This is a genomic window from Ahrensia kielensis DSM 5890 (genome assembly GCF_000374465.1).
Classification (GTDB): Bacteria; Pseudomonadota; Alphaproteobacteria; order Rhizobiales; family Rhizobiaceae; genus Ahrensia; species Ahrensia kielensis.
The window spans coordinates 863219-920448 of the sequence record NZ_KB894528.1 but is presented as its reverse complement, the minus strand read 5'-3'; the positions used below and the strand labels follow the sequence as shown (position 1 = coordinate 920448).

General features: G+C 48.3%; 57 protein-coding genes and 1 riboswitch (2 of these 58 running past the window's edge). Of the genes, 28 read left to right on the top strand and 29 right to left on the bottom strand.

Annotated elements, in window-relative coordinates:
• Both C504_RS0104660 and C504_RS0104655 read left to right on the top strand, forming a co-directional pair.
• Window positions 1-400 carry the final stretch of an ABC transporter substrate-binding protein gene (locus C504_RS0104660; protein ID WP_018688143.1) on the top strand. The gene continues 1322 nt to the left of window position 1, outside the view, so only the last 400 of its 1722 coding nucleotides appear in the window; the start codon falls outside the window, past its left edge; it ends in the stop codon at window positions 398-400.
• Window positions 401-539: 139 nt separating this feature from the next.
• On the top strand, window positions 540-1301 hold the full coding sequence (locus C504_RS0104655; protein ID WP_018688142.1) for an SDR family NAD(P)-dependent oxidoreductase: 762 nt from the start codon (window positions 540-542) through the stop codon (window positions 1299-1301).
• Window positions 1302-1318: 17 nt separating this feature from the next.
• Here the strand turns inward: C504_RS0104655 and C504_RS0104650 are convergent, their stop codons facing one another.
• Entirely contained in the window at window positions 1319-2179 is an 861-nt protein-coding gene (locus tag C504_RS0104650; protein WP_018688141.1) for a MurR/RpiR family transcriptional regulator, read from the bottom strand.
• Window positions 2180-2314: 135 nt separating this feature from the next.
• Between C504_RS0104650 and C504_RS0104645 the strand changes: the two genes are divergently transcribed.
• The 17 genes from C504_RS0104645 (at window position 2315) to C504_RS0104565 (ending at window position 17677) form a co-directional block, all read left to right on the top strand.
• On the top strand, window positions 2315-3091 hold the full coding sequence (locus C504_RS0104645; RefSeq protein ID WP_018688140.1) for an N-formylglutamate amidohydrolase: 777 nt from the start codon (window positions 2315-2317) through the stop codon (window positions 3089-3091).
• A complete protein-coding gene (locus C504_RS0104640; protein ID WP_018688139.1) occupies window positions 3088-3654 on the top strand; it encodes a TRAP transporter small permease subunit in 567 nt (188 codons plus the stop codon). The genes C504_RS0104645 and C504_RS0104640 overlap by 4 nt, the downstream gene beginning before the upstream one ends.
• Window positions 3654-4976: a TRAP transporter large permease gene (locus C504_RS0104635; RefSeq protein ID WP_018688138.1), complete on the top strand. Its 1323-nt coding sequence runs from the start codon at window positions 3654-3656 to the stop codon at window positions 4974-4976. Before C504_RS0104640 ends, C504_RS0104635 begins: the two co-directional genes overlap by 1 nt.
• 62 nt (window positions 4977-5038) lie before the next feature.
• Window positions 5039-6073, top strand: a complete 1035-nt coding sequence (locus C504_RS0104630; protein WP_018688137.1) for a TRAP transporter substrate-binding protein — start codon at window positions 5039-5041, stop codon at window positions 6071-6073.
• 87 nt (window positions 6074-6160) lie between these two features.
• Window positions 6161-7528 carry a glutamine synthetase family protein gene (locus tag C504_RS0104625; protein WP_018688136.1) on the top strand — a complete coding sequence of 456 codons (1368 nt, stop codon included), beginning with the start codon at window positions 6161-6163 and terminating at the stop codon, window positions 7526-7528.
• A 3-nt stretch (window positions 7529-7531) separates the two neighbouring features.
• A complete protein-coding gene (locus C504_RS0104620; protein ID WP_018688135.1) occupies window positions 7532-8911 on the top strand; it encodes an aldehyde dehydrogenase family protein in 1380 nt (459 codons plus the stop codon).
• A gap of 1 nt (window position 8912) precedes the next feature.
• The gene (locus C504_RS0104615; RefSeq protein ID WP_018688134.1) at window positions 8913-10058 is read left to right on the top strand and encodes an iron-containing alcohol dehydrogenase; all 1146 of its coding nucleotides are present in this window, start codon (window positions 8913-8915) and stop codon (window positions 10056-10058) included.
• 32 nt (window positions 10059-10090) lie between these two features.
• A riboswitch (TPP riboswitch) is annotated at window positions 10091-10191 on the top strand.
• A gap of 50 nt (window positions 10192-10241) precedes the next feature.
• Entirely contained in the window at window positions 10242-11057 is an 816-nt protein-coding gene (gene thiD, locus C504_RS0104610) for a bifunctional hydroxymethylpyrimidine kinase/phosphomethylpyrimidine kinase (RefSeq protein ID WP_018688133.1), read from the top strand.
• Complete coding sequence (locus C504_RS0104605; RefSeq protein WP_018688132.1) at window positions 11054-12049, top strand: FAD-dependent oxidoreductase; 996 nt, start codon at window positions 11054-11056, stop codon at window positions 12047-12049. Before thiD ends, C504_RS0104605 begins: the two co-directional genes overlap by 4 nt.
• Window positions 12033-12230 carry a sulfur carrier protein ThiS gene (thiS, locus tag C504_RS0104600; protein WP_018688131.1) on the top strand — a complete coding sequence of 66 codons (198 nt, stop codon included), beginning with the start codon at window positions 12033-12035 and terminating at the stop codon, window positions 12228-12230. The genes C504_RS0104605 and thiS overlap by 17 nt, the downstream gene beginning before the upstream one ends.
• Before the next feature lie 2 nt (window positions 12231-12232).
• Complete coding sequence (locus C504_RS0104595; RefSeq protein ID WP_018688130.1) at window positions 12233-13006, top strand: thiazole synthase; 774 nt, start codon at window positions 12233-12235, stop codon at window positions 13004-13006.
• Window positions 13003-13599 carry a thiamine phosphate synthase gene (locus tag C504_RS0104590; RefSeq protein WP_018688129.1) on the top strand — a complete coding sequence of 199 codons (597 nt, stop codon included), beginning with the start codon at window positions 13003-13005 and terminating at the stop codon, window positions 13597-13599. Before C504_RS0104595 ends, C504_RS0104590 begins: the two co-directional genes overlap by 4 nt.
• A complete protein-coding gene (locus C504_RS0104585; protein WP_018688128.1) occupies window positions 13596-14588 on the top strand; it encodes a HesA/MoeB/ThiF family protein in 993 nt (330 codons plus the stop codon). Before C504_RS0104590 ends, C504_RS0104585 begins: the two co-directional genes overlap by 4 nt.
• A gap of 2 nt (window positions 14589-14590) precedes the next feature.
• Entirely contained in the window at window positions 14591-15529 is a 939-nt protein-coding gene (locus tag C504_RS0104580; protein ID WP_026317216.1) for an ABC transporter substrate-binding protein, read from the top strand.
• The gene (gene tenA / locus C504_RS0104575; RefSeq protein WP_018688126.1) at window positions 15526-16212 is read left to right on the top strand and encodes a thiaminase II; all 687 of its coding nucleotides are present in this window, start codon (window positions 15526-15528) and stop codon (window positions 16210-16212) included. Before C504_RS0104580 ends, tenA begins: the two co-directional genes overlap by 4 nt.
• Window positions 16209-16934 (top strand): ABC transporter ATP-binding protein, encoded by a 726-nt coding sequence (locus tag C504_RS0104570; protein ID WP_018688125.1) that lies wholly within the window; start codon window positions 16209-16211, stop codon window positions 16932-16934. Before tenA ends, C504_RS0104570 begins: the two co-directional genes overlap by 4 nt.
• Window positions 16931-17677 carry an ABC transporter permease gene (locus C504_RS0104565; protein WP_018688124.1) on the top strand — a complete coding sequence of 249 codons (747 nt, stop codon included), beginning with the start codon at window positions 16931-16933 and terminating at the stop codon, window positions 17675-17677. The genes C504_RS0104570 and C504_RS0104565 overlap by 4 nt, the downstream gene beginning before the upstream one ends.
• 5 nt (window positions 17678-17682) lie before the next feature.
• Here C504_RS0104565 and C504_RS0104560 read toward each other — a convergent pair whose 3' ends face one another.
• The 5 genes from C504_RS0104560 to C504_RS0104540 all read right to left on the bottom strand — a co-directional run bounded on the left by C504_RS0104560 (window position 17683) and on the right by C504_RS0104540 (window position 23165).
• Window positions 17683-17910 carry an alkylphosphonate utilization protein gene (locus C504_RS0104560; protein WP_018688123.1) on the bottom strand — a complete coding sequence of 76 codons (228 nt, stop codon included), beginning with the start codon at window positions 17908-17910 and terminating at the stop codon, window positions 17683-17685.
• Between the two features lie 94 nt (window positions 17911-18004).
• Window positions 18005-19360 (bottom strand): 2-oxoadipate dioxygenase/decarboxylase HglS, encoded by a 1356-nt coding sequence (hglS, locus tag C504_RS0104555; protein ID WP_026317215.1) that lies wholly within the window; start codon window positions 19358-19360, stop codon window positions 18005-18007.
• Window positions 19361-19415: 55 nt separating this feature from the next.
• Complete coding sequence (gene amaB, locus C504_RS0104550) at window positions 19416-20915, bottom strand: L-piperidine-6-carboxylate dehydrogenase (protein ID WP_018688121.1); 1500 nt, start codon at window positions 20913-20915, stop codon at window positions 19416-19418.
• A gap of 23 nt (window positions 20916-20938) precedes the next feature.
• Window positions 20939-22120, bottom strand: coding sequence for a pyridoxal phosphate-dependent aminotransferase (locus C504_RS0104545; RefSeq protein ID WP_245555093.1), 1182 nt, complete (start codon window positions 22118-22120; stop codon window positions 20939-20941).
• Complete coding sequence (locus C504_RS0104540) at window positions 22110-23165, bottom strand: saccharopine dehydrogenase family protein (RefSeq protein WP_018688119.1); 1056 nt, start codon at window positions 23163-23165, stop codon at window positions 22110-22112. The genes C504_RS0104545 and C504_RS0104540 overlap by 11 nt, the downstream gene beginning before the upstream one ends.
• Window positions 23166-23268: 103 nt before the next feature.
• Here C504_RS0104540 and C504_RS0104535 point away from each other — a divergent pair, with 103 nt between their 5' ends.
• Complete coding sequence (locus C504_RS0104535) at window positions 23269-24171, top strand: LysR substrate-binding domain-containing protein (RefSeq protein ID WP_018688118.1); 903 nt, start codon at window positions 23269-23271, stop codon at window positions 24169-24171.
• A 34-nt stretch (window positions 24172-24205) separates the two neighbouring features.
• Here C504_RS0104535 and C504_RS0104530 read toward each other — a convergent pair whose 3' ends face one another.
• The 4 genes from C504_RS0104530 to C504_RS0104510 form a co-directional block, all read right to left on the bottom strand.
• Window positions 24206-24541 carry a DUF779 domain-containing protein gene (locus C504_RS0104530; protein ID WP_018688117.1) on the bottom strand — a complete coding sequence of 112 codons (336 nt, stop codon included), beginning with the start codon at window positions 24539-24541 and terminating at the stop codon, window positions 24206-24208.
• A gap of 60 nt (window positions 24542-24601) precedes the next feature.
• A complete protein-coding gene (exaC, locus tag C504_RS0104525) occupies window positions 24602-26092 on the bottom strand; it encodes an acetaldehyde dehydrogenase ExaC (RefSeq protein WP_018688116.1) in 1491 nt (496 codons plus the stop codon).
• 137 nt (window positions 26093-26229) lie between these two features.
• Window positions 26230-27210: a helix-turn-helix domain-containing protein gene (locus tag C504_RS0104520; protein ID WP_018688115.1), complete on the bottom strand. Its 981-nt coding sequence runs from the start codon at window positions 27208-27210 to the stop codon at window positions 26230-26232.
• Between the two features lie 261 nt (window positions 27211-27471).
• On the bottom strand, window positions 27472-28131 hold the full coding sequence (locus tag C504_RS0104510) for a hypothetical protein (protein WP_018688113.1): 660 nt from the start codon (window positions 28129-28131) through the stop codon (window positions 27472-27474).
• 163 nt (window positions 28132-28294) lie between these two features.
• Between C504_RS0104510 and C504_RS0104500 the strand changes: the two genes are divergently transcribed.
• Complete coding sequence (locus C504_RS0104500) at window positions 28295-28585, top strand: GIY-YIG nuclease family protein (RefSeq protein ID WP_018688111.1); 291 nt, start codon at window positions 28295-28297, stop codon at window positions 28583-28585.
• A 215-nt stretch (window positions 28586-28800) separates the two neighbouring features.
• Here C504_RS0104500 and C504_RS0104495 read toward each other — a convergent pair whose 3' ends face one another.
• Window positions 28801-29589 carry a DUF3800 domain-containing protein gene (locus C504_RS0104495; protein WP_018688110.1) on the bottom strand — a complete coding sequence of 263 codons (789 nt, stop codon included), beginning with the start codon at window positions 29587-29589 and terminating at the stop codon, window positions 28801-28803.
• A 98-nt stretch (window positions 29590-29687) separates the two neighbouring features.
• Complete coding sequence (locus C504_RS0104490) at window positions 29688-33464, bottom strand: vitamin B12-dependent ribonucleotide reductase (protein WP_018688109.1); 3777 nt, start codon at window positions 33462-33464, stop codon at window positions 29688-29690.
• A 764-nt stretch (window positions 33465-34228) separates the two neighbouring features.
• Between C504_RS0104490 and C504_RS0104485 the strand changes: the two genes are divergently transcribed.
• Together C504_RS0104485 and C504_RS0104480 are read left to right on the top strand one after the other, a co-directional pair.
• Window positions 34229-35440 carry an FAD-dependent oxidoreductase gene (locus tag C504_RS0104485; protein ID WP_018688108.1) on the top strand — a complete coding sequence of 404 codons (1212 nt, stop codon included), beginning with the start codon at window positions 34229-34231 and terminating at the stop codon, window positions 35438-35440.
• 126 nt (window positions 35441-35566) lie between these two features.
• Window positions 35567-35821: a hypothetical protein gene (locus tag C504_RS0104480; protein WP_018688107.1), complete on the top strand. Its 255-nt coding sequence runs from the start codon at window positions 35567-35569 to the stop codon at window positions 35819-35821.
• A gap of 114 nt (window positions 35822-35935) precedes the next feature.
• Here the strand turns inward: C504_RS0104480 and yghU are convergent, their stop codons facing one another.
• Together yghU and C504_RS0104470 are read right to left on the bottom strand one after the other, a co-directional pair.
• Entirely contained in the window at window positions 35936-36817 is an 882-nt protein-coding gene (gene yghU / locus C504_RS0104475; RefSeq protein WP_018688106.1) for a glutathione-dependent disulfide-bond oxidoreductase, read from the bottom strand.
• 70 nt (window positions 36818-36887) lie between these two features.
• Window positions 36888-37301: a MerR family transcriptional regulator gene (locus C504_RS0104470; protein WP_018688105.1), complete on the bottom strand. Its 414-nt coding sequence runs from the start codon at window positions 37299-37301 to the stop codon at window positions 36888-36890.
• Window positions 37302-37376: 75 nt separating this feature from the next.
• Between C504_RS0104470 and C504_RS0104465 the strand changes: the two genes are divergently transcribed.
• Entirely contained in the window at window positions 37377-38000 is a 624-nt protein-coding gene (locus tag C504_RS0104465) for a cation efflux transmembrane domain-containing protein (protein ID WP_018688104.1), read from the top strand.
• 74 nt (window positions 38001-38074) lie between these two features.
• On the opposite strand, the gene gpt is transcribed toward C504_RS0104465, so the two are convergent.
• From gpt to C504_RS0104420, 9 genes are all read right to left on the bottom strand, one after another.
• Window positions 38075-38572, bottom strand: a complete 498-nt coding sequence (gene gpt, locus C504_RS0104460) for a xanthine phosphoribosyltransferase (RefSeq protein ID WP_018688103.1) — start codon at window positions 38570-38572, stop codon at window positions 38075-38077.
• A 98-nt stretch (window positions 38573-38670) separates the two neighbouring features.
• On the bottom strand, window positions 38671-39204 hold the full coding sequence (locus C504_RS0104455; protein ID WP_018688102.1) for a phosphoadenosine phosphosulfate reductase domain-containing protein: 534 nt from the start codon (window positions 39202-39204) through the stop codon (window positions 38671-38673).
• 103 nt (window positions 39205-39307) lie between these two features.
• Window positions 39308-40066, bottom strand: a complete 759-nt coding sequence (locus tag C504_RS0104450; RefSeq protein ID WP_018688101.1) for a competence/damage-inducible protein A — start codon at window positions 40064-40066, stop codon at window positions 39308-39310.
• 169 nt (window positions 40067-40235) lie between these two features.
• Window positions 40236-41237 (bottom strand): ABC transporter ATP-binding protein, encoded by a 1002-nt coding sequence (locus tag C504_RS0104445; RefSeq protein WP_018688100.1) that lies wholly within the window; start codon window positions 41235-41237, stop codon window positions 40236-40238.
• A gap of 15 nt (window positions 41238-41252) precedes the next feature.
• Complete coding sequence (locus C504_RS0104440) at window positions 41253-42320, bottom strand: Gfo/Idh/MocA family protein (RefSeq protein ID WP_018688099.1); 1068 nt, start codon at window positions 42318-42320, stop codon at window positions 41253-41255.
• The gene (locus C504_RS0104435; protein ID WP_018688098.1) at window positions 42317-43174 is read right to left on the bottom strand and encodes a carbohydrate ABC transporter permease; all 858 of its coding nucleotides are present in this window, start codon (window positions 43172-43174) and stop codon (window positions 42317-42319) included. The genes C504_RS0104440 and C504_RS0104435 overlap by 4 nt, the downstream gene beginning before the upstream one ends.
• An 11-nt stretch (window positions 43175-43185) precedes the next feature.
• A complete protein-coding gene (locus tag C504_RS0104430) occupies window positions 43186-44112 on the bottom strand; it encodes a carbohydrate ABC transporter permease (protein ID WP_041951579.1) in 927 nt (308 codons plus the stop codon).
• A gap of 72 nt (window positions 44113-44184) precedes the next feature.
• Window positions 44185-45444, bottom strand: a complete 1260-nt coding sequence (locus C504_RS0104425) for an ABC transporter substrate-binding protein (protein WP_018688096.1) — start codon at window positions 45442-45444, stop codon at window positions 44185-44187.
• Between the two features lie 42 nt (window positions 45445-45486).
• Window positions 45487-46386, bottom strand: a complete 900-nt coding sequence (locus tag C504_RS0104420) for an N-acetylmuramic acid 6-phosphate etherase (protein WP_018688095.1) — start codon at window positions 46384-46386, stop codon at window positions 45487-45489.
• A gap of 165 nt (window positions 46387-46551) precedes the next feature.
• Between C504_RS0104420 and C504_RS0104415 the strand changes: the two genes are divergently transcribed.
• The 4 genes from C504_RS0104415 to nagA are packed head-to-tail and all read left to right on the top strand — an operon-like array spanning window position 46552 to window position 50407.
• Entirely contained in the window at window positions 46552-47454 is a 903-nt protein-coding gene (locus C504_RS0104415; protein WP_169385080.1) for a glucosamine kinase nucleotide-binding domain-containing protein, read from the top strand.
• A gap of 1 nt (window position 47455) precedes the next feature.
• Entirely contained in the window at window positions 47456-48211 is a 756-nt protein-coding gene (locus C504_RS0104410; RefSeq protein ID WP_018688093.1) for a GntR family transcriptional regulator, read from the top strand.
• A 19-nt stretch (window positions 48212-48230) separates the two neighbouring features.
• The gene (locus C504_RS0104405; protein ID WP_018688092.1) at window positions 48231-49262 is read left to right on the top strand and encodes an SIS domain-containing protein; all 1032 of its coding nucleotides are present in this window, start codon (window positions 48231-48233) and stop codon (window positions 49260-49262) included.
• Window positions 49259-50407: an N-acetylglucosamine-6-phosphate deacetylase gene (nagA, locus tag C504_RS0104400; protein ID WP_018688091.1), complete on the top strand. Its 1149-nt coding sequence runs from the start codon at window positions 49259-49261 to the stop codon at window positions 50405-50407. The genes C504_RS0104405 and nagA overlap by 4 nt, the downstream gene beginning before the upstream one ends.
• A 2-nt stretch (window positions 50408-50409) precedes the next feature.
• Here the strand turns inward: nagA and C504_RS0104395 are convergent, their stop codons facing one another.
• The 6 genes from C504_RS0104395 to gcvP all read right to left on the bottom strand — a co-directional run.
• Complete coding sequence (locus C504_RS0104395) at window positions 50410-51036, bottom strand: 5-formyltetrahydrofolate cyclo-ligase (protein ID WP_018688090.1); 627 nt, start codon at window positions 51034-51036, stop codon at window positions 50410-50412.
• 79 nt (window positions 51037-51115) lie between these two features.
• Window positions 51116-52210, bottom strand: a complete 1095-nt coding sequence (alr, locus tag C504_RS0104390; RefSeq protein ID WP_018688089.1) for an alanine racemase — start codon at window positions 52208-52210, stop codon at window positions 51116-51118.
• A complete protein-coding gene (locus C504_RS0104385; protein WP_018688088.1) occupies window positions 52210-53469 on the bottom strand; it encodes a D-amino acid dehydrogenase in 1260 nt (419 codons plus the stop codon). The genes alr and C504_RS0104385 overlap by 1 nt, the downstream gene beginning before the upstream one ends.
• Window positions 53470-53558: 89 nt before the next feature.
• Window positions 53559-54092, bottom strand: coding sequence for a GreA/GreB family elongation factor (locus C504_RS17215; RefSeq protein ID WP_018688087.1), 534 nt, complete (start codon window positions 54090-54092; stop codon window positions 53559-53561).
• Window positions 54093-54245: 153 nt separating this feature from the next.
• Window positions 54246-54659: a nucleoside diphosphate kinase regulator gene (rnk, locus tag C504_RS0104375; protein ID WP_018688086.1), complete on the bottom strand. Its 414-nt coding sequence runs from the start codon at window positions 54657-54659 to the stop codon at window positions 54246-54248.
• Window positions 54660-55086: 427 nt separating this feature from the next.
• A protein-coding gene (gene gcvP, locus C504_RS0104370) for an aminomethyl-transferring glycine dehydrogenase (RefSeq protein WP_018688085.1) crosses the window boundary here: on the bottom strand, window positions 55087-57230 show its 3' portion. It continues 694 nt past the right edge of the window; the window shows 2144 of its 2838 coding nt (coding positions 695-2838); its start codon lies off the right edge, out of view; its stop codon occupies window positions 55087-55089.

Here is a 57230-nt window from a genome sequence, read left to right as displayed (position 1 = left end):
ATCAACAATCCAGTCAGATCACTTCAGTGAACGAGCTGACAAGCTTGGCGGTTTGGTTGAATTCTACCGTTCACCAGCGCGTGTTCAGTGGTCTCCAACTGGTACTAACGTTCCAGATTACCCGAAACTCGCACAGCTTTGGTGGCAGAACATTGGTGATGCAATGTCAGGCGCGAAAACTGCGCAGGGTGCATTGGATAGCCTTTGTGAAGCACAGGAAAAAGTACTTTCTCGTTTGGAACGCGCAGGCGTTCAGGGCGATCTTGGTCCTAAGCTGAACGAAGAAAAAGGTGCTGACTTCTGGCTTGCTGAGCCTGGCTCACCAAAACCAAAAATTGAAAATGAAAAGCCGCAAGGCGAAACAGTTTCATATGATGAGTTGATCAAAAGCTGGCAGTAAGCTGAACGCTTTTAATTGATATGCACGCAGCCATTGCCGCGCGCTAAAAGAGGGGCCAAAACATGTTTTGGCTCCTTATTTAATTGGTTTTATGATTGTGTAGGAGGAACGAAAAGTTCCTCAAATTAGGAGCTGCGACATGACAAAATTCGGTTTCGATAAGGATTTATTGGCTGGTAAGACAGTTGTTTTAACTGGCGCTGGGCGCGGCATAGGCTTGGCAGTTGCGCAGGCTATTGTTGAGTGCGGGGCAAAGTTGATTGCTCATAGCGGACGCGCGGGGACAGCTTCATCATTGGATGGTATCGCTGATGCGATATTTGAGGGTGACTTATCCGAAGGTCAAACATGCGTTGATTTCGTTGATTTTGTAAAATCAAAGACATCAGGTGTGGATGTGCTGATTAATAATGCGGGCACAATGCTAGGGCGTTTTGCTGCGGACGCATTGACGATGGAGCAATATGATAAGCTTGTGGCGCTTAATCAGACTTCTGTTGTGCGGATCACAAGCGGATTGATACCGTTATTGAAAACGTCTCATAGTGCGTCAATTATCAACACAGTTTCGATTTCTGCTACCACTGGCGGTAGCGCAGGGTCGTCCATCTACAGTTCAACGAAAGCCTTTGTTGCGACTTATACAAAGGCGCTTGCAACTGAACTTGCGCCAGATGGTATTCGGGTTAATGCCGTTTCACCTGGCACAATTGCGACGGACTTTCATGAGCGTTATTCGACGAAAGAAAAGTTGGAAAAGACGAGAAATGCTATTCCGCTTCGCAGATTAGGGACTGCGGATGATTGCGCGCCTGCCTATGTCTTCTTTGCCAGTGAGCGCTTGTCTGGATATGTGACGGGCCAAGTTTTTGAAATCAATGGCGGGCAGCTTATTTGCTGATTAAAACGTTGATTAAGCTACGAAAATTTTCTAAAAAAGCGCGTGCGGTCAAACATGTTTTCTAAATCCTGCATGCGTTCTTTTGTCGTGTCCCAGTGATGCTCTTGTACTTCGGCGATCACAATTTCAGCTAAAAGCATGCAGGTTACATTGGAGTCCCATGCAGACGGAACGGCTATTCTGCTGCTAAAGCTGTGGCTGGCGTAATTGCTGATGGGGGACTTCCATTGGTCGGTAAAGAGTATTATTTCAGCGCCTTTTTCACGCACCATTTCAGCTAATTTTAATGTGCTGTTTTCATAGCGGCGAATGTCGAAAATAACGACAATATCACCTTCAGTCACGTCAATCAGATAATGCGGCCATGCATTCGAACTTGAGCTAATGTGCGTTACATTATTGCGGATAACTTGCATGTGCAGAAAGAAATAATCTGCAAGTGTGCGCGTAATTCGCCCACCCACAACAAAAATTCGTCGGTCTACATCGCTCAGTTTTTGACAGGCTTGGTCAAAAAGTTCGGTGTCAATGTCGGCCAATGAATGTTTGATATTGTCGATAACGGCATCGGTGAAACGGTTTATTATGTGCTCGTTCGGCGCGTTGTTTGCCCAGCCTTCACGCTTGGCAATCGGGCCGGATATTTTCTCATTCAGCTCTTTATGCAGATGCGCTTGAAAGTCGGGAAAGCCCGTAAAACCAATCTTTTGCACCAATCGTGCGACTGTTGGCGTTGAAACCTCAGCGGCGCTTGCCAGTGTTGTAATCGTGCCTAATCCTGACGCTGGATAATTTTGCATAATGGTTTGGGCGAGCTGCCGTTCGGCGCGGGTGAGTTGATCTGTCTTATCCTGCAAACGTTCGGCAATTGATTTCATCGGACAGTTTCACCCCTTCGTTGAAAACAAGATTTAAAGTATCAAAGCAAAAAAGAAAATAGAATAAATCTTGACAAGCCCAACTCAATTGAAGAGGATTTTACAGAACGGGGTTTTTGACAGAGGATTTTTTACTTGTCGCAGACGCAGCAAACACCGCAGATTGAAATTTTAAGAAGTGGTCATCAGTCACCATTCCTATTTGTATGCGAGCACGCGTCGAATTTTATTCCTGATGATTATGACAATCTCGGACTGCCGGAAGATTTGCGCCAAAGCCATATTGCTTGGGATCCCGGTGCTGCAATGGTCACGCGGTTTTTAAGCGAAAAGCTCAATGCTCCTGCCGTTCTTGGTGTGGCCTCTCGTTTGCTTTATGATTGTAACCGGCCGCCTGAAGCCATTGATGCTGTGCCATCGCGCAGTGAAGTTTTTGATGTTCCGGGCAATCTAAATTTGACTGCAGAGGACATTAAAGCGCGTGTCGATCAATTTTATCTTCCCTTCGAGGCGGCGCTAAAATCTGAACTTGATAAGCATGGCGCTGATATTGCGCTTGTTACAATTCATAGCTTTACACCTGTTTATAAAGGGCAGGCTAGGGCGGTGGAAATTGGTATTTTGCACGATGCGGATTCACGTTTTGCAGATACAATTTTAATGCATGCGTCTAAACATACTTCAATGAAAGTTGAGCGAAACCAACCCTACGGCGCGCAGGACGGTGTTATGCATACGCTTGTTGAGCATGGTTTGGGGCGTGGCTTGCTTAATGTGATGATTGAAATTCGAAATGATTTGATCGCGACAGATGCAGATTGTGAAGCTGCTGCCGATATGCTCGCTGGATTGTTTAGCGATGCCCTTGGAAGCGTCACACAAATAAATCAGGCTAAGCAGGTGACCTCATGAGTTTTGCCCGTACCTATATCCGCAGTGTTGATGCCATGAATTATCGCATCGGGCGCGTGATGATGTACGGCATTTTTGTCATGGGCGGAATTTTGCTTTGGTCTTCGATTTCCAAAACCTTCTTTAATCCATCGCTTTGGACATTGGAGATGGCGCAATTTGCGATGGTCACTTACTACATTTTGGGTGGACCATATTCGATCCAGATCGGTGCTAATGTACGCATGGATCTCTTCTATGGCGAGTGGAGTGATCATCGAAAAGCACAGATTGATGCGATTACGGTGTTGATGTTGATCTTCTATCTTGGTGTTCTGCTTTATGGCGCGCTTGGCTCAATGGCCTATTCGCTTGGGCATTATAAAAATGTGCCGTTCCAGTTTTATTGGGGCTTGCTCACAGGTGCAGAAGAAATAGGGCGCCTAGAGCATAGCGCGACGGCATGGCGTCCTGTAATTTGGCCGATCAAACTCATCATGTGTTTCGGATTCTTCCTTATGCTGCTTCAAGCCATATCCGAACTTTTGAAAGACCTCATTCGAATTAAAGGCGGCACCGTTTAATGTCACAAGAGATGATCGCCATCTTCATGTTTTCCTCCATGATGCTGATGCTGTTTACAGGCCAGCGTGTGTTTGGCGCAATCGGTGCCATTGGTGCGATTGCAGCGATTGCACTGTGGGGCGTTGGCGGCTCAGATATTCCATTCTCATCGGCAATGAAAGTGATGAAATGGTATCCGCTCTTGACGCTGCCTATGTTCATTTTCATGGGCTATGTGCTGTCGGAATCAAAGATTGCCGACGATTTGTACAAAATGTTTCATGTCTGGATGGGACCGGTACGCGGCGGACTGGCTATCGGCACAATTGGCTTGATGGTTTTGATTTCAGCGATGAACGGCCTTTCTGTTGCTGGTATGGCAATTGGCGCGACCGTTGCGCTGCCTGAACTTATCAAGCGTGGCTACGATAAGCGCATGGTGACAGGTGTTATTCAGGCTGGATCATCGCTCGGTATTCTTGTGCCGCCATCGGTGGTTCTGGTGCTGTATGCAATGATTGCGCGTCAGCCGGTTGGTCAGCTTTGGCTTGCTGGCATTTTGCCTGGCTTGATGATGGCCGCAATGTTCATGATCTACATCTATATTCGTTGCCGTATTCAGCCAGAGCTTGGGCCTGCGCTTCCGGAAGCGGACCGCGATATTTCACGCAGTGAAAAATTCAAACTGCTGCGCGCAGGACTGCTTCCTTTGTTCATATTTGCAGCGATGATGGTGCCGTTCGTTAATGGGTGGACATCGCTGGTGGAAAGCTCTGCCGTTGGTGCTGCAACAGCGTTTCTTGCGGCTGTTGTAAAGAAGCGTATGACGCGTGCCGTGTTTGAAGTGTCCGTGCGCCAAACGCTTGCGATCTCTTGCATGTTCATGTGGATTATTCTGGCAGCACTTGGCTTTGGTGCGGTGTTTGACGGTTTAGGCGCAGTAAACGCAATCGATGGATTGTTCACAGAACAGCTTGGGCTTAACCCATGGATGATCTTGATTTTGATGCAGCTTTCATTCCTGATTATGGGCACGTTTTTGGACGACACAGCCATGTTGGTTATCGTTGCACCGCTTTATGTGCCGTTGGTGGATGCGCTTGGTTTTGATTTGATCTGGTATGGCGTGCTTTATACGATCACGACACAGATCGCTTATATGACGCCGCCATTCGGCTATAATCTGTTCTTGATGCGGGCCATGGCCCCGCCGGACATTACGCTTAAAGATATCTACGCATCGATCACGCCATTTGTGCTGGTGATGTTGTTCGCTCTGATCTTGGTCATGCTGTTTCCGCAAATCGCGATGTGGCTGCCAAACTACGTATACGGGAAATAACAAGAACCTCGCAAAGAGGCGGCAACTGTTTTTTAAATAGAGCTGAAACCGAGGAGAGTACCATGACGACAAGACGTAAATTTATTAAGGGTGCGGCATTGGCTGCACCAGCCGCTGCATTGGCAACACCTGCCATTGCACAATCAAAAATCAAATGGCGTATGCAAACTTATGCAGGCAGTGCATTGGGTGAGCACGTTATCAAACCAGCGATTGATACATTCAACAAAATTGCTGGCGATCAGATGGAAATTGAACTTTTTTATGCCGACCAATTGGTTCCAACGGGCGAGCTTTTCCAAGCTTTGCAACGTGGCACAATTGACGCCGTTCAATCTGATGATGACTCAATGGCTTCACCAACCGAGGTTACTGTTTTTGGCGGTTACTTCCCGTTCGGCAGCCGTTATTCGCTGGATGTACCAGTGCTGTTTAACCAGTATGGTTTGAAAGAAATCTGGGATGAAGAATATGCCGCTGTTGGCGTTAAACACATTTCAGCTGGTGCATGGGATCCATGTCACTTTGCCACAAAAGACCCGATCAATTCATTGGCCGATCTTAAAGGCAAGCGTATCTTTACATTCCCAACAGCTGGCCGTTTCTTGAGCCAGTTTGGTGTTGTGCCTGTAACGCTTCCTTGGGAAGATATTGAAACTGCTGTTCAAACTGGTGAGCTTGACGGTATTGCTTGGTCTGGCATCACTGAAGACTACACAGTTGGCTGGGCAGATGTGACAAACTACTTCCTGACCAACAACATTTCGGGTGCTTGGATTGGCCATTTCTTTGCCAATATGGACCGTTGGAATGAACTACCGGACAATCTGAAAGAACTTCTGACTGTTTGTATGGAGCAGAGCCACTATTACCGTCAGTGGTGGTATTGGGGCGGTGAATCCGATCTTCGTGTGAATGGCGATAAGCTGAAACTGACAACTATTCCAGATGAGGAATGGGCGACAGTGGAAGATGCAGCTGTTAAATTCTGGGATGAAATTGCTGCAGAATCGCCAACGAAAGCAAAGGTTGTCGAGATTTTCCGCAAATATAATAACGACATGAAAAAAGCGGGACGTCCATACCGCTACAGCTAAGCTTTAGCTGGGACTTGAATAAAGCCAGCGCCGAATTTCGGCGCTGGTTTAATGTGAAAACAGTTACTTACAGAGAAGAGAACTTTCATGGCAGGTACGATGTCGTTTGATGCGCTAAAACAAAAAGTATCATCGGGTGAGATTGATACAGTTCTTGTTTGTCTTGTTGATATGCAAGGCCGCCTGATGGGTAAAAGATTTCACGCGCAAAACTTTGTAGACAGTGCCTACAAGGAAACTCACTGCTGTAACTATTTGCTGGCCACAGATTTGGAAATGGCCACGCCAAGCGGATACGCGTCGACCAGTTGGGAAAGCGGTTATGGCGATTATGTCATGCAGCCTGACCTTGAGACGATCCGTCCGATGCCTTGGCTTGAAGGAACGGCGATGGTGCTCTGTGATGTGCTTGATCACAACACACATAAGGAAGTTCCACATTCGCCGCGTGCAATTTTGAAGAAGCAAGTCGCGCGTCTTTCTGAGCTTGGGTTTGAAGCCAAAGCGGCGACGGAGCTTGAGTTCTTTTTGTTTGAGAAAAGTTTTGAGGAAATTCGCAAAAGCGGATTTCGTGATTTAGAGCCAATTAGTGGCTACAATGAAGATTACAACATTATGCAGACCACGCGTGAAGAGGTGGTTATGCGTCCGCTGCGTAATCATCTTTATAATGCTGGTATTCCCATCGAGAACTCGAAGGGCGAGGCTGAGGCTGGTCAAGAAGAGCTTAATATTCGCTATTCAGATGCGATGGATTGCGCCGAATTTCATACAATCGCTAAACATGCGACCAAGGAAATTGCTTGGCAGCAAGGACATGCAGCAAGCTTTTTGCCCAAATGGCATCATGAGCGCGTTGGTTCATCCTCTCATGTGCATATGTCGCTTTGGACGAAGGACGGCGAGGCTGTGTTCTTTGACAAGGATGGCGATCATACAATGTCGCAGACCATGCGCCATTACGTTGCCGGCATGCTCAAATATGCGCCTGACATGACTTATTTTCTTGCGCCTTATATCAATTCCTATAAGCGCTTTTCTGCTGGTACGTTTGCGCCAACAAAAATTATCTGGTCGATTGATAATCGCACGGCAGGGTTCCGTCTTTGCGGCGTTGGTTCAAAGGCAGTTCGTATTGAGTGCCGTATTGGTGGCTCAGATATCAACCCTTACTTGGCGATTGCCGCCATTATTGCCGCTGGTATCAAAGGTCTGGAAGACAAGTTAGAACTCGCGCCGCCAAGCAAAGGCGATATCTATAAAGATAACAAGGCTAAGACGCTGCCGACATCGCTACGTGATTCTGCTGAAACGCTGCGCAATTCCAAAATGCTGCGTGAGGCAATGGGGGATGATGTGGTTGATCATTATGTGCGCGCAGCGACTTGGGAGCAGGAAGAATTTGATCGGGTCGTTACCGATTATGAAATCGCACGTGGATTTGAAAGAGCGTAAATAATGACAAAACTATTGAAGTGTATTTCGCCGATTGACGGTTCGGTTTATGCCGAACGTCCGGTGTTAAGCAGTGCTGAAGCGCGTGATGCTGTTGCAAAGGCCAAAGCTGCTCAGCTTGAATGGGCAAAACGTCCCTTGCAAGAGCGTATTGATTTGGTGCTGGCAGGCGTTGCCGCCGTTGGTGCAATGAATGATGAAATCGTGCCAGAACTTGCCCATCAGATGGGCCGTCCTGTGCGCTATGGCGGCGAATTTGGCGGCTTTGAAGAGCGCGCAAAATATATGGCAAAAATTGCCAGTGAAGCATTGGCGGATATTGAAATTGCGGATGATGCGCAGTTTCGCCGTTTGATCGCTCGCGAACCGCATGGCGTTGTGCTTGTCGTTGCGCCTTGGAATTATCCTTTTATGACGGCGATTAACACGGTCGCGCCTGCTTTGATTGCAGGCAATAGTGTTGTGCTTAAACATGCAACGCAAACGCTGCTTGTGGGCGAACGCATGGCAAAAGCGTTTCATTCTGTTGGTATTCCTGAAGGCGTATTCCAAAACGTGTTTCTTGACCATGACACGACGTCGGCGCTTATTGCTGAGCGCAGCTTTGGCTTTGTCAATTTCACAGGTTCTGTCGGCGGCGGCAAAGCCATGGAAAAAGCTGCTGCTGGAACATTTACCGGCGTTGGGCTTGAGCTTGGAGGCAAAGACCCAGGCTATGTGATGGAAGATGCAGATCTCGACAGTGCTGTTGATACGCTGATTGACGGCGCAATGTTTAACGCTGGTCAATGTTGCTGCGGTATTGAACGCATTTATGTGGTCGAATCTCTCTACGATTCTTTCGTAGAAAAAGCGGTCGCCATTGTTAAGGGCTATAAGCTTGGCAATCCGCTAGATAAAGAAACCACGATGGGGCCAATGGCGCATGTACGTTTTGCGCAAGAGGTTCGGGCGCAAACTGCTGAAGCCATTGAGGCAGGCGCAATTGCGCATATCGAGACCTTTGCGGAAGATGATGGCGGGGCCTATTTGACACCGCAAATCTTGACCAATGTGAACCATGATATGCGCGTGATGCGCGAGGAAAGCTTCGGTCCTGTTGTTGGCATCATGAAAGTCAAAGACGATGAAGAAGCGATCGCGTTGATGAATGACAGCGATTACGGCTTAACCGCATCGCTTTGGACAGCAGATATCGACCGTGCTTTGAAAATTGGCCGCCTTATTGAAACAGGCACCGTATTCATGAACCGTTGTGACTATCTTGACCCAGCGCTTTGCTGGACCGGCTGCAAGGATACAGGTCGCGGCGGCGGGCTTTCCGTAATCGGATACCACAATTTGACCAGACCAAAATCTTACCATTTGAAGAAAGCAAACTAACATGAATTTGACTGCTAATTGGTCATATCCGACAGCCATTCGATTTGGCGCAGGCCGGATTTCAGAAGTCGCCGATGCATGTATTGCAGCGGGTATTTCAAAGCCGCTTTTGGTAACGGACAAAGGCTTGGCGTCCATGGATATTACATCCAAGACGCTCGACCTTATGGAAGCGGGTGGTTTGGGCCGCGCGATGTTTTCCGAGGTTGATGCAAACCCGACAGATTTGAATGCCGCAGACGGCGTCAAGATTTACCGCGAGGGTGGTTTTGACGGTGTTATCGCATTTGGCGGCGGCTCTGGTTTGGACCTTGCAAAAGTTATTGCTTTTATGGCTGGTCAGACGCGTCCGCTTTGGGATTTTGAAGATGTTGGCGACTGGTGGACGCGTGCGGATGCAAGCGCTATCGCACCAGTAATTGCTATACCAACGACGGCTGGAACAGGGTCTGAAGTTGGCCGTGCGAGCGTGATCACCAATTCTGAAACGCATGAAAAGAAGATCATTTTTCATCCGAAAATGCTTCCTGTGACTGTGATTTGTGATCCGGAATTGACGGTTGGTATGCCGAAATTCATCACGGCTGGTACGGGCCTTGATGCTTTTGCGCATTGTGTTGAAGCTTATTCCAGCCCGCACTACCACCCAATGAGCCAAGGTATGGCGCTTGAAGGCATGCGGCTTGTAAAAGAATATTTGCCGCGCGCCTATGCGGATGGCTCGGACATTGAAGCGCGTGCGCATATGATGTCTGCTGCTGCAATGGGGGCAACGGCTTTCCAAAAGGGACTTGGAGCAATCCACGCGCTGAGCCACCCGATTGGCGCATTGCACCACACGCATCACGGCACAACCAATGCGGTTTGTATGCCTGCAGTGTTGCAGTTCAACAAAAGTGCGATTTCAGACAGATTTAATGCGGCCTCCGCATATCTGGGAATTAAAGGCGGCTTTGATGGTTTTTGCGCCTATGTTGATGAACTCAACGCGTCGATGCAAATTCCAAAAACTTTGACGGCGCTTGGCGTTAAAGACCCTGATCTTGATCGTTTGACTGCTGATGCGCTGCGCGATCCAAGTACAGGTGGCAACCCAATTGAAATGACTGCTGAAAATACACGCGCACTGCTTGAAGCACTTCTTTAAGTTGCGCATCTAAAAAATATAAGTTACAGACGATTTATCCGTCGGGGGGCCCATTAGGGCTGAGAGGTGCTTGCACCGACCCGTCGAACCTGATCCGGGCAATGCCGGCGTAGGGAACGGGTAAATCGCAAAACTTATTGCGACCAATCTCCTTTTCTCGCCGTTTTGCCCCTTTTTGGAGGCATGATTGCGTTGAAAAGAATACCAATTGCATTGACGATTGCTGGCTCCGATAGTGGCGGCGGCGCAGGCATTCAGGCCGATTTGAAGGCCTTTAGTGCCAATAAGGCCTATGGCGCGAGCGTCATAACTGCGATTACGGCGCAGAACACAACATCCGTTACAGCTGTTCATGAGGTGCCTGCTGACATAGTTGCGGCGCAAATCTCTGCGGTTCTGTCCGACATTTCAGTGGATGCAATCAAGCTCGGCATGTTGTTTTCAGCGCCGATTATTTCTGCTGTTTCCAATGCATTGAAAACCTATGACGGGAAGATCGTCGTTGATCCGGTGATGATTGCAAAGTCCGGTGATGCGCTTTTGCAAGATAAAGCGATCAGCGCTTTACTCGCAGAAATTCTGCCGCGTGCTGATCTTTTAACACCGAACCTTCCTGAAGCTGCACGGCTGCTTAATTGCGATGTTGCAAATTCAAATGATGAGATCATCGCGCAGGCCAGAGCGTTATTGCAGCTGGGTCCTAAAGCTGTGTTGCTGAAAGGTGGCCATGCTGATGGCGACATTTGCACCGATGTTCTTGTTGACCGAAGCGGGGTTGTTACAAGCTTCACGGCTCCGCGTATCTATACGAAGAATACGCATGGTACAGGCTGCACATATACAGCTGCGATTGCTGCGCATTTGGCACATGGCGAAGAAATGGTGGCGGCTGTTCAGCGCGCGCATGATTATTTGCACGCATCCATTTGCGCTGCTGACACATTAGATGTTGGTGCAGGGCACGGCCCAGTTCATCATTTTTCTGCGATGTGGACATGACCCAAATCACCATCATAGGCGGCGGTGTTGCCGGGCTTTGCGTCGCGCGCAGTTTACGTGATCGCAGCGCCGATGTGCGCGTTTTTGATCGGCACGGTGCGCTTGGTCCGCACGCTTGTTCATGGTGGGCAGGCGGTATGCTTGCACCTTTTTGCGAAGGTGAAAGCGCAGAAGAGCCGGTTGTGCGGCTTGGGCAAGAGGCGGCAGATTGGTGGGATGCAAAAACCCACGCTGTTAATCGCTGCGGCACGCTGGTTATCTCGCTCACACGTGACAAGGCCGAGTTGATACGGTTTGGCCGAAGAACAAGCAATTTTGAAACGATTTCAGGCGCTGACATTGATGCGCTTGAGCCAGACTTGGCTGGCCGCTTTAACACGGGTCTTTTGTTTAAAGATGAAGCGCATTTATCACCGCGCTTGGCTCTTAACCATCTGCGTGACGGTTTAATCGCTGATGGTGTGACATTTGAAACCGCTGATGCTGATCCAGAAGTTTATGCCAGAGGCGGTTTGACTGTGGATTGCCGCGGATTTCAGGCACGCGACAAGATCAATGATTTGCGCGGTGTCAAAGGCGAGATGCTCATTCTTTCTTGCAAAGATGTTACGCTCAACAGACCCGTGCGACTGCTTCACCCACGTATCTCGCTTTATGTCGTCCCACGCGGCGACGGCATTTTTATGCTTGGCGCAACGATGATTGAGAGCAGCCAAAAATCACATGTTACGGCGCGTTCATTGCTTGAATTACTCAGCGCCGCCTATGCATTGAACCCAGCTTTTGGTGAAGCTGAAGTCTTGGAAATCGGCGTCGATGCGCGTCCAGCTTTTCCTGATAATTTACCGCGCATTCGCCGCAATGGAAATTTGATCCGTGCAAACGGGCTTTTCCGTCATGGCTTTTTGCTCGCGCCCGCAATGGCGCGCATGGTCGCCGAAATGATTTTTGACAACACAAGACCGGAGATGATGGATGAAACTTCAGCTTAACGGTATCGCAATTGATACGGACGTGACGACACTGGCCGCACTTCTTGATGAGCAAGGTTTTGCTGAGGCGAAAGTGGCAACGGCTGTCAATGGTGAGTTTGTACCAGAAGCGCTTCGCACTGCTCAAATTCTTGATGAAGGCGATCTGATTGAAGTGCTTGCCCCGATGCAGGGAGGCTGAGCATGCGCGATTTTTATGGCACCACTTTAACAACCGGACTTATGCTCGGCACGGCGCAATATCCGTCGCCTGCGGTTATGATGGATGCCTTCAAACGCAGCGCCGCATCGGTTGCAACCGTTTCACTGCGCCGTGAAAGCGGGCAAGATCGTGCAGGGCAGGATTTTTGGGCCATCATCCGCGATCTAAATGTTCATGTGTTACCGAACACGGCTGGCTGCCACAGCGTCAAAGAGGCTGTCACAACGGCACATATGGCACGCGAAGTTTTCGACACAAAATGGATCAAGCTAGAAGTCATTGGCGAAGAAGATACGCTTCAGCCAGATGTCTTTGGACTGGTCGAAGCGGCGCGTATTTTGAGCGAAGACGGCTTTAACGTGTTTCCTTACACGACTGAAGATCTCGTTGTCGCTGATAAATTATTGAATGTTGGCTGCGAAGTTTTGATGCCTTGGGGCGCGCCAATTGGTTCAGGCTTGGGCCTTAATAATCCATATGGTTTGCGCTCAATGCGCGCACATTTTCCTGATGTTCCGCTGGTTATTGATGCGGGGCTGGGCCTGCCGTCACAGGCAGCGCAAGCAATGGAAATGGGGTTTGATGCGGTATTGCTGAACACGGCTGTGGCGAAAGCAGGTGATCCGGCAGCTATGGCCGAAGCCTTTGCAGGGGCCGTTCATGCGGGACAATTGGCGGCTAAGGCCGATCCCATGGAGCCGCGCGATATGGCAGCACCTTCCACGCCCATACTTGGAAAGGCTTTTTTAATATGAAGCTTGATCGATTTTATCCAATTTTTGACAATGCAAAATGGCTCGAACGGCTTTTGCCGCTTGGCATCAAGCTCGTGCAGCTTCGTATAAAAGACATGCCCGATGATACGCTGCGTGATGAGGTTCGTCGTGCACGCGATCTGTGCAAACAGCACAATTGCACGCTGGTCGTGAATGATTATTGGAAAATCGCCATAGAAGAGAAATGCGATTTTATTCATCTTGGCCAAGAGGATTTAGAGGATGCTGATATTAAGGCCATTCGCGCTGCTGGCTTGCGCATTGGTATCAGTACACATGATCGTGCTGAGCTTGATCGCGCATTAGCGCTTGAGCCTGATTATATTGCGCTTGGTCCCATTTACCCAACCATTTTGAAAAAGATGAAATGGCATGAGCAAGGCGTTGAAAAACTCACTAAATGGCGCGGACTGATTGGCCAAACGCCTTTGATAGCGATTGGCGGTATGAATATTGAGCGGGCGGCAGGCGCTTTTGAAGCGGGCGCGGATGTCGTTTCTGCCGTGACAGATATTACTTTGAACGAAAACCCTGAAGCGCGTGTGAACGCTTGGTTGGAGGCGACACGATGAGCCGCTATGCGCGTCAGGAAATATTGCCAGAAGTCGGCGCTCAAGGTCAGGCTGCTATTGGCAAAGCAACTGTCCTGATTGTTGGGGTTGGCGGGCTTGGCTGTCCCGTCGCGCAATATCTTGCAGCGGCTGGTGTTGGGCGCTTGATCCTCGTTGATAGCGATATTGTTTCGGTTTCAAATTTGCACAGGCAAACGCTGTTTCGCGAAGCTGACATTGGAATGCTCAAAGCTCAAATAGCAGCGCAAAGTCTGGCAGGTTTGAACGCTGATTGCACTATTATGCCTGTGTGCGAACGCCTTACGCCGAAGAATGCAAAGGCGCTAATTAGCGAGGCGACATTGGTGGTAGATTGCGCCGATAGTTTTGCTGTCAGCTATATTTTGTCAGATTTTTGTAAGGCTACAGCAACGCCATTTATCACTGCTTCAGCGCTTGGTTTATCTGGATATGTCGGCGGGTTTTGTGGTTCTGCGCCTTCCTTGCGCGCCGTATTTCCAGATTTACCAGCTCGAGCGGCGACATGCGCCACCGCTGGTGTCATGGGGCCCGTTGTTGGCCTTTTGGGGGCAGCACAAGCGCAGATGGCACTGTCTGTTCTATTGGGATTAGAGCCTTCACCGCTTGGCCAGCTTGTTACCCATGATCTGCGAACAATGCGCAGCAGTGGATTTCGTTTTGACAATGCGCCGGAACCTGAAAGCGGATCATTTGCATTCATTGCCGATGATGAAATTCAACAATCGGACTGGGTGATCGAATTGCGAGATGAGGCAGAAGCGCCCGCGCTTGTTCATCCTGCGGCGCGGCGCATGAAGGTCAGCGATTTTCCAACCGCAAAACCGATGCCTGATACAGGCCAGCGCGCTGTTTTAATTTGCCGGTCAGGGCTTCGCTCTTGGCAGGCAGCAACGCACCTTAATACATATTGGGATGGTCCCATTTCTTTAATTGCAATGGGCGATGAGCCCGAACTTGAAAGGCCTTAATGATGAAACGAACCGCTTTGACGATGGCAATTGCAATGCTGGCTTCTCCTGCAATCGCAGCAGATCAGATGACCCTTTTACTCGACTGGTTTGTAAACCCTGATCATGGGCCTATTATTGTTGCGCAAGAAAAGGGTTATTTTGCAGAGCAAGATTTAGAAGTTGAAATCATCGCGCCTGCTGATCCTTCCGATCCGCCTAAATTAGTGGCGGCAGGAAAGGGTGATCTTGCGGTTTCCTATCAGCCACAATTACACATTCAGATACATGAAGGTTTGCCGCTCAAGCGCGTCGGCACATTGGTTGCCACACCGCTCAATTGTTTGCTTGTTCTCAAGGACGGCCCGATTAAAACACCTGCGGATTTGAAGGGCAAGAAAATTGGAACTTCTGTCGCCGGCGTTGAAGAGGCCATACTTGGTACTGTTTTAAAAAATCACGGTTTAACTTTGAAGGACGTTGAGCTGGTCAATGTGAACTTTTCATTGTCACCAGCGCTCATGTCCAAACAGGTTGACGCTGTGATTGGTGCGTATCGAAATTTTGAACTCAACCAGATGAATATTGAAGGCGTGGAAGGCAAATGTTTCTATGTCGAAGAAGAAGGTGTTCCGCCTTATGACGAGCTTATCTATGTTGCGAATTCAGACACAATGGATAAGGAAATGATTGCACGCTTTCTTTCTGCAACCGAAAAAGCGACGCAATATATCACCAATCATCCGCAGGAAAGTTGGGAAGTTTTTTCCAGCACATCAACCGAATTACAAGACGAGTTGAATAAGCTTGCATGGACAGATACTTGGCCGCGTTTTTCCAAGCGTCCCGCTGCTATGGATGCTGGTCGCTATGCCAAGTTTGAAGCATTTTTGAATGAAGCAGGTCTTATTCCATCGCAAAATCCAGTAGAGGCGATTGCAATCGATGTGACCGCGCAATGACACATCCTGATTATGGAAAAACATTCGCTGTCTGGCGTGCCGGAGCAGGGCAGAGCTGGCATGATTATATCAACCACGATTTTGTAGAAGGTTTACGTGATGGCAGTTTGCCGCGTGCTTCATTCCTTCACTACTTGATCCAAGACTATGTGTATCTTGTGCACTATGCGCGTGCATGGTCATTGGGTGTGATCAAGGCCGAAACGTTAGATGAAATGAAAATCTGCGCCGGAACGGTCAATACGTTGGTCAATCTTGAGATGTCTCTGCATGTGGCAACTTGCACTGCTGCGGGTATCAGCGAAGAAGCACTCTTTGATGCTTCTGAAACCACGGAAAATCTTGCCTATACGCGCTATGTAATGGACGCTGGCATGCAGGGTGATTTTCTTGATCTTATGGCGGCACTTGCACCTTGCGTTATGGGGTATGGTGAGATCGGTTTGCGTTTGGCAAAAAACGCAGCAGAAGACACACCTTATGCGGACTGGATTGCGGTCTATTCAGGCGATGAATATCAGCAAGCTTGCCGCACCGTTGGTGCAATGATTGACCAATCGGCTGAACGACGTATCGGCCATGATATGGCTTCGTCGCCGCGCCTTGCCTCTGTGCAATCCCGTTTTACCAAAGCGACCGAGTTAGAAATTGGGTTTTGGGATATGGGGCTGCGCGGAAAATGAGCCCGTCGCCTGAAATCATGTTCAAGGGCTGTTTTTTCATTGAGAATAAACAGCTCTTTGATGCTTCATTTGTGATGCCTGCGGGACAATGGACTTGCTTGCTTGGTCCTTCTGGCGTTGGGAAATCGACTATTCTGCGGTTGCTTTTGGGGCTTAAGACTGGCGGTCATTTTAAGGGTGAAATTTCAACATCTGATGGGCAGTCCATTGCTGGGCAGATAAGTTATATGGCGCAATCTGACTTGCTTTTGCCTTGGTTGTCGGTTGTTGAAAATCTCATGGTTGGTGCTTCACTTCGCGGTGATACGCATGATGAGGAACGTGCAATGATGCTGCTTGACCGTGTTGGTCTTAGCGATCATGGGCACAAAAAACCGGCGGCTTTATCTGGCGGCATGCGGCAACGTGCTGCGCTTGCACGCACATTGATGGAAGATCGACCAATCGTTTTATTGGACGAACCTTTTTCTGCGCTCGATGCGGGCACCCGTGCAGATATGCAAGAGCTTTCTGCAGAGCTTTTGACAGGTAAAACCGTATTGCTCGTTACTCATGATCCGGCAGAGGCGAGCCGAGTGGCGGACCAAATTCTCGTTATGAATAAGACCGGCATGGTGGTTTGGCCTGCACCTGAGTTGCCAGCCATTCGGGCGGTTGATGCGCCGGAAACCTTGCTTTGCCAATCAAAATTATTGGCCCATTTGAGAGCGTTAGCGGCATGAGAAAACTCGATCTCCTTTTCGCAATTCTATTGATGCTTTGTATTTGGCAGGCTCTGGTTTTGATTACTGGTGCGCCGCATTTCATTTTGCCATCGCCGTGGCGGGTAGCAAAATCGGCCTATTTTAATCGTGTGTTGATTGGTGAAAACGCACTTGTCACAATAACTGAAATTTTGCTGGGGCTGTTGCTCGGCACGTTATTTGGCGTTGCGACTGCATTGCAATTGACGCTTTCAAAAACCGCAGAAAGATTGATGCTCCCCATTTTGGTATTCACCCAAGCTGTACCCGTTTTTGCGCTCGCACCTTTGCTAACATTGTGGTTCGGCTACGGCATGGGGTCCAAAGTGGTGATGGCCGTTTTGATTATCTATTTTCCGGTCACATCGGCTTTTCATGACGGTTTGACACGCATTGATCGCGGGTATCTTGATCTTGCTAAAACGATGGGTGGCCGGCAGTTGCAGATTTTGCGCCATATCCGAATTCCAGCCGCTTTGCCGGCGTTAGGCTCTGGATTGAAGTTGGCCGCTGTCTATGCGCCCATTGGTGCGGTAATCGGCGAATGGGTCGGTGCTTCCAAAGGGCTTGGCTACTTGATGTTGCTTGCCAATGGACGGGTTAAAACCGATCTCATGTTTGCCTGTTTGATTACGCTTGCGTGCCTGACTGTGATCTTACACAGCCTCGTTGGGATGTTGGCCAAACGCCTATCCAACTATGCGGAAGGCGTTGAGCGGTAATCGTTTTACGCCTTTTTCAAAAACTCTGTACGCAGCACAAGACCTTTGATTTTTTCGACACGGCATTCAACTTCGTCAGGATTACCCGTCAAACGAATACCTTTGACCATCGTGCCGCGCTTAATGGTTGAGGACGTGCCTTTCACCTTCAAGTCTTTAATGACGGTAACATTATCACCATCAGCAAGTACGGCTCCGTTTGAGTCGCGTGTTTGGTCTTCATTTTCTGACATAATCATTCTCCTTTTATGCCGTATTGGACCAAATCAATGCCTGTGTCTATTGCGGCACTCCATCGCAGACCTCAGCAACGCCAAAAGTGTTTACTTAACACAAATGGCCTTGCCCAAGTTGAGCAAGGGCTGCGGTTAGGCTGTCGATTTCAATCTGAGCATAAAGCGCCATTTCGTCGATGACTTTTGTGCCGAGTGCAGCTTCAAAAGCATCTTGATTTGCCGAGGCGCTATAGTTTGATTGATCTTCTGCTCCAAGGTTTGATTGGAAAATACCGGCGGCTGAAACGGGCAGGAAATCTTCATAGATTTGCGGGTCGGCTATGAGTGCACCTGAGGCAATCAATTCGGACACATTTGTTGCCTTGCTTGCCAGCGTTTTATCGGTTGCACGATAGCGGAAAAATGCCAATCGTTCTTGGCGCAATGTTTCTAAATCGTCCGGCAGTGCCGAAAAGGCAGCTTCGAGTAGTGCTGTGTAATTATCTGCGCCAGGTTTTGATGCGGCTTCGCGGGTTTGCGTCAAAGCTTTGTCATAAAATTCACGCCCTGCTGGTGTGAGCGCTACGCCGCGTTGTTCGATCTCGCCAAAGCGAGCTGTGTGGCTGCCTGCTACACCTTGGAATAAAACCTCTTCGTCGAGTGCTTTGAATGATGTTTGGCGCAGCAGAATATCAGTTTTGCGGTGTGGAGGCCCTTCAATGACTGCCTTTGGTGAAATGCCACGCGAAGGCATTTGTGCTTGCACGGCATCAATGTCCAGCGTGCGCGGCGTTAAATGGTTGATATGCGGGCCTTTGAAGCTGACGACATCTGCAATCAAGCGGTGTGCTGCGACCAGTTGTTCATAGGTTTGCGCATCGACAGTCGCATCGCGGTGCCAGCGGAAAGTTTCTAAAGCCTCTTGCACAAATTCGTGCGCTTGTTCTTCTGTTAGGCCGCCTTGCTTTTCTGCCACATCAATAAGTGCGAAAGCGCCGTCGGTAACAATTTGGCGCTTGCTTAAAATTTGTTCGGACTTTTCAGCCAGTGCACGATCTTCCACCAAGTCTAAACGCAATAGCGATGTGAATACACGGAATGGATTTGCCTGAAGTGAAGCCTGTTCAATAGGGCGAAACGCGGTTGAATGCACAGGTATGCCCGCAACGGATAAATCATAATAGCTGACGGGAAACATGCCCATCACAGCAAACATACGCCGGATTGCTGCTAATTCTTGCGCTGTACCAAGACGAATTGCGCCGTGACGTTCCACATCAAGACGGTCCAATTCTCCTGCTGCTTCTAGCCGCGATTTTAGCGCTGGATTTTCTTTCAGTGCCGCGTCATTCACATCGCGCACAAGTTCCATCAGCGTGCCGTATTGCGGCACCTCTGCGCGATACATATCGGACATCGCTTGGGAAAACAGTGTGCGAATTTTATCGGGGTTCATGTGAGTAGTCATCAGTTTTTCCTGATTGAGCTGGCTTGGCCTTTTAAAAGCCAAGCCCATATAGAGTTTAGATATCGAAAGATACACCTTGTGCAAGCGGTAGTTCAGCCGAATAATTGACAGTTGAGGTCTGACGCCGCATGTAACCTTTCCATGCGTCTGAACCGCTTTCACGCCCGCCGCCTGTTTCTTTTTCACCGCCAAATGCGCCGCCAATTTCTGCACCCGATGGGCCAATATTGACGTTTGCAATTCCGCAGTCAGACCCTGTGGCTGATAAAAATGTTTCCGCCTCACGCATGTTGAGCGTAAAGATACAGGACGACAAGCCTTGTGGTACATCGTTTTGCATATGGATTGCTTCGTCCAATGTCTCATATTCCATGACGTATAATATAGGCACAAAAGTTTCGGTCTTTACCGTTTTGGTTTGGCTTGGCATTTCAACCAACGCGGGCGCAACATATGCGCCTGATGGCACGCCTTTGGTCACAGTTTCGCCGCCATGCACGACACCGCCTTCGGCCTTGGCGTTTTTCAATGCTTCTTGCATCGCCGACAGTGCATCTTGGTCGATTAATGGGCCAATCAATGTGCCTTGGGTTCGTGGATCGCCGACGGCCAAGCTGCTATAGGCCGATTTAAGTTTCTCGACGAGTTCTGCTTTGATCGACTTGTGCACAATCAAACGGCGCAGTGATGTGCAGCGTTGCCCTGCGGTGCCAACAGCTGAAAACACGATGCCGCGCACAGCCATTTCTAGATCAGCAGATGGAGCGACGATCATTGCATTATTGCCGCCAAGTTCAAGAATAGAGCGGCCCCAACGTGCGGCAACTTTTGGTCCAACAATGCTGCCCATCCGCGTTGACCCAGTGGCGGATAGAATTGGCACTGCTTTGCTATGCACTAAGGCAGCACCGATATCTGCGCCGCCAATCAGCAATTGATGCAAACCGTCGGGCGCATCATCGCCAAAGCGGGCAATGGCACGTTCAAGAATTTTCACACAAGCCATTGCAGTAAGGGGTGTTTTTTCAGATGGCTTCCAGATCACCGGATTGCCGCATATGAGTGCAAGAGCCGTGTTCCACGACCAAACCGCAACCGGAAAGTTAAATGCGGAAATGACACCGCATGGACCCATGGGATGCCATGTCTCAGACATTTTGTGGCCGGGGCGTTCAGATGCAATCGTCAGGCCGTATAATTGACGCGATTGACCTACGGCAAAATCGCAAATGTCGATCATCTCTTGTACTTCGCCCAAACCTTCTGAGGTCACTTTGCCAGCCTCTAATGTGACCAAAGCGCCAAGCGCATCTTTTGAGGCACGCAATTCTTCGCCGAGCAAGCGCACCAATTCACCGCGGCGCGGGGCAGGCAGGGTGCGCCATGCTTTAAACGCTGCTTGAGATTTGGCGATGATCGCAGGCATTTCTGCTAATGGCGTTTCATGCACTTTGGCAACTTCTGCACCATCAATTGGCGAGATGACTGCAAGCGTGCCACCTGTCAATTCAACGGCTGTAAAGCCAAGGTTTTTCAATACTGTGGAATGATCCATGAATATTCTCCTTGATTGGGCTGCTAACGCAGTTTTTTAAGTGCAGAGGCCATGCGGGTGAGGCCTTCGTTCAGGTCATCTTGGCCGTAGGCAAAAGAAATGCGGGCGTGTCCAGGCAGGCCAAAGGCAGCGCCTGGAACAATGGCGACATGTGCTTTTTCGAGTAGCCAGTCACATGCATCCGTACAGGTTTCAAAACCGCCCTTGGCCATCACCCCTTCAATGTTGGGAAAGACATAGAATGCGCCGTTTGGCTCTGGACATGTGATGCCAGCCATGGCGTTAAGGCCACCAACGACAAGTTTGCGGCGAGCATCAAAATCCTGAAGCCTATCGGATAGTAGTTTTCTATCACCAGTTAATGCGACGAGTGCGGCCGCTTGGCTAATCGAACATGCGCCTGAGGTAATTTGGCCCTGAACAGCAATCATTGCTCGGATCAATGGCGCGGGGCCGATGCCCCAGCCAATGCGCCAGCCTGTCATGGCCCAAGCTTTTGAGACGCCATTGACGATCAATGTGCGGCCCGCCAATTCGGGTGCTGCGACAGCGAAGCTGGTGAAAGGTACATAGCTAAGATGCTCATAAATTTCATCGGCCAAGACCCAGACGTGAGGGTGTTTTGCTAAAACTTGAGCAAGGGCGCGGATCTCGCCTTCGGTGTAAATTGCACCGGATGGATTGGATGGTGAGTTTAGCATCAGCCAACGCGTCTTAGGGCTGATGGCTTTTTCTAAATCTTCAGGTGTGAGTTTGAACCCTTGAGACATCGGGCAGGGCACAGTGACAGCGGTGCCGCCTGCCATTGTCACAATGTCAGAATAGGATGTCCAATAGGGGGTCGGTATAATGACCTCATCGCCAACATTTAAAGTGGCGAGCATGGCGTTGGCCAAGACTTGTTTGGCACCTGTGGACACAATCACATGGGCACGCGTGACATGGCTTTGCGCTGCGATCTCATCACGCAGCGCATTGGTGCCAGCCGTTGCCGTGTAACCAGTTTGTCCAGAGAGGGCAGCACTAAGGGCCGCTTGAATGACAAAATCCGGTGTGGGAAAGTCCGGTGCGCCAGTGGATAAAGCAACAACATCGTGGCCATCAGCACGCATCTGCGCTGCCGTTTCGGAAATTTGTACAATTTGTGAAATCTCAATTCCGTTGATGCGGGCGGCGCGGCGAAACTCGCTTGGACTATCCTGCATAACGCGCCCCATTGGCGGTGTTTAAGAACGATGCCAGCGATATATCTTCCTGTTTTAAAAAGCCTGTTTTTGGCAAGGTGCCATCGCGCACCATTTCAATAATTGCGACGACGGAAGATGCGGTCGTCCATGCAATTGCTGTGCGGTGTTTACCCGCAATCTCAAGTGGTTTTAGACCTCTTACAAATTCACGGCGCTCTAAGCGTCCATCAATCGTGCCTTCAGCAGAAACATGAATATAAACGATGTCATCGCTCACAGGCGGCTTGGCATTGACGAGAATTTCTCCGGCCTCTTTGCGTCGGTCGCGCATTAAAAGTTCGTGGAAGAAGAAATTCATCAAATCGACATGGCCCGGATAACGCATGGTTTTATAATCCATGTTCGGCACCGTTTCGGCATAGGTTTCGCACATGGTGCCAAGCCCGCCTGATGTGGTGAAAGCTTCGAGCTCAATTCCGCCAATGACAACTTTTTCCACCCACTCCATCGGGGAAATCCACTTGGTTTCTCCGTTCTCAAGGACTTCGCAATCATTCAAATATTCGTTGACGACACCTTCTGGTGACCAGTTGAACGAATAGCCCATTTGCCCTGTCGGGTTTTGAGGTAATGCGCCAACGCGCATTCTGCATGAGCGGCAGTCATCAAACTGGCTGATAAGATCAGCACCCACAATGCCAACAAATCCGGGGGCGAGGCCGCATTGCGGAGCCATCAAGCCTTTGGATGTTTTAGAGAGTTTCAAAATAGCTTTGGTGGTCGGTACGTCTTCGGTCAGATCAAAATAATGCAGCCCTAAGTCATGGGCTATTTGCGCCACGCCGATGTTTAAAAAGTAAGGTAAGCAAGACAATACGGCATCTACATTTGATAGTGCTGTTCGCAGCGCTTCCAAGTCAGATACATCAACCGCCTTTGTTTCAAAGGGCAGGTCCGTCATAGCGCGATTATCGATGCCTGTAACTTTAAAGCCTGTATCGTGCAGTAATTCACCAGCCAGCGTGCCGACTTTTCCCAATCCAAGAATCGCGACGTTTTGCATTTGATCTCTCCCAGTGTTGGAGAGAGCGTAAGCGGAATTCACATTGCAATAAATACCTATGATATGTATTTATTCATTCATAAAATGAATGGATTAGTTCTATATGGCACATGCTGACCGACTGCCCACACTTGCTGTTTTGCGATGTTTTGAAGCATCGGCAAAGCAAGAGAGTTTTACTGCTGCAGCAGAAGAATTAGGCCTCACACAAAGTGCCGTTAGCCGGCAGGTCAAGGAACTAGAAGAGCAAATTGGCACGCCTTTGTTCAGGCGAGAAGGGCGCGGTGTACGGCTAACAGGAGCAGGGCGCGCGTTAGCTGATGCCGTGTGCGGCGATCTGGAGCGGCTGCGCCGCACGATATATCATGCCATCGCCGCAGGAACAGGGCCGCAAGTGCTTGCAATCGCTGCGCCGCCAACTTTTGCTGCGCGGTGGCTCGTTCCGCGCTTGCCAAAGTTTCGTGATCTGCACGATGGCTTGGAAATGGTGGTGTATAGTCGCTCAGAGCCGTTCGATTTATATAAAGAGCAAATTGATGTCGCCGTTCATTTTGGTGGATGGGATTGGCCAGGGGCACAGCTTTCGCCTCTTTGTCCTGAAACGCTTGTGGCTGTGGCCGCACCAGACCTAATTACACGCTATGGAGTGTCTAAGCCATTAGATGTGCTCGATATGCCTCTTTTGCATTTATCAGCGCGGACACATTTATGGGAAGAGTTTGCAAAGAGCCTTGGTCATAATGGCTTGGCGCTGCGACAAGGAAGCCATTTCGACCAGTTTAGCCTTGTCATTTCTGCTGCGCTCGCAGGAATGGGCGCTGCGATTTTGCCGACTTATTTGATTGAGCGCGAACTCAATGATGGTGATTTAATTCGGCTGGCGGATGTAACGACCGATGCTGTAAAAAGCTATTTCGTAGCGACCCCAATGGGGAAAAATTTGCCGCTTGCAGCTTCCTTTACGGCTTGGCTTCGCAAGCAAGTTATTCAGCCGCGTATGGATTAATGGATAAGACGTCACGCTTTTGACGCGGTTAATTTCAAGGTACGGAACATATTTCGGAACGGGTCAAAAAGCGTTTGCCGCGACCATTGTCTAGCGAAAACATGCCGCCTTTGCCTTCGACAACATCGATTATCAATCGCGTATGTTTCCAGACTTCATATTGATCGCCGCCAATATAAAATGTTGCGCCGCCTATCTCGCCAAGCTTAACATCATGATCGGCAATGATAAGTTCGCCGAGAGCATAGCACATGGGCGATGAACCATCGCAGCACCCACCCGATTGATGGAACATGACCGGTCCGTGATCTTCAACAATTTCTGCAATGAGTTTTAATGCGGCATCGGTTGCTTCAACTTGATTTTCCATGAGGGCACCTTTCTTCAGGTTGATGTTGGGGCACGCAAAATTGCGCACCCCATTTATTCCTTAGAAGAAACCCAGTTTGTTCGGGCTGTAGCTCACAAGCAAGTTTTTCGTTTTTTGGTAATGGCTAAGCATCATCAAGTGGTTTTCACGGCCAATGCCTGACTGTTTGTATCCGCCAAATGCTGCGTGCGCAGGGTAGGCATGGTAGCAATTTGTCCAAACACGGCCCGCTTGAATTGCACGTCCAAAGCGATAGCATTTGTTTGCATCGCGGCTCCAAACTCCGGCACCAAGGCCATAAAGCGTATCGTTGGCAATTTCCAACGCTTCTTCATCTGTCGTGAACGTACAAACAGACAGAACAGGGCCGAAGATTTCCTCTTGGAAAATCCTCATATCATTCGTGCCTTTAAACACGGTTGGCTGAATGTAATAGCCGCCTTCAATATCGCCTGTTTGTTTGGCAGCGCCGCCGCCAATCAATAGTTCAGCGCCTTCTTTCTTGCCAATATCCATATAGGACAGGATTTTCTCAAACTGTTCGCTTGATGCCTGTGCGCCGACCATTGTGCTTGGATCAAGCGGATCACCTTGCACGATCGCTTCGATACGCTTGAGACAACGCGCCATGAATTCTTCATAAATATCTTCATGAATGATTGCGCGGCTAGGGCAGGTGCAAACTTCACCTTGGTTAAAGGCAAACAACACCAAACCTTCAATCGCTTTGTCGAAGAATGCGTCATCTTCGTCCATGATGTCTTTGAAGAAGATGTTAGGAGATTTACCGCCCAATTCCAATGTGCATGGAATGATGTTTGCGCTTGCATATTGCATAATCAAGCGTCCGGTTGTTGTCTCTCCTGTGAAGGCGATTTTTGCGATACGCTTGCTGGATGCCAAAGGTTTGCCAGCCTCAAGACCAAAGCCATTTACAACATTGAGCACGCCCGGCGGTAATAAATGTCCAACCAGTTCCATAAGAACGAGAATGGATGCTGGCGTTTGTTCAGCTGGTTTAAGGACAATGCAATTGCCAGCTGCAAGCGCTGGTGCAATTTTCCATATCGCCATAAGAATTGGGAAATTCCACGGAATGATTTGACCAACAACGCCCAATGGTTCTTGGAAGTGGTAAGCAACTGTGTCGCTGTCAAGCTCGCTGAGCGCGCCTTCTTGTGCTCTGATTACGCCTGCGAAATATCGGAAATGATCAATCGCAAGCGGAATATCGGCAGCGGTTGTTTCACGAATAGGTTTGCCGTTGTCCCATGTTTCTGCTTCAGCCAGTGTTGCCAGATTGTCTTCCATTGTTTGCGCAATATTGATCAAAATCTGGCTGCGTTCGGTAACGCTGGTTGAGCCCCAAGCGTCTTTTGCAGCATGGGCAGCATCGAGTGCTGCTTCAATATCTTTTTCGTTGGAACGTGCGATTTGGCAAAGCACTTTGCCATTCACGGGTGAGGTGTTGTCGAAATATTGACCGTCTACCGGATCGGCGAATTTACCATTGATAAAATTGCCATATTTCTTTTTGAATTCAAAAACCATGATTTCCTCCCTGATGGTCGTTGCAAGGAGATGGTGGGCGGTGAAACTCAAATTGTCACGATGGCCGCACATGGTTCATGCATAGATGTGTAATGGTTTTGCGACACTTTTTTGCAATAAATGTGCTTGTTTTCCGTTTAGTTGGATTGGCGAAATTTATTGATTTTTCGGTGCAGCGTTGCGCGGCTTATACCCAGTGCAGAGGCGGCAGCACTGATGTTTCCATTCGTGCTGGCGATTGCCTGATGAATGACGCGCTGTTCTGCTGTCGCATAACGATGTGCCTGATCGTTCTCATGACCAAGCAAACTTGAAAGCGGCACATTGTTTTTAATATCTTGATGGCCGAGTTTATAAATGCTTCGGGCTGCCCGTGTTGCGCCAATAATCAGATCATCTTGATCAACCGCAATAAGGGCTGCGCTTTGCCAGCGGTGCTGTGTTGCCGCATCGGCTGTATCTTGCGGCACGAGCAAAATTTTCGCGGTAGAAAACTTCTCGCTGAAATAATTTGCTTCAATGGTGCGCGCCGCATTGATGACTGCGGAAGAGATCAATTTGGAAAATCTTGACGTTAGGTCTGAGCGGCATGAGGATACATCAACCACTGCAATGAGCTCGCCCTCATGGTCAAAAATAGGGGCGGCGGTGCATGAAAGTTCAATATTCTTTTTGTGAAAATGTTGGTCTTTATGAATGGTTAGCGGGCGCTCTTCGACAATGCATGTGCCAACGCCGTTTGTGCCTTCGCTTGCCTCGCTCCAGATCGCGCCGGTCCATAAACCCCAGCTCTCAAATGTGTCATCATCAGCTGGCGAGCCGCGCCGTGTGAGCGGAACGCCCTCACGGTTTGCCAAAATGACATTGCAGCCAACATCGCCAACAGCTTGGTAGAGTTGGTCCAATGATGCTTCGCTGTTTTTAATCAGAAGCCCTGCTTGTTCGCGCGCAATGTTAAATTCGGCCTGCGTTAAGCGTTCCGGTGCGCTGCGTTTATCGGGATTTAAATCGTGCAGCTTTTTAGATCGCTGCCAAGAGGCAACGAGAGGGGCGTAGGCGGCTTCATTGCGCGCAATTGCTGCATCTATGCGCGTTGCATGATTATAGGGCTCCCGCATTTTGATATTCCTCCCAAGATACCAATTTTCACCTTAGTATGAATTTGCCGTCAGTGTAATGCCATTCGTTGCGTTTCGTTTTGTGCATGAATGTGTCGCAGTTCTGAGACAGTTTTGCGAAAGTAACGATGCTAACACCTATAATCGATATTTTAACATCACGAAATGGTTTCCGCATATTTTGTTTTTTGCCAAACGTTTGACGGCCTATGCGCAGGGTGAAACGCGCAGCGGACCATAAAAACCGGTGTGATCTATCGTTCATGATGTATCCGCCAGCGCCATGTGCTGAAGCACCAGCGCGTGACATTCTTTTAAGACATAATCGGCTTCGAGGTTTGGCTTTTGCCGAAAGCCTGGAGGCAGGCCTGGCCGCAATGGTGGTACGCGTTTTGGTCCCGCGGGGGCGATTTTCCGCTTTTGCATTTGGCGGTTCAAACGCTTTGCCTGTTTGGGCAAATCGCCAAGCGCTACTTGCAGCGCTTTGAGCCTTGCGGTGAGGGCAGCGCTATCTTGATGGGCCTGCTTTGGTGCTTCAAATAGGGGCTGCGACACGCCGATCAAGCTGATGCGTGGCTGAAATTTGATCGCCTGTTTTGCTGCTTTCTCATCAAGCCAGTCAAAGCGCTTGCGCGGATCGAACAGTTTAAAACGGGGTGTTTGTGTTGCGTGGTTGAATGCTGCAAAATCGGGCAGGTTAGGGCTGACCGAAGAAGCAGAGGGGCCGCTCACGCTTTTCTGAAACCGTGCGGCCAGCACAATCAACCGCCGCGCCGCGCTTTCGGCAGGGCGCAGCACGCGCAGGATTTGATGGCGCACGGGGCTAGGCAAGATATTGCCGATTTGAACAAGAACCACCAGTGCCGCTACGATCCGCAGCAGTGCCTTCCTGTTGATGTCGATCGCCGCGAACCAGTCCATATTGCCTCGTTTGGTTGGGGAGGATTATGAGCGCAGGTTTTGAGCTGTTGGATAAGTTTTTTCTGCCTCCTCCCGCAAGCGGGGGAAAGGAGGGCGCAGCATTTGACCCCACCCCCGTCATTCCTGTGCTTGTCACAGGAATCCATGGCGCTAAAGTCTTAGGATGAAGCGCAAAGGCTACGTTTATATTCTCGCATCAAGGAAAAATGGCACGCTCTATACAGGCGTGACAAGTGATCTCGCGCGACGGCTTCTTGAACATGAACACGGGATTGGATCGCAATTTACCGCGAAATATAATGTTAAACGCTTGGTTTGGTATGAGGAATATGATCTCGTGACCACTGCTATCACGCGGGAGAAAACGATTAAGAAATGGCCACGGCAATGGAAAATAAATGCCATTGAAGAAATCAATCCGGATTGGAACAATCTAAAGTCTTGGCTTCTTTGACTACCATGTCAATCGCCTACATTACGCTATGGATTCCTGTGACAAGCACAGGAATGACGGAGGTTGGGGTTTTGCTCCCAGACCTTTAACCGCACTCTCCCTTCTCCCGCTGGCGGGAGAAGGTGGCCGAACGTAAGTGAGGTCGGATGAGGGCATACAATCAATTGCGTTGCTGAAATTAATTTGAGCACAATAGATTTTTTTACTTTAGCTCACTACCTAGCTTTAAGATTTTTGAAAAATAGATGCACATCGTCATCCAACTTCAACTCAGGTAACTTATGTACTGGCTTTATCCCAAAATTGATAATCTTGGCAGTTTCGGGACAATTAAAAAATCGCGTACGCAGTTCATTCAAATATCTAGTTTCAGGAATGTGAAAATTAGCCTTGGACTTATCTACCGACTTGAAAAGTGAGTGGGCGACTAGGTCTGCTATTTGCATGCTTGGCTTGTCACCTTTTGGTGACGTTCTTATTTTTAAATGATCTATTCTTCGAAGTAATTTGGTTTGTTCGTTGATCGGGTTCTCCTGGCATCTATTTATGAGTGTCATCAATGCTGAATAATTAAAATTGGCTTCCTCAAAAAATATACTGACATCGTCAGCTTCTATATCTTTCATTTTCAAAAAAAGACCTACTCGCTCCAGTAGATATTGAGCACATTTGTTGTAATATTTTGTACTATCACCTTCGATAGCTTGGCTGTACGCGCCTAAAGTTCTTTTTTCAGAAATCATGCCAAAGCATAGAAATTTCTCTTTTGCGATTGTCCTAGCATAGTACACTTTCTGTGGGTGGCTAAGTTCAGAGCAATGTAGATGTGATCTGTTCAAATCTTCTTGTATTCTAGCGAGGCGATCAGCGATTTTATTTTCATAGCTGGATGGTACTAAGCAGGCTCCTAAAGTCATGTAGGGGGTAGCGCCACCGCTAGTATCAGTTCGTACTTTGTTAATTCCGGCCTCACCACTTTCATCAATGTATAAGGTGTACTTCAAAGGCTATTTCCTAATGTAAAAAATACCCCACGCTGTGCATCCACAACGCGGGGCTGATAATTTAGTGTCGGGGGTTCAAATCCCTCTTCATAGGCGTATTACGAACAACCGCTCGTTGAGCCGCAAGTGTCACACTTCAAGCAGGTGCCATTTCTAACCATCGTGAAGTTAGAGCATTCCGAGCACATGTCGCCCGTATAGCCCTGCATGATGGATTTTGCGCGGCGGGTGTTTTCCAGCTTTTTGGCTTCGGCCGCTTCAAGCTTTGCTTCCGCATTGGCTTTGGCGACTTCATCCACTTTTTCTTTTTCAATCACCTCGTCATGCACTTCGGCTTGGAAGTCCGCATTGCGGTCCTCATAATCGCGTTTGAAGGCGGAAGCCTCTTCCTGCAATTCAAGCACTGGTGCTGTGGCAAGCGCAGCTTTGTTTTTTGCAGCGCTGGCAATCGCCGTTACACCTTTAGATGCGCTGCCTGCGGGTACATCGCCAGATGATTTTTTGCCGGAGACAACAGACAATTTGTGACCGCGTGTGAGGCCCGAAGACACCGCATCGGCTTTGCCGCTTGTGATGCCTTTGCCGAGTGTGGTCTGTTCAAATGCTGACTGGTCAACATGGGACAGGTCGTGGCGGCCAAGATAGGACACGGCCAGTTCGCGGAACACATAATCCAAAATGGATGTTGCGTTTTTGATCGCGTCGTTGCCCTGAACCATGCCCGCAGGTTCGAATTTGGTGAATACGAACGCATCCACATATTCTTCCAGCGGCACACCATATTGCAGGCCAAGCGACACGGAGATCGCGAAGTTGTTGATCAGCGCGCGCAGCGTTGAGCCTTCCTTGTTCATATCAAGGAAGATTTCACCAAGGCGGCCATCATCATATTCGCCCGTGCGCAAGAACACAGTGTGACCACCGATTTTTGCTTTTTGCGTGTAGCCCTTGCGGCGTGATGGTAGTTTTTCTTGATCGCGTGAGATTTTCTCGATGATGCGTTCGACGATTTTCTCTGTCACCTGAACGGCACGGGCCGCTGCTGGCGCTTCGATCAAATCTTCCATTGCATCTTCGTCGTCATCATCCTCAATCAGTGAAGCATTGAGCGGCTGTGACAGTTTAGAACCATCGCGGTAAAGCGCGTTGGCTTTTAGCGCCAATTTCCATGACAGAAGATAAGCGTCCTTACAGTCTTCAACAGAAGCCGAGTTTGGCATGTTGATGGTTTTAGAAATCGCACCAGAGATGAACGGCTGCGCCGCTGCCATCATACGGATGTGGCTTTCGACAGACAAATAACGCTTGCCGATTTTGCCGCACGGGTTGGCGCAGTCAAACACCGCATAATGTTCTTCTTTCAGGTGCGGGGCACCTTCCAGCGTCATGGCACCGCAAATGTGAATGTTGGCCGCTTCAATGTCTTTTTTGCTAAAGCCCATCGCAGACAGCATGTCGAATGAGAAATCATCGAGTTGCTCATCGGTAAAGCCGAGCGTTTCTTTGGCAAAATCTTCGCCGACAGTCCATTTGTTGAACACGAATTTAATATCGAAAGCAGCGCCAAGAGCGGCATTGATCATTTCGATTTTCTCGTCGGTAAAGCCTTTAGCTTTCAAGCTGCCTGGGTTGATTGCGGGGGCTTGGTTCATATTGCCATGACCAACCGCATAGGCTTCGATCTCGGCAATTTGTGCTTCTGTATATTCGAGTGTGCGAAGAGCCGCAGGCACAGCACGGTTGATGATTTTGAAGTAACCGCCACCGGCAAGTTTCTTGAATTTCACCAATGCGAAGTCTGGCTCGATACCTGTTGTATCGCAGTCCATGACAAGACCGATTGTGCCGGTTGGCGCAATCACGGTTGCTTGCGCGTTGCGGTAACCGTTCTTTTCACCAAGCTCGATCGCACGGTCCCATGCACGCATTGCCGCTTTTGGCAGGTCAGCATCTGGGCATTCTTCATGAACAAGCGGTACAGGATTAACGGCTAGTTCTTCATAGCCTTCTGATTTTCCGTAGGCCGCAAGGCGGTGGTTGCGCATAACGCGGGCCATGCTTTTAGCGTTTGGCTTGTAGCCCGGGAACGGACCAAGTTCGCCAGCCATTTCAGCGGATGTTGCATAGGACACGCCGGTCATGATTGCTGTGAGTGAACCACAGATCGCGCGGCCTTCTTTTGAGTCATAAGGAATACCCGATGACATGAGCAAGCCGCCAATATTTGCATAGCCAAGGCCAAGCGTGCGGTATTTGTAAGATAGTTCTGCGATTTCTTTTGACGGGAACTGCGCCATCATCACAGATATTTCGAGCACGATGGTCCACAGACGAACTGTGTGCTCATATTGCTCGATATTGATGTTCTTGGTGCCAGCGTCTTTGAACTGGAGCAAGTTGATAGAGGCCAAGTTACATGCCGTATCATCAAGGAACATATATTCTGAACACGGGTTTGATGCACGGATAGGACCAGCGGACGGGCAGGTGTGCCAGTCGTTCATTGTCGTGTTGTAGTGCAGACCCGGATCGGCAGAAGCCCAAGCGGCATAGCCAATTTTGTCCCATAGGTCGCGGGCTTTAAGCTGCTTGACCACAGAACCGTCGCGGCGTGCTGTCAGCTCCCAATCAGCGTCATCTTCAACAGCGCGCAGGAACCCATCTTTGATGGAAACCGAGTTGTTGGAGTTCTGGCCAGCAACTGTCAGATACGCTTCTGAATCCCAGTCAGTGTCATATGTTTTGAAGTGAAGATCGGTGTAGCCTTGCTTCGCAAATTGAATCACGCGAAGGGCGTAATTCTCTGGAACCAAAGCTTTTTTTGCCGCTTTAACTTCACGCTTAAGCGCAGGGTTCTTGTTTGGGTCAAAGCAGTCATCATTATCAGCCTGACAGTTTAGGCATGCTTTCATGATGAGCGAGAGGTGTTTTGAAACAACTTTCGAACCGGTTACAAGCGCTGCAACTTTCTGCTCTTCGTTCACTTTCCAGTCGATATAGGCTTCGATATCTGGGTGGTCGATATCAACCACAACCATTTTGGCTGCACGGCGTGTTGTGCCACCTGATTTAATGGCACCAGCTGCGCGGTCACCGATTTTCAAGAAGCTCATCAAGCCTGATGATTTGCCGCCGCCTGAAAGAGGCTCGTTTTCGCCGCGGATATAAGAGAAGTTTGAGCCAGTGCCTGAACCATATTTAAACAAACGCGCTTCGCGAACCCAAAGGTCCATGATGCCGCCTTCGTTTACAAGGTCGTCCTGCACAGACTGGATGAAACAAGCATGCGGCTGCGGATGCTCGTAAGATGATTTTGATTTTGTCAGTTTGTTGGTGAATGGGTCCACATAGAAGTGGCCTTGACCCGGACCGTCAATACCATAAGCCCAGTGAAGGCCCGTGTTGAACCATTGCGGTGAGTTGGGTGCAACGCGCTGTGTGCATAGCATATAAGACAATTCGTCCATGAAAGCTTGTGCGTCAGCTTCTGAATCGAAATAGCCGCCTTTCCAGCCCCAATATGTCCATGTGCCTGCAAGGCGTGTGAACACCTGACGCGCATCAAGCTCAGAAATATAACGTTCATCTTCAGGCAGTTCTGCCAAAGCTTCTTCGTCAGCTACAGAGCGCCAAAGAAACGATGGGACAGAGTTTTCCTCAACTCTCTTCAAGCGGGCAGGCACACCTGCTTTACGAAAGTATTTTTGAGCCAGAATATCAGCCGCAACTTGGCTGAACTGTTTTGGTACATCAATATCGGCTAGACGAAAGACGACAGAGCCGTCCGGGTTCTTGATTTCACTTGTTGCCTTGCGGAATTCTACTTCCGCATATGCTGATTGACCTTCTTTGGTGAACTGACGTTCGATGCGCATTGGTTTGTCCCTTTAGTGCCTTAAATCTATATCTAGTGTTTTCCACAGGCAGCCATTCAAGCGCACCTGTTTAACACATTACATTCACTGATTGTTTGGCACAGTGTTGCCGTGTCGCCGATCCCCAAGACAAAAGCGTATACCGGCGACTGGTATGCGCAAAACTCAAAATTACTATGGTTTGTTCCGAAATATGCGCTGCATATGAACTCGGCTCAAATACCTTATATGGTTGCTACGATGCCTGTAAACACTAAATATAGTGTTAATGAAACATTTTCACTGTCTTATTTTGACACGGCAAAAGTCGTGAAAAATTACTCGAATTGCCGTGCGAAAGACGTCTGAAACACACGGTTGTCGACTGAAACTCATCTAAAATTTGAAAATATCACCGGTAATCTAACCCCATCCAGCGATGTGACTTGCATCACATGAATGTCATAAAGCGCGACTCGCCCGCGACCGTCAAGCACTAGATTTAGGAAAATAGAAAAACACTACATATGGTGTGTGCGTTAACCTTATCTGACCTGTGGAAAAATGAATAACGGGGAAAAGTGTAAAACGGGGTTGCGAGATAGAGAAGGCCGGTAGCCTAAGGGTTTTACTGTAAATCGATATTTTGGACTTGAAATGCTGATGTGTGTTTGTTTTTCACGGCGTCACTGAAGATCGACCTTCTATCTCTCAATGATCCAGTCTGTGCTAAATGTATCGTGATTGGTGTGTCGGTGTGGCACTGACGAAGTGAGGTGAATTCAATGCGGTTATTAAGAACTCAATGTGTTGTTGCTGGCGGTGGTCCCGCTGGATTGATGACAGGTTACCTTTTGGCACGGCAGGGGGTTGAGGTTATTGTGCTGGAAAAGCATGCTGACTTCCTTCGTGATTTTCGCGGAGACACTGTTCATTCATCGACATTAGAGCTTTTCCATGAATTGGGTATCTTGGATGAATTGCTCACTCGCCCTCATCAAAAAATCCGCGAAGCATTGATAACAATTTCTGGGCAAGATTTTAAAGTTGCTGATTTTGGCAAACTACCCACGCAGTGCAAGTATATCGCTATGATGCCGCAATGGGATTTTCTCAATTGTTTGGCTGTTGCCGCGCGTAAGTACCCTAACTTTAAACTTCTCCAATCCACAAAAGCCGAAAGCTTGATTGAAAAAGAGGGGAAAATTATTGGCGTGAAAGCAAGTGATAAGGATGGATTATTTACCATCCAGGCGGACCTTACAGTTGGAGCTGATGGACGGGATTCTAAGTTGCGCGATGCTTCTGGCCTTGAAGTTGAAGATCGCGGTGCGCCGATTGATGTATTTTGGATGCGGTTACCCAGAACGTCAACAAAGGAAACTGAGTCATTAGGGCAGGTCGGTGCTGCTGGATTTCTTGTTCAGCTCAATCGCGGTGATTATTGGCAATGCGCCTTGCCATTCCAAAAAGGGGCAGCGGATGTTATTCGCGCCGAGGGACTTGAAGCGTTTCGTCAAAGAATTTCTGCTATTGCACCAGAGTTATCAGAAGCAGCTTTAGTCTTGACCTCATGGGAGCAAGTCAAATTGCTGACAGTGCAGGTCAACCGCCTCAAAACATGGTGGCGTGATGGGTTCTTGTGTATTGGCGATGCAGCACACGCTATGTCTCCATTGGGCGGCGTTGGCATTAATCTTGCCATACAAGATGCTGTTGCTGCTGCGCGTATTTTAGGGCCAGCTCTTCTAACCGATACAACTGACACCAAACATCTTGCTCAAGTACAAAAGCGTCGCGTTTGGCCTGCAAATATAACTCAAAAGGCACAAATTTTGGCTCATAAGTATGTTCTGGTGCCCGCAATTAATACGAAAACCGCGCCACGACCGCCTTTTGTGATCAGATTGCTTAATAAGTTCTCTGTTCTGAGAGGTATTCCAGCACGTGCTGTGGGCATAGGGTTGCGACCTGAACATTGGCAAGAACCGGACTAAAGCGACGTCAGCTTTTGCGCGCAGCCGCTTATGATTTATTCAAATGGCGTAACATTTCGTGACTTCTAAAATTGAACTCTTAGCGCCTAACAGCGTTGTTAAGTTACAATCGAAAAGGAGTTGGCTATGAGAGAATCTGCAAAAAGAATCCATCCTGATGTTCAACGAGTTATTGACAATCAAAGCTTGTCGAACGGCGACAAGATTGCTGAACTCAAGAAAATTTATGAAGATGAGCGTGCAATCCAAAGAGCGGCTACCGAAAGCCCAATGGCGGAGGATGACGGTCTCAATGATCGTCTTCATGATGTTGAGCTAGCACTTGAGGAACTTGAGGCAGATGTAAAGGGGCCCGAAGATAACTTGGGTGCTACGCTTTAGTCTTATAAATTGATATTTCTGCGCGTGAGCATTGTCGCTCTTTGATATACATTAATGAAACGGCCAAAAAGGATTGCGTAGGCAATCGCGATTTGGCCGTTTTAAATTTGAATGCTATTGCGCTTCGTTTTCCAGCTTATCTTGCGTTTTGTTTTCAAAGTCGCTGACATCGTGGCGTTCACGCAATTGGGTGTTTAGTTCACCCCAAGAACGGTTGACCATTTTTCCGCGCTTCACGGCTTCACGGCTTGCAATCAATTTTGCCCAGCGCACGAGGTTCTTATAGCCAGCAGCCTCAAGGAAAGTTGCAGCATCATCGTAGATCGTGCCTTCAACAACAGCGCCATACCAAGGCCAGATCGCCATGTCGGCAATCGTGTATTCTTCGCCGGCAATATAAGTGTTGTTTTCAAGCTGTTTGTCGAGCACATCAAGCTGACGCTTGGCTTCCATCGTAAATCGATCGATAGCATATTCTATCTTGTGCGGTGCATAGGCGTAAAAATGGCCAAAACCACCGCCTAGATAAGGCGCAGAACCTTGCAGCCAGAAAAGCCAGTTGAGAGCCTCTGTGCGTTTTGCTGGTTCGGTTGGCAAAAATGCACCAAATTTTTCAGCAAGATAAAGCAGGATCGCGCCAGATTCAAAAACACGGGTTGGCGTGTCTGTCGAATGGTCCATCAATGCTGGGATTTTTGAATTCGGGTTAACGCCGACAAAACCTGAGCCGAACTGATCGCCTTCCTGAATATTGATTAGGTAAGCATCATATTCTGCCTTGCTATGGCCTGCTGCGAGCAGTTCTTCGAACATGATCGTGACTTTGATGCCATTAGGCGTCGCGAGCGAGTAAAGTTGAAAAGGGTGTTTGCCAACGGGCAATTCTTTTTCGTGTGTGCTGCCAGAAATCGGGCGGTTAATGTTGGCAAATTTGCCGCCATTACCTGGTTCCCATTTCCAGATTTTCGGTGGTGTATATTCGCTTGCGTCTGACATGGAAACCTCATTGTTTTAAATTGGATAACGTATGTAAGAGAAACATAATGCGATTCAAGCAATGCACGTTTTAGTGATCGCTTTTGCAGGTGCTGTGATCGCCCAACGCTTCTAATACTTTGCAATGGCCAACGGTGTCGCTGTCACAATTTTGCGTAATTCGGGTCAATTCCAAGCTTAATTGCTGCAATTGCGTAATTTTACGTGCCAAATCTTTCAAATGCTGATTGGCTATGAGATGGGCTTCATCACAAGGCATGTCTGGATTGGCATTTAATATAAGCAAATCTTTGATCGCATCTATGGAAAGTCCCAAATCGCGCGCATGGCGAATGAAGGTCAGTCTGTCCAGCACTTCAGGCTCATATCGGCGTTGGTTGCCTTCTGAACGGTGAGGCGGATCGATCAGTCCGATACTCTCATAATAGCGAATAGTGGGAACCTTTACGCCGACTTTGGATGATAATTGACCGATAGAAAACATTTTTAAAAATACCGCTTGAACCTCTAGTCACTAGAGCAATTACATAATTAGTCACCTAATTCAATGGAGACTAAAATGCCAGGCTGTAATCATTGCCACGATCAATCTACATTTGACGGTATGTCGGATAAGTATAAACGCCGTTTATGGATGGTGATTTTCCTCAATGCAGGAATGTTTATTGTCGAAATTTTCGGTGGTGCATTTGCCAACTCAAAAGCACTTCAAGCCGATGCGCTCGATTTTCTAGGTGATGCAACCACCTATGGCTTGTCCCTATATGTCATTGGCATGAGTATCACGGCGAGATCCAGAGCCGCTATGCTGAAAGGCATAAGCCTGTTTGTAATGGGGCTTTGGGTTTTTGGTTCAACGGCTTATTCGTTTTGGACTGATACTTTGCCGGTGGCCGAACTCATGGGCGGTATTGGATTTATGGCGCTTGCTGCAAACCTTTTGAGTGTTTTTCTTTTGGTCAATTTTAAAGATGGCGATGCCAATGTGCGCTCGGTTTGGCTGTGTTCGCGCAATGATGCTATTGGCAATGTTGCGGTCATGCTTGCTGCTGTCGCAGTTTGGTTCTTGGGTAGCCGATGGCCGGACCTTATTGTCGCAATAATGATGGCAGGTCTGTTTTTGAGTTCTGCTTGGCAGATATTGACGCAGGCTCTGCGGGAGAAAAAAATACTCACCGCATAGTCAGGTTTGGTATTTTAAAACACCAAAAGGCAAGCACGCGTTTCATGCAGTGCTTGCCTAAGGCTCTTTAAGTTCTAGCCTTTGTGGTCTTCGGCGATTGGCTTTTGGTATGTAAAGCCCATATCCCAAGGGAAATAAATCCACGTATCTTGGCTGACCTCAGTGATAAAAGTATCAACAAGCGGCATGCCTTTAGGCTTGGCATACACTGTCGCAAAATGCGCTTTAGGCATCATCGCACGTACAAGACCTGCCGTTTTACCCGTATCGGTCAAATCGTCGATAATCAGAATGCCTTCGCCTTCTTGCTCAAGAAGTTCAGGAGATATCTCTTTCAACACATAGATTTCACCCTGATTTTCGTAATCATGGTAACTGGCGACGGATACGGTTTCTATGACGCGAATACCGAGCTCACGGCTGATAACAGCAGCAGGCACAAGACCGCCGCGCGTAATGCAGACAATGGCTTTCCATTCTTTGGATACATTGGCAACGCGCCACGCTAATGCGCGTGCATCGCGGTGGAACTGGTCCCAAGAAACGGGAAATGCTTTTTCAGGTAGGGACATGGCTAGACTCCAAAATGTTTGGAGTTCGCTTAGCGGTATTCTTTCGTAGAGGCAAATGTTTGCGACTACGAAGCTGTGAGTTTTGGCTATTTCGCCTGTTAAGCTGCGATGCTTTGCTTACTCGATTCAGTGTTCTTGCGTGCAGGGCTAGCTATTTTCGATCCTGCTTTGAATTCAAATAGTGGATTAATCGGAATTTCGTGCTCTGCGATCGACTTAATAAGCTTATCAAATGTCCAGTCAGCCAGTGGGTTGATTTGTAACACACCGCGGTCATCGTCCCATTTTGCAAACTCTATGGATTTATTTGCGCTCAATTGTTCGTTGCGCAAACCGGAAATCCACACATCGCTTGCAACAGCCTTAACGGCAGGAATGTCGATGTCATATTGCTCGGCAGTGATGGAGCGCAAAGTCTGCGCATTCTCTAATAGCAAACCATTTAAGGTTGTTACGATTTTCAAACGGTTGCCGTGATTGATAATCGCCCACGCGATCAATTGATCTTCGGTACTGAAATTTGTCGGAAATATTGCCTTGGGGAATTTCTTTGCGATAAGTGCAACGCGCTCATCCAATGGAAGCGCTGCAAATTCATCATTCAGTGCTTTGGCTAGTCGAACATAGTTCATGAGAACATTCCTTGTGGCTATGCCTAGAATGTTCAAAAAACGAGACTTTTAAAAGAAACGAGAATCTATAAATCAGCTCAATGTTAGAATGGAGCTTCTGGCTTTAAGCGTTTTGCAATTTTGAGAGCATGATTTTAATGTCCTCAAGGGCGCTATCAAGGGAAGCTTCATTGGCACTGCGCACAACCAGCTCTGTTGAAAAATTACCATCCTCATAGCGCGGGTATGATCCGATCACCGTATCGGGGTGGTTTTTCTGCACCTCGCCAAGCGGTGCGCCAATGGTTCCTTCGCCTAAATCTGAAAGCACTGATTTGGACAAGAGTTTGCGGCCTGTACGCAATGAATGAACGACATGATCCAACATGGCTTGGAAAATTGACGGAACGCCTGCCATGACATGCACATTGCCAACCACGAAGCCGGGGGCTTTTGATATCGGATTATCAATGTGGTGCGCGCCTTCTGGCATACGGGCCATACGCTTGCGAGATTCAGTAAACTCAATGCCGCGGTTTTTATAATGCTCGGCCAGAATTTTTAAGGCTTGATCATCATAATCACAGGGCAGGCCAAAGGCTGCTGCTATGGCGTCTGCGGTAATATCATCATGGGTCGGGCCTATGCCGCCGGACGTGAACACATAGGTATTGCGTTCGCGCAGCTGGTTGACCGCTTCGATAATGGCATCTTGGTCATCAGATACAAAGCGTACTTCTTTAAGATCAATGCCAATTGCAGTCATGATGGACGCTAAATGGCCAGCATTGGTGTCGCGTGTACGCCCTGACAGAATTTCATCGCCGATCACCACCATAGCGGCGGAAACAACATCAAAATTTTCGTCATTTTCTTTGGTCATGGTCTGCTGCTTGCCGGTTCGTTAGCGTGACATTGGTGTACCTGCTAATGTAGCGGCTTTTTACAGTATGAGGAGGGGGTAATTCCAAAATTGTGAAATGAGTTTAGCGCAGCCTTACGCGCGCAGCGAAATGTGATGCTGCGTGCGTCATTTTTATACAGTCTTTGTCTTAGTTGATCGTGTCGCTATTCTTGTCGAATTTGAACATTTTATCACGGTCAAAATGGAGCGAAATATCGCTTCCCACTTCTGTGTCATGTTGCCCAAATAGGCGAATGCAGATGAGGCCAGCATCAGCACAATCAGCATATATATTGGTGTCGCTGCCCAGTTTCTCGATATGAGAAACTTTGCCTGTTAGGTCTGCTTTAGCACCGTCAATCAAAATGTTTTCAGGGCGTATACCGATGGTTTCAGCATCGTCGATTTTAAGGCAGCTTGCAGGAATAAAGTTCATTTGCGGCGAACCGATGAATCCAGCGACGAATTTGTTTTTAGGTTCGTTATACAATTCCATCGGCGTGCCGACTTGCTCAATCACACCATTATTGAGAACGACGATGCGATCAGCCAATGTCATGGCTTCTGTCTGATCATGCGTTACATAAACCATCGTGGCGGATAATTGCCTGTGAAGGCTTGCGATTTCGAGACGTGTGTTAACGCGCAGTGCTGCGTCCAAGTTCGAAAGCGGCTCATCAAAAAGGAAGAGCTTTGGTTGGCGAACAATGGCACGGCCAATCGCAACACGCTGGCGCTGCCCACCCGATAATTCAGCAGGACGGCGATCAAGATAATCATCAAGCGATAGCATGGACGATGCAAAGCCAACGCGTTTTTCAATCAACTCTTTGGGACGTTTTGCTTGCTTTAGCCCTAAGCTCATATTGTCTTTGACCGTGAGGTGCGGATAAAGCGCATAGGTTTGGAAAACCATTGAAATGCCGCGCATTGAGGGTGATTGTCCGTTGACCGGATCGCCATCAATTTCAATGCTGCCAGTGCTTTCGGTTTCAAGACCGGCAATAATTCTAAGCAGTGTTGATTTTCCGCAGCCAGAAGGGCCGACGAAAATCACCAATTCGCCATCCTTTACATCAAGATCAATGCCTTTGATGACTTCGACATTGCCGAAAGATTTACGAATGTTTTTGAGCGATAATGATCCCAAAACGAGTCCCCAATACTAAAATGTAATTTCTTTGTTGGTGCGGATGCTTTCATCCGCAGCCAGACACACTGCTAAGGATTTTACTGCGTTTTCCATGTGCTCGGTTAAATCCACATCATTGCGGATTGCATCCAGCACAAATTGCTGTTCAAGCACGCATAATTCGTCATGCGAAATATCGGCATTGGTGGATAGAAGCGTATCTTCGCTTTTCACAAACTCTCCCTGCGCATCCGTTTCTGAATCATGGATACGTATGGTTGAAGCCTTGGTGTGATTATCAATGTCATCAGATTGCATATCATCGGATACGACGATCGAAACCGAACCATTTGGCGAAATAACATCTTTCACGAAGAAGGCCGTTTGAGACATCATTGGGCCCCATCCAGCTTCATACCAGCCAATAGATCCGTCTTTGAATGTGACTTGGAAATGACCGTAATTATACATGTCTTCGGCAATTTCATCGCTTAAACGAAGACCGATGCCGCGCACTGATACTGGATCTGAATTTGCAATCTGGCACATCACATCGACATAATGGACGCCGCAATCAACGATAGGCGAGGTGGTTTCCATAAGTCTTTTATGGGTTTTCCAAGTATCGCCCGATGATTGCTGGTTGAGGTTCAAGCGGAACACGAATGGGCCGCCGAGCTCACGAGCTTTATCAACAAAAGTAATCCATGACGGATGATGGCGCAGGATATAGCCAACAACGAGTTTGCGGCCTAACTTTTTGGCAACAGACACTACTTTTTGTGCTTCGGATACAGTATTGGCAAGTGGCTTTTCAACAAAGACATCGCACCCTGCTTCCATCGCTGCGATAGCATAATCTGCATGGGTGTCTGAGTAGGTATTGATAGAGACCAGATCAGGTTTGTATTTTTTCAATGCGGCAGGGTATGATTTTTCAAACTCATAGCCTTGCAAATCAGCAGGCAAATCTCTTTCGGATCGATTGACCAAAGCGACAATCTCATAACCATCATTGTGATGATACGCTAGAGCATGGCTCAGGCCCATATTGCCGAGGCCGACAACGAGAACGCGCACTTTATTGGTAGACTTATTCATTTAACTGCACCTGCTGTAATACCCTTAATGAGCTGTCTGGAGAAGATGAGATACAAGACCAGCACCGGAATAATTGCCAATGACAAGGAAGCGAGAACGGCATTCCAATCGGTTACGAATTGGCCAATGAAAACCTGCGCGCCGAGCGTGATTGTTTTAGTTTCTTCGGCTGGCGCGAGGATGAGTGGGAACCACAGATCGTTCCAGATAGGGATCATGGTGAACACGGCAACCGTTGCTAAAGCTGGCCGGATGAGCGGCAAAACAAGAACGCCGAAAATAGTGTATTCGGTTAGCCCGTCAATTCGCCCCGCATTTTTAAGGTCATCTGAAATGCCTTGCATAAATTCGGACAGAATAAAGACTGCAAGCGGCAAGCCTTGCGCTGTGTAAACCAAAATGAGGGCTGTCAGCGTGTTCACGAGACCTGATGCGACCATCATTTCTAGAATGGCAACTGTGCCAAGGCGGATCGGAATCATGATGCCGATTGCTAGATAGAGACCTGTCAGCAAATTACCGCGAAAGCGATATTCAGACAAAGCAAAAGCGGCCATTGCGCCAAACAGCAAAACCATAGTGAGTGAGGCAACGGTCACGATCAGGCTGTTCTGAAAATAGAGAACAAAATCGCCCTGTTTAAGAACGGTCTCATAGCCCTTCAAGCTGAATGATTCAGCGTTCGGCAGGGATAAAGGTTCTCTGAAAATCGCATTGCGAGACTTGAAGGAATTGATAACAATCACAAACACAGGGAAGAGGGCGATGAGCGTGTACGTAATAAGAATTGCGTGCGCGGCGATCGCTCTGAATGTTACCTGCGAACGGGCAGTTCTTTGGATATCAACGGACATGTTTTGGCTTCCTAAAACTGGTATCGGCGAAGGCGCGTTTGAATACCAAAGAGGTATATCGATACGCCGATAAGAATGATGATAAACATGATCGAGGCGATTGCGGAGCCCATATTAGGGTCGCCCAATTGCAGCTGAAATCCGAAGAATGTTCTGAACATAAATGTGCCAAGTACATCGGTTCCGAAATTTGGACCAGCCAGCGCACCTTGGACTGAATATATCAAGTCGAATGCATTGAAATTACCTACGAAAGTCAAAATCGAGATAATGCCGATTGATGGCAAAATGAGCGGCAGTTTGATTTTCCAAAATTGTGAAATTCCGGTTACACCATCACATTCGGCGGCTTCTAAAATTTCATCTGGTATGGACAGCATGGCTGCGTAAATCAGCATCATTGGAATGCCAACAAATTGCCAAACGGAAATCAGCGCAAGCGTGGTGAGGGCGTATTCTTCTTTGCCAAGCCAGGGTGTGAACAGGCTTTTCAAACCAATTACATCCAGCATGCTTGGTGCAACACCCCAAATAGGGCTCAAAATCAGTTTCCACGCAAAGCCAACAATCACAAAGGAAAGGATTGTCGGGATAAAAATTGATGTACGATAGAAAGCCTTCATGCGTAGCTTGTTGCTGCTGAGTAGCGCTGCAAGCAAAATGCCGATTGGGTTTTGAACCAGCATGTGAATGACAAAGAACCACGTATTATTGAGCAGAGCGTTCCAGAACTGTTGAGACCAATGCTGGTCGCCCAAAAGGGTTTTAAAATTGGCAAGGCCAACAAAAACCTGCTCACCGTCAATATCACTGAATAAGGAAAGCTGGATCGTTCCAAGCAATGGAATGACCATAACGGCCGTGTAAATCAAAAAAGCTGGAGCAAGAAAGACTGGTATATGCCAACGGATTGGAGGCTTGCTGATCGGTTTTTGCATGAGTTTTTCCAGCTTGTTGAATGGCGTGAAGCGGGCCGCACGAAATGTGCGGCCCACAATCATATTAAATACTTATTTTTGTGGATCGTACCAAGATGCAAGGCCATCTTGTAAACGCTTGCCAGCTTCTTCAGGTGTTTCTGCACCTTTGATAACGGACACAGATGCGTTCCAAGTTTCGTTTTCGAGGTTTGGTGTGCCGCGTGACAAAATCTGGTATGTTGAGCGGATTGTTGGCTCGCATTTTTCACGCCAAGAAATGAATTCCTGTGCAAGTGGGTCTTCCATTTTTACAGCTGTTTTAGACAGCGGGAAGAAGCCAGGAAGTGAATTGGCATATAGGCTTGCGAATTCTTCCGAACCAACCCAGTTCAAAAATGCTTTTGCCGCTTCTGGGTGTTTCGTGTTTGCATTCATGCCAATGCCGATATCGGTATGGTCAGAAATGTAACATGTATCACCTTCATTCGGCACAGGCGGGTTGAATGCACCCATTTTGAATTGTGCGTTTGTGTTGAAGCCCGAAATTTCCCAAGAGCCTGCTGGGTAAACAGCTGCTCGGCCAAGCGTGAAGAGGTTTTGGCTGTCAGGGTAAGTTTGCGCTTCAAAACCGTCGCCAAGGTAATCTTTCCATTTTGCCAGCTGGCGGAATGGAGCAATCCAAGGCTCATCGGTAAGTTTTTGCTCGCCTTTAATCAAAGCGTTGCGGCCTTCTTCGCCTTTCCAGTAGTTTGGACCAACATTGTTGTAGCCCATTGTTGCGGCTTCCCACTGGTCGTTCGTGCCCATAGCAAGTGGAATGTAGTTGCCTTTTTCTTTGATCGCATCGAGCGCTGCAAAGAATTCAGCTTCGGTCTCAGGCACTTCTACGCCTGCATCTTCAAATGCTTCTACATTGTAAATGAAGCCATGAATAACAGACGCCATTGGTACGCAGAACGGCGTTGAACCGTCGTCTGTGATCCATGCTGATTTGGCAACGTCTGAGAAGTTGTTCATGCCTTCTAGGTCAGTAAGAGGTGCAAGGTGGTTCGCTTCAAACAGAGATAATGACGCATCAAATGGGCGGCATGTGATGAGGTCGCCAGCTGAACCTGCTTCAAGCTTTGAGTTTAAAACCGCATTGTATTCAGCAGGGGCTGATGGGGTAAACTTTAGCTTGATGTTTGGGTGCTTTGCTTCAAACGCTGGAATGATTTTGTCTTGCCAGATTGACAAGTCGTCATTGCGCCAGCTTTCAATAGTCAATGTAGCGTCCTGAGCATATGACAAGCCTGCGCTGCCAAATACTGTCGATGCAACCAAAATTGCCTTGAACGATTTGTGTTTCATTTGCTTACTCCCTGTTGATGCATAAGATTATGCGTTAAAATTTTAGTCAGACTGGATTTGCTCCAAGCACTTTCTGAGAACGCCTCCATGCTCGATTAACATGCGTTCTGCTGCATGTTCATTTTGGGCTCCCGCCGCCAGAAGTACGGCTAATTTAACATTGCCTTTTGCTTGCTGGAGCATGTTTTTCGCCGTGCTTAAATCGCACTGGGCAATGTCTTTCACCATGCTCAATGAACGCTCGACTAGTTTTGCGTTATCGGCTTTGAGGTTCACCATTAGCCCGTCGTGGATATGTCCGAGCTCAATACCCATAAGGGTAGAGACCATGTTCAATGCAATTTTCTGCGCTGTGCCGGCACCTAGTCTGGTTGAGCCGGCAATGATTTCTGGCGGCGTATCTAAATGAATTGCAATGTCGGCGTTGTTTAATAGTGCGCTTGGGTTGTTATTAGCGATGGCGATTGTCGTAATGCCCAGCTTCTTTAATTCTTGCTGTGCAGCAACGGTGTAAGGTGTATTTCCGCTTGCAGAAACCAGAATGGCACAGTCGCCAGCTTTTAAATTTGCGCCTTTAACGTCAGATATCGCAAGGTCTGTATCGTCCTCTGCGCCGCCGCGCATATCAACAAGCGTATCTGGGGCACCAGCAAAGAGGATCTTGATTTGGCTCATTGGCACGCCAAAAGTGCCTGTTAATTCTAAGCTGTCTGACAGCGCCATAAGGCCGGAGCTACCTGCGCCGACATAGCATAAGCTGCCGCCAGACTGAATCGATGACGCAGCGGCCATGGCTGCTTTGGTGATGGCGGGAGAACAAGAGCGAAGTGATTGTACAGCCGCTAATTGGCCGTCGAGCAGTGCTGCAAGTGCCTGTGTAGCGTCGAGTGTATCGATGCCTTGCGCTAGTTTACTTTTTAACTCTGTCTTGGCTTTTAGCATTAAAACCCTCCGTGGTTATCTAATACCAAAACAATACCATCTGTCTAGCAAAAGTTAACATTTTTGACCGCTTACCTTTTGATAAGTAAAAAAACACATAAATTTCAGATGATTAGTAATTCTTTGTGATAATTTTTATGCTTGGCTATTGGATGTGGTATTAAATTGGTTTATATCGCTGGTATGGTTGAGGGTCAAAAATATTACTTAGGTGTTGATGGCGGGGGGACGGGCTGCAGGGCGTGTCTTTGCGACGCTGCCGGCAATCCTTTATCATACGCCAAGGCCGGTTCTGCTAATGTCATGTCGAGTTTAGAAGTTGCGCGTGATAGCATTTTAAAGTGCAGCACTGAGGCTTTGTTGGAGGCTGGCATATCTGCCGAAGAGCTGCCTAAGGTGCCAATCTATATGGGGCTCGCGGGCGCTGAATATGAAGCGCAAAATCAAAAACTACGGCAAAGTTTGCCGTTTGAGAATATGATCATTGAAACCGATGCTCATATTTCGCTAGAGGGCGCTGTTGGTTCTGGCGATGGTGCTGCTGCAATCATTGGTACAGGCTCTATCTACCAGTTCAGACATAATGGCGTTGAAAAAACGATTGGCGGCTGGGGGTTTGTCGTTGGTGATTTGTCCGGCGGTGCTTGGTTGGGGAGAGCATTGTTACAAGAAGCGTTGCTCGTTTATGACAATATTCATGCAGGCTCTGACTTAACGAAAAAAGTTTTAGATCAGTTTGGGAATAATCCGCAAAAAATCGTTGAATTTGCGCAAGCTGCTAAACCTGGCGATTTTGGCGTTTATGCGCCGTTGGTCTTTGAATATGCTGATTTAGGCGACGCCTTTGGTTTGTATATAATGCAGCAAGCGATTGCCAATATCGAAGAAACGCTTGATCGAATTTTACCGGATGCTGACAGTCAATTTTGTATGATTGGTGGCCTTGGCGCTGTTTATGCAAAACGCCTTAGCGACGATTATAAAAAACGTCTTATTGCGGCAAAGGGCGATGCGCTCAGCGGTGCCGTAAGTCTGGCCATTCAAAGTTTTTCAGGGAAGGATTTGTAAAATGTCCGCAGATATTTTGCAGGTACTTGCTCCAGATAACTGGCTGAAAAAGAATGGTGGGCCATTATACTCTCAACTTAGCCAACATATTGAAAATTCAATTCTATCTGGTGAGTTGAAAGAGGGCGCTGCGCTTCCTTCTGAACGTGAATTGGCAAGCATAAGCAATCTATCCCGCGTCACTGTTCGCAAAGCTGTCGAGAAACTTGTCAAAGACGGTCTTGTTATCAGAAGGCAAGGGTCCGGAACGTCTGTTGCGCCGACCTTCGGACGAGTCCAACAATCACTTTCGAAGCTTACATCCTTTAGTGAGGATATGGAGCGGCGCGGATTGGTGGCTAGATCAGAATGGCTCGACAAGGGCATATATGTGCCGTCGCCAGAAGAGAGTATGACATTGGGAATTAGCCCAACAAGTGCCGTTGTGCGGATCGCGCGATTGCGTATTGCCAATGATCAACCGCTGGCGATTGAGCGCGTATCTATATCGTCAAATATCATTGCTGATCCTAACCTGATTGACGGCTCACTTTATGAGTATTTGCATAAGATCGGCAAAAAACCATTTCGAGCCGTACAGCGCATTTCTGCAGACATTTTGGTTGGAATAGATGCTGGACTTTTGAATGTTGAAGATGGTTCGGCTGGTTTGCGCATTGAAAGGGTTGCCTATCTTGAAAATGGGCAAGTCGTAGAATTTACCAAATCTGTTTATCGCGGCGATGCTTATGATTTTGTCGCGGAATTACAGCTCTAAATATCCGAGGGCGAATTGAATGTTTGATTTTAAAACTAAAATGCGTGCTGAAGTTGAAGGCATTCCTGATGCTTTAAGCGAACTGCTTGGTAGCTCGCGCGATAGCATCATGAATGCTGGCGCTGAATTGCGAGCAATGGAGCCCAATCTTATTTGCACCGTTGCGCGGGGATCATCTGACCATGCGGCGACCTACCTTAAATATGCCATTGAACTGACCGCGCAGACGCCTGTTGCATCAATTGGGCCTTCGGTGAGCTCCATTTATGGTGCTGATTTAAAGCTGCAGAAGACAGCTTGTATAGGCATATCTCAATCTGGCCAAAGCCCCGATATTGTAAGCATGGTCAAGACTGCGCGCAAAAATGGTTCGCTGACGATTGGACTTACGAACACCCCCAAATCGCCCTTGGCAGATATCAGCGATTACACAATCGATATTCATGCCGGTATTGAAGAAAGCGTTGCAGCCACAAAGACATTCATCACTTCGGTTGTCTCTGGCCTAATGTTATTGGCTTATTGGCAGAAAGATGAAGCGCTTTTGAGTGCGCTTGAAAAACTGCCTGAACTGGCAAAGCAAGCGCTTGAAACTGATTGGGACCAACTAACAAAGCGTCTGCTAAGGCAAGACCGCCTCTATGTGCTTGGGCGTGGTCCAGCCTTTGCGATTGCCAACGAAGTTGCGCTTAAATTCAAAGAAACATGCCAACTACAAGGTGAAGCTTTTAGCTCTGCGGAAGTCTTGCATGGTCCGGTTTCTATCGTGTCTTCTAACTATCCGGTTCTTGCGTTAGTTGCGCGCGATAAAGCTGAAAGCTCAATGATAGAAGTGGTTGATGATTTGTGCGCGCGCGGCGGCGATGTTTATGCAACATCCAGCAATTCGGCCAAAGCAACGCAATTGCCTTTTGTTGCGACAGGCCATCCACTTACCGACCCGCTTTTGCTGATTGTATCGTTCTATTCGTTCGTCGAAGAATTATCGCGCTTGCGCGGTTTTAATCCGGATGAGCCTTTGAACCTTAAAAAGGTGACTGAAACAGTATGAGTAATAAATGGATATTATCGTGCGCTGATCTGTTTGACGGGAATAATCACAGTAAGAATCAATCGCTGTTTATTGAAGACGGCATCATTGCGAAAATTTGCGATTCTGTAGATGTGGGCGACAACCAGATTACACTTGATGCGGGGCATGTTGCACCCGGCTATGTGGACCTGCAGGTTAATGGCGGCGGCGGCGTATTGTTCAACGATAGCCCAACGGTCGATACAATTCGGACCATATGCGATGCGCATGCTTTGTTTGGCACGACATCACTTTTACCCACACTTATTACGGATACGCCGGAGGTGACATCTCAAGCGATTGAAGCTGCGATTTTAGCTCAAGAGCAAAATTTGCCAGGTTTTCTCGGTCTGCATTTGGAAGGTCCGCATTTGGACAGTGGCAAACATGGTGCACATGATCCGGCGCTTATTCATGCCATGAGCGATGCCGATATGAATGAGTTATTGGCAGCAAAACAAAAGATTTCCCATATCATGATCACGGTTGCACCAGAATCGGTGTCGCGTGAACAAATTAAAACATTGTCTGATGCGGGTATTGTTGTGAGCTTAGGCCATAGCTCAACGACTTATCAAAATGCGCAAGCCGCAGCAGATGCCGGTGCAACATGTGTTACCCACTTGTTCAACGCAATGAGTGCTTTGTCGCACCGTGAACCTGGCCTTGTTGGTGCGGCGTTGCAAAATGAAAATCTATATGCCGGATTGATCGCGGACGGTATTCACGTTGATCCTGCTGTGATCACAATTGCGCTGAATGCAAAGCAGGGCGGTAAGAAGATATTTCTGGTGACGGATGCGATGTCGACCATCGGCATCGATCAAAAATCGTTCTTTCTTAAGGGGCGTGAAATTACACGGGCAAACGGCCGTTTGGAATTAAGTGATGGCACGCTTGCTGGTGCAGATTTGGATATGAACGCTGCTGTAAATTATATGAGCGATGTCATTGGATTGAGCGCCGATGAAGCTTTGCGCATGGCAACACTTTATCCGGCCAATTGTATCGGCGCAAAATCTGGTCTTGGCGAAATCAAAGTTGGCGGCGCGGCAAGTTTTGTTCATCGATCTGACAAGGGTGAGATGCTCGGCTGTTGGCGTTCAGGTGAAAAGGTCGCCTGATTTTACGTGTCAGCCAGTACAATTCGCTGCATAGGAATATCCCACGGCATTGGATAGATGGTGTCCATTTTTGCAAAGGATTGACCAACACCAATGGTCATTGCGGAAGGCAATTGCGCTAAGGTGCGATCATAATAACCGCCGCCATTGCCTAAGCGAAATTGCTCTTTATCGACACCAAGCAGGGGTACAATGATAATGTCTGGCGTTACGGCTACCGCATCAGCAGGGACGGGAATACGCCAATACCCAATGGTCATTTTGCAATCCGGTGTCCAGAGGTGGAACTCAACGGGGTGGTTCTTTTCAACCACGACCGGCAGGGCAATTTTGGCGCCTTGCTCTATGGCTTTTTCCATCCAAGGGCGCAAATCGAGTTCACCGCGGATTGGCCAATAGGCCGCGATTGTTTTGCCAGATATATCATCCAAAATGGTGCCGAGTTGGTCTGCAATGTTTTTTGCTGCACTTTGGCGCGCTTCAAGCGTTGGCTTTTGTCTTAACGCGTAAAGGCGCTGGCGATTGGATTTGCGAAAAACGCTCACATCGTGGCGCGTTTGAGGGTCAACAACATGACCATCAACCAGTGTGTGCGCAAAGCAAGGCGATGAATCGTCTTCCTGTTCCATGTCAGCTCCTTATGCATAAACCCTGAAGCGTCCGCGCGGTGGAAACGAAATGTCAAAAATCCCAAAATGAAATTACATTTCACTTGTTGGAATATCGGCGTTCAACACGTTCTCCGATTGAGGTTAGCACTTCATAGCCAATAGTGTGTTCGCCATCTGCAATTTTGTCGAGTGTTTGTTCGGTATTGATAAGGTCGACAAACATGTTTCTGGACAGCTGCGCCTCTGCTAGGTCCGTGATATCAACAACCATACTATCCATTGATATTCGGCCGACGACCGGCAGATAAATACCCTCATACATAGCGCCTGATGTCCATTGTCGGTGCCATCCGTCCGCATAACCTATAGACAATGTCGCTAATCTTCGCGGCGTTGATGCTTTGTATAAATAATCATAACCAACTTGGGTGCCGGCAGCGGCATCGCGTATTTCCAATATGCGTGCCTGAAGTTGCACGACAGGCTTCATCGGATTTGAAGAATGGCCTGTTGGATTGATGCCATAAAGTGCAGCACCTGGGCGTGCGAGATCATAGTGAAATTCACCCGACAGAAAAATACCAGATGAATTGGCAAGCGAGCGTTTTGCTTTTGGCATCGTCTTGCATAGCGTATCAAATGCTTGTCGCTGTTGCTCATTTGCAGGGTTTGATGGATCACCTGCGCAAGCTAAATGGCTCATCGTAAGGTCAATGTTTATGCCTTCGACCAAAGAAGGATCAGCGTTGATTTTTTGTATGTCTTTTGCAGATAGCCCTAAGCGCGACATGCCCGTGTCAAATTGCAATGCGGCGGTAAGCGACTTGCCAGTTTGTTTGGCAAGCGCTGTCCAGAGTTCAAGGTCCGATAGAGAGTTTATGACAGGCGTTAAATGATTTGCCAGAAACTCATCCGCATAATTATTGGGTATTCCATTTAATATGAGGATTTCAGGCGAACGGCCAAGTGCTTTGCGTAGCTTTATGCCTTCTTCAAGGTGAGCCACAAAGAACGTATCGCACTTATCTGATCGTAATTGCGTTGCAATTTCTTCAGCGCCAAGGCCGTAAGCATTGCTTTTGACGACTGCAGCAACTTTGGTGGTTGGGGCCTGTTTGCACAAATATTGATAGTTTGCGCTAATTGCTGCCAAGTTCACATTTAGAACCGCACCTGCACGGGTCATCATCATTATGCTCCGTGATAACGGGTTAAGCTTAAGCCAGCAGTATCAACATCAGGCGTTGAGCCGTCAATAATATCTGTAACAACGCGCGCTGAACCGCATGCCATTGTCCAACCCAATGTGCCGTGACCTGTGTTGAGGTAAAGCCCTTCGATTTTTGTTGTACCAATGATTGGTGGGCCATCTGGCGTCATCGGGCGCAAGCCACTCCAAAATGATGCCTTGTTCAGGTCGCCGGAATTTGGGAATAGGCTTGTGAATGAGCGCTCCAAAGCGCCGCGTCTTTTAAGGGCAAGGCTGTTGTCATATCCAGAAAGCTCTGCCGTGCCGCCAATGCGCACACGGTCTCCAAGACGGGTGATTGCCACCTTATAGGTTTCATCCATGACCGTTGATACGGGTGCCGCATCAGCGTCAGATATAGGCACCGTCATTGAATATCCTTTTACCGGATATATAGGCAGATTTATTCCGTAAGGCATTACAAGCGATCTGGATGCCGTGCCAAGTGCAACAACATAGGCATCAGCTTGCAGTTTTCCTTTGGACGTGACGACAGATGTTAGCTTGCCGCCATCAACGTCTAAATGCTTGATCTCGGTGTCGAATAGAAACTCAACGCCCAAGAGCTTAGCTTTTTCTGCAAGTTCTTTTGTGAAAATGTGGCAATCACCGGTTTCATCTTCTGGAAGATGAAGACCGCCGACGAACGGATCGGCTGATTGTGCCAGTGCTGGCTCAACTTCCATACACGCAGCTTTGTCCATGAGGCGGTAGGGGACATCAAACTGCTTTAGAATCTCGATGTCGCTTGCAGAATTATCTAATTGTTTGGCTGTTCTGAAAAGCTGCAACGTGCCTTCACTGCGCTCGTCATAGGAGATGCCGCTTTCTAGGCGAAGTAACCTCAAACTATCACGGCTATATTCAGCCAAAGGCACCATTCGGCTTCTGTTAAGTGCATATCGGGATGATGTGCAGTTTCTCAACATTTGCATCATCCAAGTTATAAGCTCTGGGTCTACCCGTGGCTTTATCAGCAGCGGACCATGCTTCATCAAAAGCCATTTTATCGCTTTAAGCGGAACGCCGGGCGCTGCCCAAGGTGAGGCATAACCCGCTGATATCTGGCCGGCATTGGCAAAACTGGTTTCATTTGCAGGCTGGTGCGCGCGGTCAATGACCTGCACTTCATGACCTGATTTTGCCAAATAGTAAGCTGTTGTTACGCCGACAACTCCAGCACCTAAAACTATAACTTTCATGCGACTTTTACCTTGGTGTTACGCTTGGGCCTAGATCTCTAAAAAGACTGTGGCGTAGCGGTGGGTGATTTATATTTTGGGCCGGAGGATCAAGTATACCCCGGCGTTTCAACAATTGGCCGAACTGCTCGCGTCATGAAGTCATGCTGGCTATTTGCCGAATGAACCAGTTTCATTGATGCGCGGCGTTTTGAAGGCGCGTTTTCTGCGACAGAATCTTTTAAGAATTGCCGATGCGCTTCGGGTTGAAAGCGTACTTTTTTAACGTGAAGCAAATCAGTTTCCTGTCCTGCTTCTGTTAAATGATAATAGTCGCCTTCCTTGAGGCCGATAAGCGCAAGGCCTCTAAGGTTTGTTATCGAAAGAGATAGGCCAACAATATCGTTGCTGCGATGCGCTGACAGAATGCGCGTATCTGTAAAAACATCATTCACGCTATAGGTAACGCGGCTATCCAAGGTGACGATATTCGCTGGTAAATCACTTTCGGAACATATCTGTGCGTTCTCTAATTTGGCTTTTAAGAGCATTGAAAACGGAGTGTTTTTTGCATGCTGGGCATCAAAGAGCCTTTGCAGCAGGGCCGCATTGCTTTGTGTTAAAATACATTCGTTTAAAATCACGATCAGTCTCCTGGTGCCTTATGGCTATTTTCTAATTTGAAAATTGAACCGTTCCCCTGGCTGCATTTTTGCAACGCAGGGGTTAGTATCCTGCCAGCAGACATCCTCCTGATAATGCTAATCTATTGAACTTTGGGTATGACATCAGCAGACCTATTGCGCCGCTTGAACAGGAGCTTCTTGTTCAGTGCTGGTGGCCGTAATGGTTAGCCGATGCTTATCACCTGTTGGTGTTGTCCAGATTATTGATTGCCCGACGCGCAAGCCGATCAATGCTGCACCGATTGGTGTCAGTATAGAAATTTTGCCGAGCGAAATATCGGCATCGACAGGAAACACGAGCGTGACGGTTCTGCTCTCCCCATGGTCTGTTTCATAGGTGAGGGTGGAGCCCATTTTCACTGTGGTCGGCTTGACCAAACGATCAGGTTTGATCGTCGCGCGATCAAGCTCCGACATCAAATATTCAGCCACTGAACTGTTCGATTTAGCTGTTGCCTCAGCAAGACCGCTCAGTCTGGCGTAATCAGATTCGCTAATTGTTATTCTTGGAGATGATGAGGTCATATCGCGTTCGTTTCACAATGTTCAATGCATCGTGGCGCGCTGAAAAAATCACGCGTTCACGATCAATAATAAAATAAATGGTGTGGGGTGACAGCAACTTGCTGTTGGTCGTTCGGATGTTCCGATGATTAACGCGCCCCGATATCGATGCAATAAATGCACGATTCGGGGTCTAATTCCGTGCCGGAATTACCCTCAAGCAATAGCGTATATGTGCTGTTACGTTTCTCATACCTAAAAGCTACATTAATGCCCAAAGCTGTCAAGTTGTCTTTTTGATGCTCAGAAATAAGACGAAAAGCGCAGTGTAACGAATGAGATAAAGCTTAAAGAGCAATGATAATATGATGGGGCAGCGGCCCATGAAATTGGACCGCTGTTATGTGTTAAACGAATCTCTCGATGTTAATCGAGACAAACCTGTTGCCTATCCGTCAAGATAGCTTTCAAGCGGCGGGCAGGTGCAGACGAGGTTTCTGTCGCCATAGGCGTTGTCGATGCGGCCGACGGATGGCCAATATTTATCAACCCTAAATGCACCAGCAGGAAAACAGCCAGCTTCACGCGTATAGGGGCGATCCCAATCCGCAATCAAATCGGCTGTGGTGTGTGGTGCGTTTTTCAGAGGGTTGTTTTTCTCATCCATTTCGCCGCTTTCGATTGCAGCGATTTCATTTCGAATAGACAACATTGCTTCACAAAAACGATCAAGCTCGGCTTTGGTTTCGCTTTCTGTTGGCTCAACCATCAATGTGCCGGCAACCGGCCAGCTCATTGTCGGTGCATGAAAACCGCTATCAATCAGGCGCTTGGCAATGTCTTCGACAGTGACATGGGCGCTATCCGCAAAAGGCCTTGTGTCTAAAATACACTCATGGGCAACACGGCCATTGCGCCCTTTAAAGAGCACGCCAAATGCATCTTCCAAACGCTTGGCGATGTAGTTGGCGTTTAGGATCGCAATTTTGGTTGCTTGTGTTAGCCCGCTGCCGCCCATCATCAAGCAATATGCCCAGCTGATTGGCAGGATTGATGCTGAACCATAACTTGCACTGGAAACGGCGCCTTCTTCCTGCAAGGGATTGCCTGGCAAGAAGGGTGCAAGATGGCTTTTAACACCAATCGGGCCCATGCCCGGACCACCGCCGCCATGCGGAATACAGAAGGTTTTGTGCAAGTTCAAATGGCTGACGTCAGAGCCGATCTCGCCCGGCTTTGCCAAGCCGACCATTGCGTTTAAGTTCGCGCCATCCAAATATACCTGTCCGCCGAACTCATGGGTAATGTCGCAAATATCGCGCACTGTTTCTTCAAACACACCGTGGGTTGACGGGTACGTAATCATACAAGCAGCTAAACGGTCGCCTGCAAGAGTTGCTTTTTGGCGGAAATCCTCAATGTCGATATCGCCGTTTTCAGCTGATTTGACGACAACAACTTCCATGCCTGCCATTTGAGCGGACGCAGGGTTGGTGCCATGTGCAGAAACTGGAATGAGGCAGACATTGCGTTTCTGATCGCCGCGTGAGCGATGGTAAGCGCGAATGGTTAGAAGGCCTGCATATTCGCCCTGCGCGCCTGAGTTTGGCTGCATTGACATCGCGTCATAGCCAGTAATCAAGCATAGCTTGGCCGACAAATCGGTCAGCATTTCATTGTAACCTTCAACTTGTTCGCTCGGCGCATAGGGGTGAAGGTTGGCAAATTCCGGCCATGTTATCGGCATCATTTCTGCTGCCGAATTAAGCTTCATTGTGCATGAACCAAGCGGTATCATTGCGCGGTCTAGCGCAAGATCACGGTCGGCTAATCTGCGCATGTAACGCATCATTTCCGTTTCGGCACGGTTCATCTGAAAGACCGCATGCTGGAAATAATTAGTTGTTCTGACCAATGTTTCAGGCAGGCAGTAATCTGGATCTTTTTCTTCTACGCCATCGGTAATGCCAAAGGCTTGGAGCAGATCAGATAGGGATTCAAGGCGCGTTGTTTCATCAACGGAAATGCCTAGCTTGCTTGTGCCAATTTTACGCAAGTTGATTTTGCGTGCACGCGCAGATTCCAAAATGGCGCCTTGCATAGGACCAACTTCGACACAGATTGTATCAAAGAATTCTTTATGCTCGATCTCAAAGCCATTGGCAGACAATGCTTTTGCAACGCGCGCAGCCTTAAGGTGAATGGCTTGAGCGATAGCTTTTAGCCCTTCAGCGCCATGGAACACGGCGTAAAATCCGGCGATCACAGCGAGCAGTGCCTGTGCTGTACACACATTCGATGTCGCTTTTTCGCGGCGAATATGCTGCTCGCGGGTTTGCAGCGAAAGGCGGTAGGCTTGATTGCCTCTCGAATCAATCGACACGCCAACAATACGGCCGGGCAGGGAGCGTTTGTAGCTATCACGGCATGACATATAGGCAGCGTGTGGCCCGCCAAAGCCCATAGGTACGCCAAAGCGCTGGGTTGAGCCAACGGAAATATCTGCGCCCATTGCGCCGGGCTCTTTAAGCAAGGCAAGTGCCATCGGATCAGCAATCACGATTCCGAGCGCTTTTTCGTTATGCAGTGCTT

What these genes read in the sequence shown, in the direction of transcription:
- C504_RS0104655 (WP_018688142.1), top strand. Translation starts at nt 540, where the DNA reads ATGACAAAATTCGGTTTCGATAAGGATTTATTGGCTGGTAAGACAGTT.
- C504_RS0104650 (WP_018688141.1), bottom strand. Translation starts at nt 2,179, where the DNA reads ATGAAATCAATTGCCGAACGTTTGCAGGATAAGACAGATCAACTCACC.
- C504_RS0104640 (WP_018688139.1), top strand. Translation starts at nt 3,088, where the DNA reads ATGAGTTTTGCCCGTACCTATATCCGCAGTGTTGATGCCATGAATTAT.
- C504_RS0104635 (WP_018688138.1), top strand. Translation starts at nt 3,654, where the DNA reads ATGTCACAAGAGATGATCGCCATCTTCATGTTTTCCTCCATGATGCTG.
- C504_RS0104630 (WP_018688137.1), top strand. Translation starts at nt 5,039, where the DNA reads ATGACGACAAGACGTAAATTTATTAAGGGTGCGGCATTGGCTGCACCA.
- C504_RS0104625 (WP_018688136.1), top strand. Translation starts at nt 6,161, where the DNA reads ATGGCAGGTACGATGTCGTTTGATGCGCTAAAACAAAAAGTATCATCG.
- C504_RS0104620 (WP_018688135.1), top strand. Translation starts at nt 7,532, where the DNA reads ATGACAAAACTATTGAAGTGTATTTCGCCGATTGACGGTTCGGTTTAT.
- C504_RS0104615 (WP_018688134.1), top strand. Translation starts at nt 8,913, where the DNA reads ATGAATTTGACTGCTAATTGGTCATATCCGACAGCCATTCGATTTGGC.
- thiD (WP_018688133.1), top strand. Translation starts at nt 10,242, where the DNA reads ATGATTGCGTTGAAAAGAATACCAATTGCATTGACGATTGCTGGCTCC.
- C504_RS0104605 (WP_018688132.1), top strand. Translation starts at nt 11,054, where the DNA reads ATGACCCAAATCACCATCATAGGCGGCGGTGTTGCCGGGCTTTGCGTC.
- thiS (WP_018688131.1), top strand. Translation starts at nt 12,033, where the DNA reads ATGAAACTTCAGCTTAACGGTATCGCAATTGATACGGACGTGACGACA.
- C504_RS0104595 (WP_018688130.1), top strand. Translation starts at nt 12,233, where the DNA reads ATGCGCGATTTTTATGGCACCACTTTAACAACCGGACTTATGCTCGGC.
- C504_RS0104590 (WP_018688129.1), top strand. Translation starts at nt 13,003, where the DNA reads ATGAAGCTTGATCGATTTTATCCAATTTTTGACAATGCAAAATGGCTC.
- C504_RS0104585 (WP_018688128.1), top strand. Translation starts at nt 13,596, where the DNA reads ATGAGCCGCTATGCGCGTCAGGAAATATTGCCAGAAGTCGGCGCTCAA.
- C504_RS0104580 (WP_026317216.1), top strand. Translation starts at nt 14,591, where the DNA reads ATGAAACGAACCGCTTTGACGATGGCAATTGCAATGCTGGCTTCTCCT.
- tenA (WP_018688126.1), top strand. Translation starts at nt 15,526, where the DNA reads ATGACACATCCTGATTATGGAAAAACATTCGCTGTCTGGCGTGCCGGA.
- C504_RS0104570 (WP_018688125.1), top strand. Translation starts at nt 16,209, where the DNA reads ATGAGCCCGTCGCCTGAAATCATGTTCAAGGGCTGTTTTTTCATTGAG.
- C504_RS0104565 (WP_018688124.1), top strand. Translation starts at nt 16,931, where the DNA reads ATGAGAAAACTCGATCTCCTTTTCGCAATTCTATTGATGCTTTGTATT.
- C504_RS0104560 (WP_018688123.1), bottom strand. Translation starts at nt 17,910, where the DNA reads ATGTCAGAAAATGAAGACCAAACACGCGACTCAAACGGAGCCGTACTT.
- hglS (WP_026317215.1), bottom strand. Translation starts at nt 19,360, where the DNA reads ATGACTACTCACATGAACCCCGATAAAATTCGCACACTGTTTTCCCAA.
- amaB (WP_018688121.1), bottom strand. Translation starts at nt 20,915, where the DNA reads ATGGATCATTCCACAGTATTGAAAAACCTTGGCTTTACAGCCGTTGAA.
- C504_RS0104545 (WP_245555093.1), bottom strand. Translation starts at nt 22,120, where the DNA reads ATGCAGGATAGTCCAAGCGAGTTTCGCCGCGCCGCCCGCATCAACGGA.
- C504_RS0104540 (WP_018688119.1), bottom strand. Translation starts at nt 23,165, where the DNA reads ATGCAAAACGTCGCGATTCTTGGATTGGGAAAAGTCGGCACGCTGGCT.
- C504_RS0104535 (WP_018688118.1), top strand. Translation starts at nt 23,269, where the DNA reads ATGGCACATGCTGACCGACTGCCCACACTTGCTGTTTTGCGATGTTTT.
- C504_RS0104530 (WP_018688117.1), bottom strand. Translation starts at nt 24,541, where the DNA reads ATGGAAAATCAAGTTGAAGCAACCGATGCCGCATTAAAACTCATTGCA.
- exaC (WP_018688116.1), bottom strand. Translation starts at nt 26,092, where the DNA reads ATGGTTTTTGAATTCAAAAAGAAATATGGCAATTTTATCAATGGTAAA.
- C504_RS0104520 (WP_018688115.1), bottom strand. Translation starts at nt 27,210, where the DNA reads ATGCGGGAGCCCTATAATCATGCAACGCGCATAGATGCAGCAATTGCG.
- C504_RS0104510 (WP_018688113.1), bottom strand. Translation starts at nt 28,131, where the DNA reads ATGGACTGGTTCGCGGCGATCGACATCAACAGGAAGGCACTGCTGCGG.
- C504_RS0104500 (WP_018688111.1), top strand. Translation starts at nt 28,295, where the DNA reads ATGAAGCGCAAAGGCTACGTTTATATTCTCGCATCAAGGAAAAATGGC.
- C504_RS0104490 (WP_018688109.1), bottom strand. Translation starts at nt 33,464, where the DNA reads ATGCGCATCGAACGTCAGTTCACCAAAGAAGGTCAATCAGCATATGCG.
- C504_RS0104485 (WP_018688108.1), top strand. Translation starts at nt 34,229, where the DNA reads ATGCGGTTATTAAGAACTCAATGTGTTGTTGCTGGCGGTGGTCCCGCT.
- C504_RS0104480 (WP_018688107.1), top strand. Translation starts at nt 35,567, where the DNA reads ATGAGAGAATCTGCAAAAAGAATCCATCCTGATGTTCAACGAGTTATT.
- yghU (WP_018688106.1), bottom strand. Translation starts at nt 36,817, where the DNA reads ATGTCAGACGCAAGCGAATATACACCACCGAAAATCTGGAAATGGGAA.
- C504_RS0104470 (WP_018688105.1), bottom strand. Translation starts at nt 37,301, where the DNA reads ATGTTTTCTATCGGTCAATTATCATCCAAAGTCGGCGTAAAGGTTCCC.
- C504_RS0104465 (WP_018688104.1), top strand. Translation starts at nt 37,377, where the DNA reads ATGCCAGGCTGTAATCATTGCCACGATCAATCTACATTTGACGGTATG.
- gpt (WP_018688103.1), bottom strand. Translation starts at nt 38,572, where the DNA reads ATGTCCCTACCTGAAAAAGCATTTCCCGTTTCTTGGGACCAGTTCCAC.
- C504_RS0104455 (WP_018688102.1), bottom strand. Translation starts at nt 39,204, where the DNA reads ATGAACTATGTTCGACTAGCCAAAGCACTGAATGATGAATTTGCAGCG.
- C504_RS0104450 (WP_018688101.1), bottom strand. Translation starts at nt 40,066, where the DNA reads ATGACCAAAGAAAATGACGAAAATTTTGATGTTGTTTCCGCCGCTATG.
- C504_RS0104440 (WP_018688099.1), bottom strand. Translation starts at nt 42,320, where the DNA reads ATGAATAAGTCTACCAATAAAGTGCGCGTTCTCGTTGTCGGCCTCGGC.
- C504_RS0104435 (WP_018688098.1), bottom strand. Translation starts at nt 43,174, where the DNA reads ATGTCCGTTGATATCCAAAGAACTGCCCGTTCGCAGGTAACATTCAGA.
- C504_RS0104430 (WP_041951579.1), bottom strand. Translation starts at nt 44,112, where the DNA reads ATGCAAAAACCGATCAGCAAGCCTCCAATCCGTTGGCATATACCAGTC.
- C504_RS0104425 (WP_018688096.1), bottom strand. Translation starts at nt 45,444, where the DNA reads ATGAAACACAAATCGTTCAAGGCAATTTTGGTTGCATCGACAGTATTT.
- C504_RS0104420 (WP_018688095.1), bottom strand. Translation starts at nt 46,386, where the DNA reads ATGCTAAAAGCCAAGACAGAGTTAAAAAGTAAACTAGCGCAAGGCATC.
- C504_RS0104410 (WP_018688093.1), top strand. Translation starts at nt 47,456, where the DNA reads ATGTCCGCAGATATTTTGCAGGTACTTGCTCCAGATAACTGGCTGAAA.
- C504_RS0104405 (WP_018688092.1), top strand. Translation starts at nt 48,231, where the DNA reads ATGTTTGATTTTAAAACTAAAATGCGTGCTGAAGTTGAAGGCATTCCT.
- nagA (WP_018688091.1), top strand. Translation starts at nt 49,259, where the DNA reads ATGAGTAATAAATGGATATTATCGTGCGCTGATCTGTTTGACGGGAAT.
- C504_RS0104395 (WP_018688090.1), bottom strand. Translation starts at nt 51,036, where the DNA reads ATGGAACAGGAAGACGATTCATCGCCTTGCTTTGCGCACACACTGGTT.
- alr (WP_018688089.1), bottom strand. Translation starts at nt 52,210, where the DNA reads ATGATGATGACCCGTGCAGGTGCGGTTCTAAATGTGAACTTGGCAGCA.
- C504_RS0104385 (WP_018688088.1), bottom strand. Translation starts at nt 53,469, where the DNA reads ATGAAAGTTATAGTTTTAGGTGCTGGAGTTGTCGGCGTAACAACAGCT.
- rnk (WP_018688086.1), bottom strand. Translation starts at nt 54,659, where the DNA reads ATGACCTCATCATCTCCAAGAATAACAATTAGCGAATCTGATTACGCC.